Annotated in this window: 62 protein-coding genes, 1 tRNA gene and 1 pseudogene (1 of these 64 running past the window's edge); 31 read left to right on the top strand and 33 right to left on the bottom strand. The window is 71.7% G+C overall.

The genetic code is table 11. The features are described from left to right. The 7 genes in view from AH6_RS24280 to AH6_RS24255 are tightly spaced (at most 3 nt apart) and all read left to right on the top strand, a layout consistent with a single transcriptional unit that may run on beyond the window. A protein-coding gene (locus tag AH6_RS24280; protein ID WP_067483757.1) for a hypothetical protein crosses the window boundary here: on the top strand, positions 1-137 show its final stretch. Its footprint begins 1036 nt before the window's first position; the window shows 137 of its 1173 coding nt (coding positions 1037-1173); its start codon lies beyond the left edge, outside the window; the stop codon is at positions 135-137. Beyond that, the gene (locus tag AH6_RS24275; RefSeq protein ID WP_067483755.1) at positions 137-703 is read left to right on the top strand and encodes a hypothetical protein; all 567 of its coding nucleotides are present in this window, start codon (positions 137-139) and stop codon (positions 701-703) included. Before AH6_RS24280 ends, AH6_RS24275 begins: the two co-directional genes overlap by 1 nt. Then, positions 704-1033 carry a hypothetical protein gene (locus tag AH6_RS24270; protein WP_067483753.1) on the top strand — a complete coding sequence of 110 codons (330 nt, stop codon included), beginning with the start codon at positions 704-706 and terminating at the stop codon, positions 1031-1033. It begins immediately after the preceding gene. Continuing rightward, the gene (locus tag AH6_RS42675) at positions 1030-1656 is read left to right on the top strand and encodes a collagen-like protein (RefSeq protein ID WP_083983399.1); all 627 of its coding nucleotides are present in this window, start codon (positions 1030-1032) and stop codon (positions 1654-1656) included. Before AH6_RS24270 ends, AH6_RS42675 begins: the two co-directional genes overlap by 4 nt. Further along, positions 1653-2480, top strand: coding sequence for a peptidoglycan recognition protein family protein (locus AH6_RS24265; protein WP_067483751.1), 828 nt, complete (start codon positions 1653-1655; stop codon positions 2478-2480). The genes AH6_RS42675 and AH6_RS24265 overlap by 4 nt, the downstream gene beginning before the upstream one ends. Before the next feature lie 3 nt (positions 2481-2483). Continuing rightward, the gene (locus tag AH6_RS24260; RefSeq protein WP_067483749.1) at positions 2484-2708 is read left to right on the top strand and encodes a hypothetical protein; all 225 of its coding nucleotides are present in this window, start codon (positions 2484-2486) and stop codon (positions 2706-2708) included. A gap of 2 nt (positions 2709-2710) precedes the next feature. Further along, a complete protein-coding gene (locus tag AH6_RS24255) occupies positions 2711-2938 on the top strand; it encodes a hypothetical protein (protein WP_067483747.1) in 228 nt (75 codons plus the stop codon). Between the two features lie 110 nt (positions 2939-3048). Here the strand turns inward: AH6_RS24255 and AH6_RS24250 are convergent, their stop codons facing one another. Together AH6_RS24250 and AH6_RS24245 are read right to left on the bottom strand one after the other, a co-directional pair. Continuing rightward, positions 3049-3243 (bottom strand): hypothetical protein, encoded by a 195-nt coding sequence (locus AH6_RS24250; RefSeq protein ID WP_157431671.1) that lies wholly within the window; start codon positions 3241-3243, stop codon positions 3049-3051. Positions 3244-3267: 24 nt separating this feature from the next. Continuing rightward, positions 3268-3666 carry a DUF6011 domain-containing protein gene (locus tag AH6_RS24245; RefSeq protein ID WP_067483739.1) on the bottom strand — a complete coding sequence of 133 codons (399 nt, stop codon included), beginning with the start codon at positions 3664-3666 and terminating at the stop codon, positions 3268-3270. A 71-nt stretch (positions 3667-3737) separates the two neighbouring features. On the opposite strand from AH6_RS24245, the gene AH6_RS24240 reads away from it, so the two are divergent. Then, entirely contained in the window at positions 3738-4259 is a 522-nt protein-coding gene (locus AH6_RS24240) for a hypothetical protein (RefSeq protein WP_067483736.1), read from the top strand. A 176-nt stretch (positions 4260-4435) separates the two neighbouring features. On the opposite strand, the gene AH6_RS24235 is transcribed toward AH6_RS24240, so the two are convergent. The 9 genes and pseudogenes from AH6_RS24235 to AH6_RS24190 form a co-directional block, all read right to left on the bottom strand. Then, positions 4436-4756, bottom strand: coding sequence for a hypothetical protein (locus AH6_RS24235; protein ID WP_157431670.1), 321 nt, complete (start codon positions 4754-4756; stop codon positions 4436-4438). 214 nt (positions 4757-4970) lie between these two features. After that, the gene (locus AH6_RS24230) at positions 4971-5174 is read right to left on the bottom strand and encodes a hypothetical protein (protein ID WP_067483732.1); all 204 of its coding nucleotides are present in this window, start codon (positions 5172-5174) and stop codon (positions 4971-4973) included. 245 nt (positions 5175-5419) lie between these two features. Next, entirely contained in the window at positions 5420-6271 is an 852-nt protein-coding gene (locus tag AH6_RS24225) for a helix-turn-helix domain-containing protein (protein ID WP_067483730.1), read from the bottom strand. Positions 6272-6279: 8 nt separating this feature from the next. Next, positions 6280-6789 (bottom strand): DUF6879 family protein, encoded by a 510-nt coding sequence (locus tag AH6_RS24220; protein ID WP_083983398.1) that lies wholly within the window; start codon positions 6787-6789, stop codon positions 6280-6282. Then, a complete protein-coding gene (locus AH6_RS24215; RefSeq protein WP_067483723.1) occupies positions 6767-7009 on the bottom strand; it encodes a hypothetical protein in 243 nt (80 codons plus the stop codon). The genes AH6_RS24220 and AH6_RS24215 overlap by 23 nt, the downstream gene beginning before the upstream one ends. A 145-nt stretch (positions 7010-7154) precedes the next feature. Further along, a pseudogene (locus AH6_RS42670) lies at positions 7155-7976 on the bottom strand (TadA family conjugal transfer-associated ATPase); the annotation flags it as partial. 223 nt (positions 7977-8199) lie between these two features. Next, on the bottom strand, positions 8200-9258 hold the full coding sequence (gene ssd, locus AH6_RS24200; protein WP_067483713.1) for a septum site-determining protein Ssd: 1059 nt from the start codon (positions 9256-9258) through the stop codon (positions 8200-8202). 853 nt (positions 9259-10111) lie between these two features. Further along, positions 10112-10732: a pentapeptide repeat-containing protein gene (locus AH6_RS24195; RefSeq protein WP_067483711.1), complete on the bottom strand. Its 621-nt coding sequence runs from the start codon at positions 10730-10732 to the stop codon at positions 10112-10114. Between the two features lie 64 nt (positions 10733-10796). Beyond that, positions 10797-11585: a Fic family protein gene (locus AH6_RS24190; RefSeq protein ID WP_067483710.1), complete on the bottom strand. Its 789-nt coding sequence runs from the start codon at positions 11583-11585 to the stop codon at positions 10797-10799. A 238-nt stretch (positions 11586-11823) separates the two neighbouring features. Between AH6_RS24190 and acs the strand changes: the two genes are divergently transcribed. From acs to AH6_RS24170, 4 genes are all read left to right on the top strand, one after another. After that, a complete protein-coding gene (gene acs, locus AH6_RS24185) occupies positions 11824-13791 on the top strand; it encodes an acetate--CoA ligase (RefSeq protein WP_067483708.1) in 1968 nt (655 codons plus the stop codon). Positions 13792-14266: 475 nt separating this feature from the next. Then, positions 14267-14698: a phage holin family protein gene (locus AH6_RS24180; RefSeq protein ID WP_067483706.1), complete on the top strand. Its 432-nt coding sequence runs from the start codon at positions 14267-14269 to the stop codon at positions 14696-14698. Between the two features lie 7 nt (positions 14699-14705). Then, complete coding sequence (locus AH6_RS24175; RefSeq protein WP_067483704.1) at positions 14706-15629, top strand: alpha/beta fold hydrolase; 924 nt, start codon at positions 14706-14708, stop codon at positions 15627-15629. A 14-nt stretch (positions 15630-15643) separates the two neighbouring features. Then, positions 15644-16096 (top strand): DUF309 domain-containing protein, encoded by a 453-nt coding sequence (locus AH6_RS24170; protein WP_067483702.1) that lies wholly within the window; start codon positions 15644-15646, stop codon positions 16094-16096. Positions 16097-16358: 262 nt separating this feature from the next. Here AH6_RS24170 and AH6_RS24165 read toward each other — a convergent pair whose 3' ends face one another. The 4 genes from AH6_RS24165 to AH6_RS24150 all read right to left on the bottom strand — a co-directional run bounded on the left by AH6_RS24165 (position 16359) and on the right by AH6_RS24150 (position 19909). After that, the gene (locus AH6_RS24165; protein ID WP_067483695.1) at positions 16359-17558 is read right to left on the bottom strand and encodes a MarP family serine protease; all 1200 of its coding nucleotides are present in this window, start codon (positions 17556-17558) and stop codon (positions 16359-16361) included. 129 nt (positions 17559-17687) lie between these two features. Further along, complete coding sequence (locus AH6_RS24160) at positions 17688-18338, bottom strand: NUDIX hydrolase (RefSeq protein WP_067483693.1); 651 nt, start codon at positions 18336-18338, stop codon at positions 17688-17690. Next, positions 18335-19078: an endonuclease III gene (gene nth, locus AH6_RS24155; protein WP_157431683.1), complete on the bottom strand. Its 744-nt coding sequence runs from the start codon at positions 19076-19078 to the stop codon at positions 18335-18337. Before nth ends, AH6_RS24160 begins: the two co-directional genes overlap by 4 nt. Positions 19079-19231: 153 nt before the next feature. Then, positions 19232-19909 carry a TetR/AcrR family transcriptional regulator gene (locus AH6_RS24150; RefSeq protein ID WP_067483691.1) on the bottom strand — a complete coding sequence of 226 codons (678 nt, stop codon included), beginning with the start codon at positions 19907-19909 and terminating at the stop codon, positions 19232-19234. Between the two features lie 379 nt (positions 19910-20288). On the opposite strand from AH6_RS24150, the gene AH6_RS24145 reads away from it, so the two are divergent. Continuing rightward, positions 20289-20975 carry a Crp/Fnr family transcriptional regulator gene (locus AH6_RS24145; RefSeq protein ID WP_067483689.1) on the top strand — a complete coding sequence of 229 codons (687 nt, stop codon included), beginning with the start codon at positions 20289-20291 and terminating at the stop codon, positions 20973-20975. 34 nt (positions 20976-21009) lie between these two features. Here AH6_RS24145 and AH6_RS24140 read toward each other — a convergent pair whose 3' ends face one another. The 5 genes from AH6_RS24140 to AH6_RS24125 all read right to left on the bottom strand — a co-directional run bounded on the left by AH6_RS24140 (position 21010) and on the right by AH6_RS24125 (position 23922). Next, on the bottom strand, positions 21010-21921 hold the full coding sequence (locus AH6_RS24140; RefSeq protein ID WP_083983396.1) for an MBL fold metallo-hydrolase: 912 nt from the start codon (positions 21919-21921) through the stop codon (positions 21010-21012). Between the two features lie 5 nt (positions 21922-21926). Further along, complete coding sequence (locus tag AH6_RS24135; RefSeq protein WP_067483687.1) at positions 21927-22775, bottom strand: NUDIX hydrolase; 849 nt, start codon at positions 22773-22775, stop codon at positions 21927-21929. Positions 22776-22884: 109 nt separating this feature from the next. Next, positions 22885-23346, bottom strand: a complete 462-nt coding sequence (locus AH6_RS24130; protein ID WP_067483913.1) for a RidA family protein — start codon at positions 23344-23346, stop codon at positions 22885-22887. A 2-nt stretch (positions 23347-23348) separates the two neighbouring features. Continuing rightward, on the bottom strand, positions 23349-23507 hold the full coding sequence (gene sp36, locus AH6_RS43995) for a Sp36 family protein (protein WP_157420262.1): 159 nt from the start codon (positions 23505-23507) through the stop codon (positions 23349-23351). A 10-nt stretch (positions 23508-23517) separates the two neighbouring features. Continuing rightward, positions 23518-23922: a winged helix-turn-helix transcriptional regulator gene (locus AH6_RS24125; RefSeq protein ID WP_245679455.1), complete on the bottom strand. Its 405-nt coding sequence runs from the start codon at positions 23920-23922 to the stop codon at positions 23518-23520. Between the two features lie 133 nt (positions 23923-24055). Between AH6_RS24125 and AH6_RS24120 the strand changes: the two genes are divergently transcribed. Both AH6_RS24120 and AH6_RS24115 read left to right on the top strand, forming a co-directional pair. After that, a complete protein-coding gene (locus AH6_RS24120; RefSeq protein ID WP_067483683.1) occupies positions 24056-25000 on the top strand; it encodes an NADP-dependent oxidoreductase in 945 nt (314 codons plus the stop codon). 123 nt (positions 25001-25123) lie between these two features. Beyond that, complete coding sequence (locus AH6_RS24115; protein ID WP_067483681.1) at positions 25124-26311, top strand: FAD-dependent monooxygenase; 1188 nt, start codon at positions 25124-25126, stop codon at positions 26309-26311. Here the strand turns inward: AH6_RS24115 and AH6_RS24110 are convergent. Beyond that, positions 26284-26805, bottom strand: a complete 522-nt coding sequence (locus AH6_RS24110) for a MarR family winged helix-turn-helix transcriptional regulator (protein ID WP_067483679.1) — start codon at positions 26803-26805, stop codon at positions 26284-26286. The two genes, AH6_RS24115 and AH6_RS24110, sit on opposite strands and share 28 nt — an antisense overlap. 69 nt (positions 26806-26874) lie before the next feature. Here AH6_RS24110 and AH6_RS24105 point away from each other — a divergent pair, with 69 nt between their 5' ends. Then, positions 26875-28113: an MFS transporter gene (locus AH6_RS24105; RefSeq protein ID WP_067483677.1), complete on the top strand. Its 1239-nt coding sequence runs from the start codon at positions 26875-26877 to the stop codon at positions 28111-28113. A 25-nt stretch (positions 28114-28138) separates the two neighbouring features. On the opposite strand, the gene AH6_RS24100 is transcribed toward AH6_RS24105, so the two are convergent. Further along, entirely contained in the window at positions 28139-29113 is a 975-nt protein-coding gene (locus AH6_RS24100) for a slipin family protein (protein WP_067483675.1), read from the bottom strand. A gap of 215 nt (positions 29114-29328) precedes the next feature. On the opposite strand from AH6_RS24100, the gene bagA reads away from it, so the two are divergent. From bagA to AH6_RS24085, 3 genes are all read left to right on the top strand, one after another. After that, positions 29329-30324, top strand: coding sequence for an ATPase BagA (gene bagA / locus AH6_RS24095; protein ID WP_245679450.1), 996 nt, complete (start codon positions 29329-29331; stop codon positions 30322-30324). 1 nt (position 30325) lies between these two features. Next, positions 30326-31465, top strand: a complete 1140-nt coding sequence (bagB, locus tag AH6_RS24090; RefSeq protein WP_067483671.1) for an ATPase BagB — start codon at positions 30326-30328, stop codon at positions 31463-31465. Positions 31466-31571: 106 nt separating this feature from the next. Further along, positions 31572-31931, top strand: a complete 360-nt coding sequence (locus AH6_RS24085) for a hypothetical protein (RefSeq protein ID WP_067483669.1) — start codon at positions 31572-31574, stop codon at positions 31929-31931. A gap of 239 nt (positions 31932-32170) precedes the next feature. Here the strand turns inward: AH6_RS24085 and AH6_RS24080 are convergent, their stop codons facing one another. Then, positions 32171-32482 carry a WhiB family transcriptional regulator gene (locus tag AH6_RS24080; protein ID WP_067483667.1) on the bottom strand — a complete coding sequence of 104 codons (312 nt, stop codon included), beginning with the start codon at positions 32480-32482 and terminating at the stop codon, positions 32171-32173. Positions 32483-32999: 517 nt separating this feature from the next. On the opposite strand from AH6_RS24080, the gene AH6_RS24075 reads away from it, so the two are divergent. Further along, positions 33000-35300, top strand: coding sequence for a penicillin-binding protein (locus AH6_RS24075; protein ID WP_157431668.1), 2301 nt, complete (start codon positions 33000-33002; stop codon positions 35298-35300). Between the two features lie 51 nt (positions 35301-35351). On the opposite strand, the gene AH6_RS24070 is transcribed toward AH6_RS24075, so the two are convergent. Continuing rightward, positions 35352-35807 carry a GatB/YqeY domain-containing protein gene (locus AH6_RS24070; RefSeq protein WP_067483665.1) on the bottom strand — a complete coding sequence of 152 codons (456 nt, stop codon included), beginning with the start codon at positions 35805-35807 and terminating at the stop codon, positions 35352-35354. A gap of 127 nt (positions 35808-35934) precedes the next feature. On the opposite strand from AH6_RS24070, the gene AH6_RS24065 reads away from it, so the two are divergent. From AH6_RS24065 to AH6_RS24040, 5 genes are all read left to right on the top strand, one after another. After that, positions 35935-36840, top strand: coding sequence for a metallophosphoesterase (locus AH6_RS24065; RefSeq protein ID WP_067483662.1), 906 nt, complete (start codon positions 35935-35937; stop codon positions 36838-36840). A 105-nt stretch (positions 36841-36945) separates the two neighbouring features. Then, a tRNA-Pro gene (locus tag AH6_RS24060) sits at positions 36946-37019 on the top strand. Between the two features lie 264 nt (positions 37020-37283). Continuing rightward, positions 37284-39041: an aminotransferase class I/II-fold pyridoxal phosphate-dependent enzyme gene (locus AH6_RS24055; RefSeq protein ID WP_218005918.1), complete on the top strand. Its 1758-nt coding sequence runs from the start codon at positions 37284-37286 to the stop codon at positions 39039-39041. Continuing rightward, complete coding sequence (locus AH6_RS24050; RefSeq protein WP_083983394.1) at positions 39038-39844, top strand: phosphatidate cytidylyltransferase; 807 nt, start codon at positions 39038-39040, stop codon at positions 39842-39844. Before AH6_RS24055 ends, AH6_RS24050 begins: the two co-directional genes overlap by 4 nt. Before the next feature lie 859 nt (positions 39845-40703). Then, complete coding sequence (locus AH6_RS24040; protein ID WP_067483657.1) at positions 40704-41507, top strand: SAM-dependent methyltransferase; 804 nt, start codon at positions 40704-40706, stop codon at positions 41505-41507. 65 nt (positions 41508-41572) lie between these two features. Here AH6_RS24040 and AH6_RS24035 read toward each other — a convergent pair whose 3' ends face one another. Then, positions 41573-41773 (bottom strand): hypothetical protein, encoded by a 201-nt coding sequence (locus AH6_RS24035; protein WP_067483655.1) that lies wholly within the window; start codon positions 41771-41773, stop codon positions 41573-41575. Between the two features lie 227 nt (positions 41774-42000). Between AH6_RS24035 and AH6_RS24030 the strand changes: the two genes are divergently transcribed. Beyond that, positions 42001-42690: a ferritin-like domain-containing protein gene (locus AH6_RS24030; protein ID WP_067483653.1), complete on the top strand. Its 690-nt coding sequence runs from the start codon at positions 42001-42003 to the stop codon at positions 42688-42690. On the opposite strand, the gene AH6_RS24025 is transcribed toward AH6_RS24030, so the two are convergent. Next, a complete protein-coding gene (locus AH6_RS24025; RefSeq protein WP_067483651.1) occupies positions 42687-43739 on the bottom strand; it encodes a pyridoxal-phosphate dependent enzyme in 1053 nt (350 codons plus the stop codon). The genes AH6_RS24030 and AH6_RS24025 overlap by 4 nt on opposite strands. A gap of 86 nt (positions 43740-43825) precedes the next feature. Between AH6_RS24025 and AH6_RS24020 the strand changes: the two genes are divergently transcribed. Both AH6_RS24020 and AH6_RS24015 read left to right on the top strand, forming a co-directional pair. Next, on the top strand, positions 43826-44722 hold the full coding sequence (locus AH6_RS24020) for a LysR family transcriptional regulator (RefSeq protein ID WP_067483649.1): 897 nt from the start codon (positions 43826-43828) through the stop codon (positions 44720-44722). Between the two features lie 337 nt (positions 44723-45059). Next, positions 45060-45308, top strand: coding sequence for a (2Fe-2S)-binding protein (locus AH6_RS24015; protein ID WP_218005917.1), 249 nt, complete (start codon positions 45060-45062; stop codon positions 45306-45308). Between the two features lie 194 nt (positions 45309-45502). Here AH6_RS24015 and AH6_RS24010 read toward each other — a convergent pair whose 3' ends face one another. After that, on the bottom strand, positions 45503-45706 hold the full coding sequence (locus AH6_RS24010) for a hypothetical protein (RefSeq protein ID WP_067483647.1): 204 nt from the start codon (positions 45704-45706) through the stop codon (positions 45503-45505). 144 nt (positions 45707-45850) lie between these two features. On the opposite strand from AH6_RS24010, the gene AH6_RS24005 reads away from it, so the two are divergent. From AH6_RS24005 to AH6_RS23995, 3 genes are all read left to right on the top strand, one after another. Continuing rightward, positions 45851-46594 (top strand): MerR family transcriptional regulator, encoded by a 744-nt coding sequence (locus AH6_RS24005; protein WP_245679449.1) that lies wholly within the window; start codon positions 45851-45853, stop codon positions 46592-46594. A gap of 56 nt (positions 46595-46650) precedes the next feature. Continuing rightward, entirely contained in the window at positions 46651-47607 is a 957-nt protein-coding gene (locus AH6_RS46740; protein WP_083983393.1) for a serine hydrolase, read from the top strand. A 127-nt stretch (positions 47608-47734) separates the two neighbouring features. Then, positions 47735-49501, top strand: coding sequence for a S9 family peptidase (locus AH6_RS23995; protein ID WP_067483643.1), 1767 nt, complete (start codon positions 47735-47737; stop codon positions 49499-49501). Between the two features lie 57 nt (positions 49502-49558). Here AH6_RS23995 and AH6_RS23990 read toward each other — a convergent pair whose 3' ends face one another. The 6 genes from AH6_RS23990 to AH6_RS23965 all read right to left on the bottom strand — a co-directional run bounded on the left by AH6_RS23990 (position 49559) and on the right by AH6_RS23965 (position 54453). Continuing rightward, entirely contained in the window at positions 49559-50227 is a 669-nt protein-coding gene (locus tag AH6_RS23990) for a TetR/AcrR family transcriptional regulator (RefSeq protein WP_067483903.1), read from the bottom strand. Between the two features lie 190 nt (positions 50228-50417). Further along, entirely contained in the window at positions 50418-51695 is a 1278-nt protein-coding gene (locus AH6_RS23985; RefSeq protein WP_067483641.1) for an aspartate kinase, read from the bottom strand. A gap of 261 nt (positions 51696-51956) precedes the next feature. Then, positions 51957-52505 carry a DUF5063 domain-containing protein gene (locus AH6_RS23980; protein ID WP_067483639.1) on the bottom strand — a complete coding sequence of 183 codons (549 nt, stop codon included), beginning with the start codon at positions 52503-52505 and terminating at the stop codon, positions 51957-51959. Further along, positions 52498-53097, bottom strand: coding sequence for a recombination mediator RecR (gene recR, locus AH6_RS23975; RefSeq protein ID WP_067483637.1), 600 nt, complete (start codon positions 53095-53097; stop codon positions 52498-52500). Before recR ends, AH6_RS23980 begins: the two co-directional genes overlap by 8 nt. Positions 53098-53214: 117 nt before the next feature. Further along, positions 53215-53622 carry a YbaB/EbfC family nucleoid-associated protein gene (locus tag AH6_RS23970; RefSeq protein ID WP_174555116.1) on the bottom strand — a complete coding sequence of 136 codons (408 nt, stop codon included), beginning with the start codon at positions 53620-53622 and terminating at the stop codon, positions 53215-53217. Between the two features lie 132 nt (positions 53623-53754). Further along, the gene (locus AH6_RS23965; RefSeq protein ID WP_067483634.1) at positions 53755-54453 is read right to left on the bottom strand and encodes a hypothetical protein; all 699 of its coding nucleotides are present in this window, start codon (positions 54451-54453) and stop codon (positions 53755-53757) included. Positions 54454-54614 lie beyond the last annotated feature (161 nt).

Raw genomic sequence — 54614 nt, 5'->3', positions numbered from 1 at the left:
CCGCGACCGCGCTGATCCGCATGAACGCGGGCGACTATGTGGAGTTGCAGATGCAGCAGAACCAGGGGTCGGCCCTGTCGGTGAAGGGCGGGGCCGGGGACCACTCCCGGCTGATCGCGGTCTGGCAGAGCCTCTAATGCCGGTCCCGCAGGTCCCGGTGTTCGTGCCGGGCGCGCCGGTCGGGTCGCTGCCCGCCCGGTTCAACGCGTGGATTCGCGATCCGTTGACGGCGCTGCTGTCGCCGCCGCGGTTCCGGGCCCGCCGCACCACCGGCCTGACCGTCACCGAGGCCGTCAACCAGGCCGTCGCGTGGAACTCCAGCGGGGTGGACGAGGACTCGCACGGCGGATGGAGCAGCGGGCAGCCGACCCGGTACACCGTCCCCGCCGGGTGGTCGGGCTGGTGGCTGGTGACCGGCGCGGTCAGCATCTCCGGCGGCGGCGCGGCCGGCCTGGTGCTGATCCCATCCATCGCCGTCAACGGCGCATCGCACACCGGCGCGGGGTTGGCCGGGTGGGAAGGGCCGGAACCGTTCGTGGCGTTCGGCGGGCTCAAGGTCTGCTCGGCAACGTGGCGGGTGTACGCGTCCGCTGGCGACCGCATCGAGCTGATCCTCTACTACTCCGACGAGTCCACGATCACGGCCGTGGACACCACGCCCGGCCAGGAGTGCCGGATCGAACTCGTCTGGGACGGGGTGTAGATGACCAATGACTGGAGCATGGGCGAGGTGGTGCGGCGCCTGGACCGTATCGAGCAGCATCTCGGCGACATGGGCCTCCGCCTGGTCCCCGTCGATCTGCACACCCGTGACCGTGCGGAGACCGAGCGGCGGTTCGCCGAACTGGAGCGCGATGTCGCCGACGAGCGCCAGGCCCGCAAGGACGGCGACAAGGACATCCGCGACCAGCTCGACCGGCAGAACGACCGGCAGGGCACGTCCTGGCGCACGGCGATCTACTCCGGGGTCATCCCGTCCGCGCTGTTCCTCATCACGATCCTGCTCCAGCTCAAGAGCGGCGGCGGCAAATGACTGATGCGCAGCAGGTGCGGCGGGGCGTGCGCCGGAACGCCGGCGTCGTCGTCGTGGTCGGCGTGTTCCTGGTGCTGGCCGTCTGGTCCTGGTCGGCGGTCCGGGATCTCCAGACCGACAACCGCGCAATTCGGGCGGACGCGGTGTCCGCGCGCGCGGACAACCGGGTGCTCGCCGATCAGGTTCGGCAGCTCGGCGGGGTGCCGAAGGTGTCGCCGCCACCGGGCCCGCCCGGCGCGACGGGCAGCCCGGGGAGTCCCGGGTCGCCGGGCCCGTCGGGGCAGCCGGGCGGGCGGGGGCCGGCGGGTGCGACTGGCGCTCCGGGCGCGCGCGGAGGAGCAGGTGCTCCCGGGCGGCCAGGGACGACCGGCGCGCCGGGCCGGGTGGGTCCGTCGGGGACGGCCGGTCAGCCGGGCAAGGACGGCGCGGGGGGCAAGGACGGCTCTCCCGGGCAGCAGGGTCCGGCGGGCGAGCGCGGCCCGGTCGGCGAGCAGGGCCCGCGCGGGGAGCAGGGACCGCCGGGCCCGTCGTGCCCGGACGGCTATCGAGTGGAGACCGGCAGCGTCGTCACGCCCGACGGGCCGCGCGACGCTGCGTACTGCGTGCGAGAGGACAGCCCATGAAGCTGGAGAACAGGTCGGTGTTCGGCTGGCCGCCGAGCGCCGCAGCCGCCGCGCCCTGCCGGGACGGCCTGGTCGTCCACTACGACGGGTCGAACCAGGGACTCGCAGGTAAGGGCCATGACGCGTGCCGCACCTACTGGCGCAACACCCGCAAGTTCCACATGGGCCCGTCGCGCAACTGGGCCGACATCGGGTACTCGTTCGCGGTCTGCCCGCATGGCGTCGTCCTGGAGGGTCGCGGTTTCGGCCGCGTGCAGGCCGCGCAGCCCGGCGGCAACAACACGTGGACGAGCGTGACGTTCATGTCCGGCGACGCCGAGCGCCCGACCGCCGAGCAGGTCGCCGCGTTCAAGGAGCTGCGCGCGTGGCTGCGCGGCAAGGGCGTCGCCGGGGCCGTCAGAGGCCACCGCGACTTCATCTCCACTAGCTGCCCCGGCTCCATCCTCTACGGGATGGTCCGCGACGGCAGCCTCACCGGCAACCCCCAGGAGGACGACGACATGCCCCTGTCCGACGCCGATCTCAAGAAGATCCGCGACATCGTGTGGAACACCGACACCGCCCCGGCGCCCGGCACCGCGGCCAAGGACAACCCGACGTGGCGGCACGTGAACATCCTGCGCGACGCCTACAGCTCGGTGCAGCAGGTCAAGGCCACGCTCGCCCAGCTCGCGCGGCAGTCGCCGGACGTGGACGAGGCCGAGGTCGCGCGCCTGGTGCTGGCCGACCTGACGCCGGAGCGCATCGCGGCCGCGATCCCGGCGGAGCTGGCGGGTCAGGTCGTGGACCAGCTCGCCGTCCGCCTCAACACCCCGAAGGAGTAGACCGTGCAGGACCTCACCGACCGGCACCCGGGCACGCAGCACCTCGCCCGCCACTTCGAGTACGACCACCTCCCCGAGCACCTCCAGGCCGTGTCCCGCCCGTGCGGGGAGCTGGCGGAGGAGATGATCCGCGCCCTGCCCGACGGCCCCGAGCTGACGGCCGGGCTCCGCAAGCTGCTGGAGGCGAAGGACTGCTTCGTCCGCGCAGCGCTGCCCCCGAAGGAGTGACCATGTCCGCACCCGTGGAGAAGAAGGTGACGGCCGCGACCACCGCCGCCGCCGTCGCGTCGTTCGTCGTCGGCCTGCTGGTGGTGAAGGTGCCCGCGCTCGCCGGGCTGGCCGACATCCTCCAGGCCGCGATCGTCGGCGTCATCACGACCGCGCTGACCGGCGTGGCCGGGTGGCTGGCCAAGCACACCCCGCGCACGCCCGCGCGGGACGGCTCGTACGGCCGGTAACCCGACCAGCAGAACGCCCCCGCTCCTCCGCGATGGAGGGGCGGGGGCGTTCGTTGCGTCTGCTACTCCCCGTGCCGGGCGGGGCCCGCCGGAGCGGGCCCCGCAGGGCGTCAGATCAGGGCGTCGATCTCCAGGTAGATCGCCGACCAGGCGGTGGTGTCGTCGCCGTCCTCGGCGTCGGCGAGGCACCAGCCGATGTGAGTGAGGGAGGAGGTGAGCATGGCGATGAGGGCCTCCAGCTCGGTGTCGGTGAGGGTGCCGAAGAGGAGGGGGGCGGTGGGCTTCTCGCTGGTCATGGCAGTCACGCGTTCTCCCTAGTAGGTGGCTGATCAGGCGGCGAGCGCGAACTCGCGCGCCGGGGTGGTGGTGATCTCGACGGTGTCGGCGGCGACCAGGTGGTAGCAGCGTCCGGTCCGGCCGTGGCCCTTGCAGGTGCACGACCGCTCGACCGTGTCCACCAGGTAGACCGTGTCCCCGTCGCTGCTGACCGCGAGGAACTGGCCGTCGTGGCGGGTGGGGACGAGCGCCTGGTCCTCCAGCAGCTCCAGCGCGTCGCGGCGGGTCTTCTCGGCCCCCTTGAAGGCGCGGCTCAGACGAGCGACGGCGGTCTCGCGCTGCTGCATCGTCCAGCAGTGGTCGCCGTAGCCGCGGGTCACGCTGCGGGCGCTGCGGAGGGTGGCGTGGCAGCGCTTGCAGGTGGCCGTCTGGGGCTTCGCCGTCTTCGTCATGCCAACCATTATGGCCACATGAGTTGGCATATGGCAAGAGAGTTGGCCAACACATGTGGCATGATGGGGTCATGGCGAAGAAGACACCCAGCGTCGAACAGTGGCTCCGCGACGCCGTCCACACCCACCAGCAAGCCGAAACCGACCTCCACGAGGCGATCCTCATCGCCTTGTACCCCAACTCCGGCGTCAAACAGGCCACCGTCGCCCAGCTCACCGGCTACTCCCGCGAGCACCTGCGCCGCCTCGCCCGCGAAAACGGCATCCCCTCCGCGAAAACCGCCAGCGAGCAGTTCCTCCAAGACATGACAGAGATCACCGACTCCTACGTCCGCGCGCGGACCAACGCCCGCATCGACCGCTACCGGCCCGTCCTGGCCGCCGCGTTCGGCGAGGACATCGCCGCCCGCGTCCTGGACGACCCGGGCCTCCACGACGTCGCCGACGCCCTAGGCGACGAGCACGGGATCGAGGTGGACGAGGTCGCCCGGCTCGTCGCCCAGCACCTCCAGCAGCACCCGGACGCGACCATGGGCGAGGCGTACGACGCCGCGCGCCAGGCCGCCGCCGAGCGCGACGACGCGGACGAATAGAGCGGGCGCGCCGGCCGGACCCGCGATGCCGACCGACGCGCCCGCGTCTGGGTCGCATGGCCCCCGCCGGTCAGGCTCCGGGTGATCAGTCCGGATGACCCGGGCGGGCAGCCATGCGACGTCTGGTGGAGGGCGGCGGGGCGGGCGTCGGGGGATCTCGCGCCGCCACCCCCCGGTCAGGAAGGCGCGGGTCGCCACGCCCGGTGCGCGGTGAGCAGCTCGTCCAGCTTCGTCACCGCCAGGTCCCCGCGGTTGGCCGGGCAGATCGGGACGGCCTCCTCGCCCGGCACCGCCCAGTACCACCACGGCACGCCGCCGTCGCCGCGCCGCCGGTGCTCCAGCACCGGCATCGGCACCCCGGGCGGCCACGCCAGCTCCGGAGGCAGGAACGTCACCCGCCCGTCGTCGAGCCCCTGCGTCAGCCACCCGCAGTTGGAGATGCAGTGCCTGGTGATCAACTCGCGGTGATGCGGAGGCCGCTCATGAACACCGCTCACAACGTCCTCCTTGTGTGCGTCCCGCGCGGCCGACGCCCGACGGGGGTCGGTGTCGGCCGCGCGGGGTCCCCCCTGCCGCAGGGCCGGATGTTGGCCGCCCTGCGGGTTGGAGTCGGACGGCGCGCTGAGCAGGCACGGGCCACGTACTGCCCGGCGGCCGTCCGACGTCGTGCCCGCGGTCCCGGTGCGCGCCCGCTGACCGGGACCGCGGAGTTCATTGGGTCACTGCCTGAAGCTTGATACGCAGCCCGTCAGCGGTGTCGTCTTCAAGGTCGGCGACCTCGCCCGCCTGGTCGCGGGGCAGCGGCCCGCGCGTCGCCCACCAACGGTCCCGGTCGGTGATGATGATCGACCAGTCGGGGAACTCTTCCCGTAGCTTCTGCTGCTCGACCCGATCAGAGTCGGTTACCGTGCGCATAGGTCGGATTCACCCTCCGGCCGAGGCCCCGGAACCACCAGCGCGCGAACGCTGGCCCGGGGCCGTCTGACGTTTCGGGTGAGCGCGGACCCAACGAGAGCCCTGCGTCGGCGGCTCTCAGGATCGGACCACACGGGAACGAGTGGCTGGTCCGCGCCCACATCTGCGACGGTAAGGACGCCGGACACCTACCCGCTATAGGTGTGCACGAGTGTGCAGCAGGTTTATCCAGGTGTGCAGTATTGCTATGCCAGGGCGTCGATGGCCGCCATAATCCGAGCGCGGGCCGTTCTTCCATACACCGCCGTTGCCGCCAGTTCAGTAACGGCAGACTCGTACATAGCGATCTCCCGAGGGTCGGTGATCGTCAAGAATCCGCTCACCAATTCCACGTTCACCTGCACGTCATCGAACATGAAGAACATCTCCACCGGCCAATGCGTCGTACGATCCGCATCCAGTGGAATCACCCCAAGGGACAACGTCGGCAACGACGCCGCCGACAACAGATGACCGAGCTGGCCAGCCATCACCTCCGCACCGCCGATCCGGTACCGCAGCGCCGCCTCCTCCACCAGGACCACGACCTGTCCGGGCCCCTGCAAGACCGCGTGCTGCCGGTCGATGCGCTCGGCGACCGCCTCGTCCACGTCGTCCACCTCGATGGCGCGACGGGCACGGATCGCCTGCAACACGGCCCGGATGTAGGGGCCGGTCTGCACAGGGCCGGGGATCATCACCGGCGAGTAGACGCGGAGCAGCCGCGTGCGCTCGTACAACTCCCGGACGGACTCCTGTGCGTGCCGGAGCCCGTTCCGCTCCATGCGGCGCCAGTCCAGCCACAGCGAGTCCGCCGCGTGCCGCTCGGCGACCAGCTCGTCCCCGAGTTGGGGCACGCCGCACGCGCTGCACCAGGCCCGGATATCGCCTGCGGTCGGCGACGTCGCCGCGTGCTCCAGCTTGGACACCTTCGTACGATGCCACCCGCACCGCTCCGCCAGCTCGATCCCGGTCAGCTCGGCCGCAACGCGCAACTCCCGGAGCCGGTCGGCGAGGGCCTGCCGCGCGTGCTGGGCGCTGGAGGACGGACTCGACATGACACAGGTCAGGTCAGCCGGTAGTCCTCATGCGGCACGGCCCGCTCCCACACCGCATCGAACGAGGCCGCACACCCCTGCACGACCCGCGAGTCATCCACCATCTCGTCATCGAGATACCGGCCGTCACCGGCGAAATACCCGAACCGCACGCGCGCGTTGTCGAACACCCAGAAGTCGTTCCCCGGGAGCAACAGGTCGCTCGCGCGACGCCGCGGCAACCATCGCACCTCTTCGCCCGCAGCGAGGTTCAGGCCCTCGGTCAGCTCGTGCTCGTACCGGACGAAGTCGGTGACGGGCTCGGACACGATCCGGGCCCGCCGCACCCGCACGCCACGCGCCGTCGTCGCGGCCACCAGGTCGAACCACTCGCCCCACGACTCGCGGATGTCGATCCGCTTACCGGCCTGCCAGTCCTGGAAGACCGGGTCTTCGGGCGTGTAGGCGTCGCGCATCTCTAGATGGACGGCGCTGTGCTGGCATGCGCCGAACAGCTCATCGAACGAAGGCGCTGGCACGCTCGCACGCCTCTCGCACGATGCCGAGCATCCGGGCCGGGAGACGCACGATCGTCTCGTTCGGCAGGAGCGGGCTGTGCTCGGCCATCGCCGCCAGCTCGGCGAGGTCGGTGATCGTCCAGCCCTGGATCAGCAGGTCGCCGGTCGCGTCGTCCACGTACACAGCCGGGCAGTTCCCGCCGGGCGTTTCGGGGTCGATCCCCACAAAGCGAATGGCCACCGAAACCTCCTGGAGATGTGCAGGACTGTGCAGCAGACCGACCCTGACTCATGCGCGGCCGACAGGTCAAGCACCCGCGGCACGAACGCGACTGGTGAGGTAGATGTGGCGATCTAGTTACCCTCCAATGTATAGGTGCATTCTTGCTCATGAGAGTGGTGACTTCGCTTCCGCGTACTTCTCCCACCACCAGGCGGTCGGGTCTCATGCGCAGGGCTTGCCGGACCAGCTCGTGCAGGGTCACGCCGCCCGCGCCTTCGACGTTCGGCGGTCGTGACTCCAGCCGGATCACGTGGGGGTGGTCGGGGCGCAGTTCCGCCGAATCCTCCACCAGGACCAGGCGTTCGCCCTGGTCCGCCAGCGACAACATGCAGCTCAGCATGGTCGTCTTGCCCGTGCCCGTACCGCCTGAGATCAGGAAGGCGGACCGGGCCTCGATCAGGGCGGCCAGGAGGGACGCGCCCTCCGGCGGGATCGTGCGCGCCTCCACCAGTTCGTCGAGGGTGAAGGCGCGGCGGCGGGGCAGGCGCAGCGACAGGCACGTGCCGTTCGCCGCGATCGGCGGCAGCACCGCGTGCAGGCGCACGCCGCCGAGCAGGCGCGCGTCCGCGTAGGGGGCCGCGTCGTCCAGCCGTCGTCCGGCTGCGGCCGTCAGGCGCTGGGCCAGGCGGCGCAGGGTCGTCTCGTCGGAGAAGCGGACGGAAGTGCGGATCAAGCCTGCGCCCGCGTCCACCCACACCTCGTTGGGACCGTTCACCAGCACGTCTGTGATGTCTGGTTCACGGAGGAGGGGATCCAGGGGGCCCGCGCCCACGAATTCGGCCCGTAACTCGTCGGCCATGTCGAGGACCTCGCTGTCGCCCAGCAGGCGTTCCTCCGCGCGCAGCGCCGCCGCCACCCGGCCCGCCGTCGCTTCTTCTCCCGCGTCGGCCAGGCGTCCACGGACTGCTTCGGAGAGTCGTTTCATGCCGCTTCCTTTCGGGGGTTCGCCGGTCGGCCGGTGCGCGCCGCAGTCCGGAAGTTGCCGTTGTGGACGGTGTTGCGCTGAGGGATGTCGACTTGTTTTGTCGGAATAGGGGTGTTTATTCGGATTTGGTGCGTTTTGGGCATGCGGAAGGGCTTCTTCGGCTTTTGTTTGCATTGCGCAACAGACCTGGGGCGCCGAGAATGGCTTTCCGCTCAGGGCTTGTTCAGGCCGCTTCGCTTTGCGGTTGGGCGAAAGGAAGCGTCTTCAGCAGGCGGCCGCACAGTGCCGGGACGGGACCCCGCCGGGTCGCGCGTCGTATGTCGGCCTCTTCCAGTGCCGTCGGTATGCGTCGGTCGCGCTCCAGCACTCCCGCCAGCGGCAGTTCGAGCGCCTGGGTCAGGACCTCCGACGTCAGGCCGCCCGGCGACGGGCCCGTCGCGATCAGGCGCAGGTCGGCGGGGGCGTCGCGCAGCGAGGACGCCGCCACGGTCGGGCGTATCTCGTAGGGGACCAGTAGGAACCCCACGTCCGCCGCGCGCAGGAGGGTGCTCCCCAGCGTGTCCGCGTTCTTCGGCACGTCCGCCACGACCAGGTCGAAGCCCTTCGATGCCGCCCCCAGGACGGTCAGCGCCCCCTCCTCCGTGACCGGGACGGGCATTCCCTGCCGCCACGACAGGACGGCCAGGTCGTCCAGGCGCGGGAGGGCGTCGCGCAGGGTCGCCGGGCTCAGCCGGCCGCGCCGTTCGGCGAACTCCGGCCAGCGCGCCCCCTCGGCGTCCTCGATGCCCAGCAGCAGGTCGAGCCCGCCGCCGGCCGGGTCGCCGTCGACCAGCAGGGTGCGCAGGCCCGCGCGGGCCGCCGTCAGCGCGAAGGTCGCCGCGAGGACGCTGGTGCCCACGCCGCCCCTGGCTCCCCGGAAGCACACCGTGGTCGCGCGGCCCGGCGGCTCGGCGGCGGTGGCCAGGGCGTCGATCAGCCACGGCTCCTCGGCGGGCAGGACGGCCAGGTCCTGGGCGCCGGCCTCCAGGGCGCGGCGGTGCACGTCCGGCGGCGCGTCGGGGCCGGTGACCAGGACGACGCCGGGGCGGCGCGGTAAGCCCTCGGCCGCGATGTCGCCGGCCAGGTCCGGGCCGACCAGGACCAGCGGCCGCGAGTACCAGCCGGTGCGGGCCTGGGCCGCGCTCTGGGCGACGTCGGCGCGCACGGCCGCCGCGGCGGCGAGCCGGAGCAGGTCGTCGGCGAGCGCCGGGTCGGTGGTGACGATCATTGCCGCGCTGGTCATCGCGCCTCCCGTGGGGTCTGGTACCTCCACGATGCGCGGGGCGGGGCCGGAAGGGGAAGGGGATTCCCCAGCCTGTGGATAACTTCGGGCGGCGGCCGTGGAGGCCGCCGCCCGAACCTTGGTCTGGGCGACCCCCGCCGGGGGGGAGAGCGGGGGTCGCCGTACGGTCCGGCTCCGGGGGGGTAGAGCCGGCCCGTTTTCCCAGGAAAGTCTCAGGACGATCGCACGCGGCCGCGAGGCCAGTTCGATCTATAGGAGAAGCAAAGCCGCTGCCTCCAGTGTAGGCAGATACAACATATGCTGCCCGATCGTCGAGACTTCCGTCGAGTCGGAAAGTCACCTGGCGGGTGAGGTTTTTTCTCACCTGGTTGCGAAGATGCCACACTTCCACGCCGCGGCGGCCGGGACGGCCGGGCGCAACCGGACGGGAGAGGGACCGTACCGAAGATCTAAAGATCTTTGTTCGGGCGCCCGAGAAAAAGAAATGATCACGCAGAGTGATCAAATGCGGGAGCGCGGATCTTCGCGGGAATGGCGCGTTCCAGCGTGCGGAGAAGGCCGGGGACGCCGCGGCACGGCCCGTCCGTTACCCACGCGTATCGCCCCCGGCGTCCCTTCCTTTACGAATGGAGGGCTTGTCATCTGCGCAAATGAGGCGTAGACAGGTCCTAAGGACCCAGTGTCCGAGCACGGCAGCCGGTGTACCCACGCGCGACCAGCCGCGGGAGGCGCGTCGAGACGGGCTTGACCCGGTCCGACGAATATGAGGTGCACGCTTGGTAACCCGGTGTGACGTGACTAGCGGCGGCGCTCTCCACGACGTGAGGGGCGCCGCTCGCTGTGTCCGGCGGGCTCAGTCCGCGCGCACGTCCAGGCCGAGCGAGGTCGCCAGCACGACGGCCTGATACGGGTCGATCACCGCGCCGCGCAACGTCACCGTGTACGGGTCGACGGAGGAGATTTCACTACCTCGCAGGTCGCAGCCCGAGAAGTCGGCCTGGTGCAGCATCGCGCCCGACAGATCCACCTCGCGCAGCACGGCTCCGGCGCAGCGCGCCCCGATCAGGTCGGCCTCGCGCAGCCGCACGCCGCTGAACGACGCGCGCCGCAGGTCGGCGCCGGGCAGTCCCGCGAACGACCAGTCGCCGCCCTCGACCTTCATCAGGTCGTAGCTGCACCCGTCGAACATGCTGCCCACGAACTTGCACCCGCTGAACGTCGCGTCGAAGAATCCGCAACGCACGAACGTGCAGTTCAGGAATGCCGAATCGGTGTACGAGGACACATTGAACCGCACGCCCCGGAAGGTGCAGCCGGAGAACACCGCGCCCTTGCCGCTCGCCTCGGTCATGTCCACGTCGACGAACAGCACGGCCTCGTGCTCCTCGCCCGTCAGGTCGCGCGAGTCCCAGTCCGCAGAACGGACGGTGGTCTCGGTGGGATGGGCGGGCCTGCCGCCCACGCGATCAGCCATCTGCACCTCGTGACGGGTCCATGGCCACGACGCTAGCCGCAGCCTCCGACATTCGGCGGGAACGTCAGCCGCGCATGAAGGCTTCGCAGATGGCCTGGGAGTCGCGGGCGGCCGCGGCGGTGGCGGCGGCGCAGTGCCCGACCCAGGTCGCGACGCCCTCGGGAGTGCCGGACGCGTAGGCGCGGATGGCGGCGGCGTAGTCGTCGGAGAGTTCGGCGTGGCCGACCTCAGGGGCCGTCAGCGACTTGGGGTCCAGGCCACGCGCGACCAGCGTGAGGCGCTGCGCGGCGCGCGCGACGATGCCGTCGCCCCAGCCGAACGGCCGCAGCGTCAGCAACTCGCCGTGCACGATGGCCGCGACGACCAGCGCCGGGGCCTTGGTCTGCGCGGTGAGCAACCCGCTCAGCGCGTCCAGGCGCGCGGCGACCTCCTCCGGGGACGGCGGAGCGCCCAGCCCCAGCGGGTCTTCGGACTTGGCGTCCGCGCGCGGACGGCCCAGGTCGGCGCTGTCCACGGCGTCGGCGGCCACCAGCACGTGCAGCCGGGCCAGGACCTGCCGAGGCGCCTGCCGCCAGGTCTCCGCCAGGGAACCGAGCTCGGCCGACACCCGCAAAGCGCCCTGCACGACCGGATCGGTCGGGTGCTCGGTGGAACGCAGCTCGTCCAGGGTGACCGTGGCGCCTTCCAGGACCGCCGAGGCGCGGGCCCCGCGCAGCGCGGACTCGGTGGACACCTCGGCGCTGCGCCGCCGCAGGATGCGGTGGCCCAGCAGGCGGTCCACCGCCTTGCGCGCGTCGGCGACCGCGTCGGCGACGCCGGGGAGGCTGGCGACTTGGGCAAGGGCATCGGTCACGAAGCCCGACCTTATGCGGTCGGCCCGACCGCTCCGACCGCGGGGCGGCCGGTTGGTGTCCCGCGCGCACGACCTGGGAAGAGCTGCTGTGTCAGGCATCACATAGCATCCGGACAAGAGCCGGGAGCGCCCGTCGTGCCCGTCCCCACCGTCAGGGATCGCTTGCCGAGTTGCTAGATCCCCTGGTGAAGTGGGTTTTACCCGGGAGCCCCCTCTTTCGTTTGAGCAAGGAGCACGCGTGAGCGAGAGCCAAGAGACACTGTCGAACCTCCTCAAGGAGAGCCGACGCTTCCCCCCGCCGGCCGAGCTCGCCGAGTCAGCGAACGTCACCGCCGACGCGTACGAGGAGGCCGCCGCCGACCGTCTGGGCTACTGGGAGAAGCAGGCCGAGCGGCTGTCGTGGGCCAAGCGGTGGGACGAGGTCCTGGACTGGAGCGACCCGCCGTTCGCCAAGTGGTTCGTGGGCGGCGAGCTGAACGTGGCCTACAACTGCGTGGACCGGCACGTCGAGGCCGGCCTGGGCGCCCGGATCGCCTACCACTGGGAGGGCGAGCCCGGCGACACCCGCACGCTGACCTACGCCGACCTCCAGCGCGAGGTCAACAAGGCCGCCAACGCCCTGCTGGAGCTGGGCGTGCGCAAGGGCGACCGCGTCGCGATCTACCTGCCGATGATCCCCGAGCTGCCGATCTCGATGCTGGCGTGCGCCCGCATCGGCGCGACGCACTCGGTGGTGTTCGGCGGGTTCTCCGCCGACGCGCTGCGCACCCGCATCGACGACGCGCAGGCCAAGCTGGTCATCACCGCCGACGGCGGGTTCCGGCGCGGCAAGCCGTCGGCGCTCAAGCCGACCGTGGACGAGGCCGTCGAGCGCACCCCGTCGGTCGAGCACGTGCTGGTCGTGCGGCGCACCGGCGAGGAGGTCGCCGAGAACGGGCGCGACGTGTGGTGGAACGAGGTCGTCGACCGGCAGAGCGAGGAGCACGCCGCCGAGCCGCACGACGCCGAACACCCGCTGTACATCCTGTACACCTCCGGCACGACCGGGAAGCCCAAGGGCATCCTGCACACCACCGGCGGCTACCTGACGCAGGTCGCCTACACCCACGACGCGGTGTTCGACCTCAAGCCGGAGACCGACGTCTACTGGTGCTCGGCCGACATCGGCTGGGTGACCGGCCACTCCTACATCGTGTACGGGCCGCTCGCCAACGGCGCGACCAGCGTGATGTACGAGGGCACCCCCGACACCCCGCACAAGGGCCGCTGGTGGGAGATCATCGCCAAGTACGGCGTGACGATCTTCTACACCGCGCCCACCGCGATCCGCACCTTCATGAAGTGGGGCGACGACATCCCCGCGCAGTACGACCTGTCGTCGTTGCGGGTGCTGGGCTCGGTCGGCGAGCCGATCAACCCCGAGGCCTACGTCTGGTACCGCGAGCACATCGGCGCGGGCCGCACCCCGGTGGTGGACACCTGGTGGCAGACCGAGACCGGCGCCGTCATGATCAGCCCGCTGCCGGGCGTCACCGCGGGCAAGCCGGGCGCGGCGATGCGGCCGCTGCCGGGGATCTCCGCCGACGTGGTGGACGACCAGGGCCGCTCGGTGCCCGACGGCGGCGGCGGGTTCCTGGTGGTGAAGGAGCCGTGGCCGTCGATGTTGCGCACCATCTGGGGCGACGACGAACGGTTCGTCAAGACCTACTGGTCGCGGTTCGAGGGCATGTACTTCGCCGGCGACGGCGCCAAGAAGGACGACGACGGCGACATCTGGCTGCTCGGCCGCGTCGACGACGTCATGCTGGTGTCGGGCCACAACATCTCCACCACCGAGGTCGAGTCGGCGCTGGTGTCGCACCCGAAGGTGGCCGAGGCGGCGGTGGTCGGCGCGACCGACCCGGTGACCGGGCAGGCCATCGTGGCGTTCGTCATCCCGCGCGGCAGCGCCGGCGAGGAGGTCGAGGGCGACGACTTCGCCAAGGAGCTCCGCGACCACGTCGCGAAGTCGCTGGGGCCGATCGCCAAGCCGCGCCAGATCATGATCGTCCCGGAGCTGCCCAAGACCCGCTCCGGCAAGATCATGCGGCGGCTGCTGAAGGACGTGGCCGAGAACCGCAGCATCGGCGACGTCACCACGCTGGCCGACAGCACGGTGATGGACCTGATCTCGCAGAAGCAGGCGGACCGCAAGTCCGACGACTGACCCTCGTCGCGCGCACGGCCCGTCCACAGGCTGTGGACGGGCCGTGCGCCGTTCCCGGGCTTGGCCGAAGATCATGCGGGGTACGGTCCGGGGCGGGCGTGCCGGACGCCGCGTTCACCGGCCGGGCGACCCTCAGCGTGATCGTCGCGCGGATGATCGGTAAATTCGTGTGCGTCCCCGGCGGCGTTCGGGGACGGACCGCGCCGACGGGGAAAGGCGGGGCGCCGCGATGCTCGCGGGGCCGATTCCACCGTTTCCCCGTTGATCGGCGGTTCGGCCTATACCGACTCCGCACAATTCGAGAGAGTGACGGCAGCGGTCCCGATCGCGAACCTCATCGCCTCGGCGGCCGCCACCACCGGCCGCCCGGCACCCTTCGGGGCGGCGGTGGGACACCGGGTGGCCGGACGAACCGCCCGCCTGCCAGGCTGTGCATCGGCTCTGGAGGGCCGGGGCTCTGGAAGGAGAAAGCGATATGTCCGAGGCACTGCCGGGCGAACGCATCGAGGACAAGTCCCTCGGCGAGCTGGTCGCGCTGGCGTCGAGCAACGTCTCCGGCCTGATCAGGGCCGAGATGGAACTGGCCAAGCTGGAACTGAAGGGCGACGCCAAGAAGGCCGCGCTGGGCGGGGTGATGTTCAGCATCGCCGGGCTCATCGGCGGCCTGATCGTCATCCTGCTGTCGATCGCGGCCGCCTACGGCCTGGTCGCGCTGGGGGTGTGGCACTGGGCGGCGTTCCTCATCGTGTCGGCCGTCTACGCCGCGCTGGCCGCCGTCCTGCTGCTGATCGGCTTCCTGCGGATGAAGAAGATCGAGGGCGCCAAGCGCACCCGCAAGACCCTCAAGGACGACCTGACGATGTTGCGCAAGCGCGGCGACGCGGACCCGCCCGCCCTCACGGACTGAGCACGCGATGCCCGGGTACGACGCGTCGGCCGTCGAGGTGGACGGCCCCTGGACCCACCGCGCGGTCAGCGCCGGCGGCACCCGGTTCCACGTCGCCGAGGCCGGCGAGGGCCCGCTGGTGCTGTTGCTGCACGGCTTCCCACAGTTCTGGTGGTCCTGGCACAACCAGCTGGTGTCGCTGGCGGCGGCGGGGTTCCGCGCGGCCGCGGTGGACCTGCGCGGGTACGGCGGCAGCGACAAGCCGCCGCGCGGGTACGACCTGGTGACGCTGGCTGGGGACGCCGCCGGGCTGGTGCGCGCGCTCGGCGAGGCCAACGCGGTGGTCGTCGGGCACGACTGGGGCGGCCTGCTGGCCTGGACGATGGCGGTCTACCACCCCAAGGTCGTGGCGCGGCTGGCGCCGGTGTCGGCGCCGCACCCGCTGCGGCTGCGGCAGGCGGTGCGCGGCGACCCGCGCCGCCAGGGGTGGGCGGCGCGGCACACCTTCGGCTTCCAGGTGCCGATGTGGCCCGAGCGGCGGCTGGTGCGCGACGACGCGGCGCTGGTCGGCAAGCTGCTGCACGAATGGTCGGCGCCGGGCTGGCCGGACGGGCGCACCGAGCGGATCGTCCGGCGGGCCGCGCAGATCCCGGGGGTGGCGCACTCGGCGATGGAGTACCACCGGTGGCTGATCCGGTCGCAACCGCGCCCGGACGGCATCCGGTACGCGCACCGCATGCGCGCCCCGATCCACGCGCCGACGCTGCAACTGCACGGCGCGCTGGATCCGTGCACGCTGCCGGGCAGCGCGCAGGGCTCGGGCCGTTACGTGGCGGCGCCCTACCGGTGGAAGCTCATCGAGGGCGCGGGGCACTTCCCGCACCAGGAACGGCCGCGCGCGTTCGACGCGCAGCTCATCGGCTGGCTGACCGATCCCGAGCCGGAACGGTAGCTACGGTGGGAGGCGTGCGAGACCGGGACGAGACGGGCCGCGCCCGCAACGCGCGCCCGCGCGACGCGTACGGGCGTCCGCTGCCGCGCGGGGCCGCGGGCGTGCCGACCATGCCCGACGACCTGACGCTGCCGGTGGACGAGGCGCTGGCGGAGGCGCGCCGGCTGCTGGCGGCCGACCGGCCGTTCCACGCCCACGAAGTGCTGGAGGCGGTGTGGAAGGCCGCGCCCGAGCCCGAACGCGAGTTGTGGCGCGGGCTGGCGCAGGTGGCGGTCGGGATCACCCACGTGCGGCGCGGCAACGCGCGGGGGGCGCGGGCGCTGCTGGGCCGCGCGGCCGACCGGCTGGAGCCGTACGCGGCCGACGCGCCGCACGGCATCGACGTGGCGGGCGTGATCCGCACCGCGCGCGAGCTGCACGACCGCACGGACCTGGCCCCGGACACGGACGTGCGCCTGCCGCTGTGACGGCCGGGAGCGGCCAGCGAACACGCACCCGCCGCAGCGTCGCGCGGACGTTGCACCTGCTGCCGCGCCGCACGAGCGTGCGCTTGCCGTCGCACGGACGTGCACTTGCTGCCGCGCGGACGTGCACCCGTCGTAGCGTCGTGCGAGTTCCGTCGCTCGGGCGTTGCGCTTGCTGCCGCGCCACACGGACATGCGCTTGCCGTTGCGCGGACGTGTACTTGCTGCCGCGCCGCACAGAACTGGACGCGCGCTCGCCGTCGCGTCAGTCGGAGCAGCTCTCGGTGTCCACCGGGACGGTCGCGTGCGCGCCCGCCCGCGCGTCCGGCGCGACCTCCTCGGCCGTCAGCGCGTACCCCGTCGGGGCCGGGGTGTCCAGCGCCGCCGCGAAGATCACGCCGAAGACGCGGCCGTCGGTGGTGAGCAGCGGGCCGCCGGAGTTGCCCGGCTCGACCAGGCCGCGCAGGGCGTAGATCTCGCGGTTGACCTGGCCGGCGTGGTAGATGTCGGGGCCCTTGGCCGTCTGCCGCGCCTTGATCCGCGCGGCGCCCGCGGTGAAGCTCTTGTTCTTGGGGAAGCCCGCGATGATCGCGTCGTCCTGGACGCGGGCGGGCCCGGCGAACTTCAGCGGCTTGGCCTTCAGGCCCGGCACGTGCAGGACGGCGATGTCGCGCTTGGGGTCGTACAGCACCACGCGGCCCGGCGTCCGGGAGCCCAGCACCGGCCGGACCATCGACTGGCCGCGGGCGCCGGCCACCACGTGCGCGTTGGTCATCACGCGCTCGGGCGCGAACACGAAGCCGCTGCCCTCGATCTTGCGCGAGCACTGCGGCGCGGTGCTCTCGATCTTCACCAGGCTCTGCCGGGCCTCGCGCAACCCCGCCCTGGTGAGGACCGCGTCGTTGGGCGGTGGCACCTCGGCGACCGACTCGCCGCCCAGGCCGTTGAACACCTGCGGGAACTCGCTGCTGCGCACGAACCGGCGGAACGAGGCGAACCACGTCTGCGCCTGCGTCGGCATCATGCCGTCGATGCCGCCGAGGATGGTGGAGCCGTTCACCTGGGTGCGCAGCGGCTTGAAGTCGGAGTTGTGCAGCAGGCTGCCGAAGAACCAGGCGACGACCAGCAGCGACAGCGCGCTCACCACCGCGCCGCCCCCGGCGTCCACCGCGCGGGCGTTCAGGCCGGTGACGCGGTTGCGCAGCACGGCGCCGGCCGAGGACGCGATGAGCTGCCCGAGCGTCGCCGCCAGGAACGCGATGACGATCGCCAGCAGCGCCTGCTGGGCGGTGCCGTTGACGGCGGTCGCCGAGATGGGCGGGGCGATCAGCACGCCCACGATGCCGCCGCCGGCGAAGCCCACGAAACTCAACAGGCTCACGATGAAGCCCTGCCGGTAGCCCGAGATCGCGAAGAGCACGACGAGCGCGAGCAGGATGAGGTCGAGAAGGTGGTCGCCCAGCACCGCTTCACCGTATAGCGCGCGGGCGCCTGTTCACGTCCCCTCGCTGTACCAGATTCGGCGTCTCCGGGTAGCCATGGGGGGCGATGCGGTGAGCCGTCCCTCCCCGCCGGGGATGAGAACGGCCGGTGATCAGCCCCGGGAGGCCAGGTCCAGCACCTCGGGCGGCAGGTCCTCGACGTGACCGGCGTCCCACGGCCGGTCCCAGCCACCGGCTTGCAGCACCTGGGTGAGCAACCCCGCGGTGAAGCCCCACACGAGCATCCCGCCCACCCGGAACGCCGGGCCCATGCGCAGGCCCGACGGGTGCCGGACGGTGAGCCGGTTGGTGGGGTCGGTCAGGTCGGAGATCGGGACGCGGGCGACGGTGGCGACCTCGCCGGGATGGCCGGGCGCGACCTCCGACGGCTCCCGCCACCAGCCCACCACGGGCGTGACGCGGTGGCGGCTGTGCGGCAGGTACAGCTCGGGCATCGTGGTCAGGACGTCCACGCCGGCGCGCTGGACGCCGGCCTCCTCCCACGCCTCGCGCAGCGCGGCGTCGACCGGCCCGTCGTCCTCGGGGTCGATGCGGCCGCCGGGGAAGGCGGGCTGGCCCGCGTGCGCGCTGAGCGTCGCGGCGCGTTCGGTGAGCAGCACGTCGGGCCCGTCGGTGCCGTCGCCGAACAGGATCAGCACCGCGGCCGGCCGGGCGTCCGGCCCCGGCCGCAACTGCGGGGGGACCTTGAGCCGCGGGGCGGCGTCCACGAGCGGACGAAGCCAGGCGGGGGGTGTCTGGGTCACTTCTGCTTCAACCCGCCGGAGCCGCCGTTGCTTCCCGGCAGGCCGCGCGCGACGCGCTCGGCCATGCCGGGCGGCGGGCCCTTGACGAGCTTGGCGGCCTCGGCGGCGTCCACCGGCCCCTCGCCGTAGGAGGGGCAGAGCTTGGCGACGGGGCAGACGCCGCAGGCGGGACGGCGCGCGTGGCAGATGCGGCGGCCGTGCCAGATCAGCCGGTGCGACAACATCGTCCAGTCCTTGGGCGGGAAGATGTCGGCGATGACGCGCTCGACCCTGACGGGGTCGGTCTCGTCGGTCCAGCCGAAGCGCCGCACGAGCCGCCCGAAGTGGGTGTCCACGGTGATGCCGGGCACGCCGAAGGCGTTGCCGAGCACGACGTTGGCGGTCTTGCGGCCGACGCCGGGCAGGGTGACCAGGTCCTCCAGCTTCCCGGGGACCTCGCCGCCGAACCGGTCGCGCAGCGCCACCGCCAGCCCGAGCAGCGACTTGGCCTTGGCCCGGTAGAACCCGGTCGGCTTGATGATCGCCTCCAGCTCCTCCGGGTCGGCGGCGGCCAGGTCCTCGGCCGTCGGGTACCGGGCGAACAGGGCGGGCGTGGTCATGTTGACGCGCACGTCGGTGGTCTGCGCCGACAGGACGGTGGCGACCAGCAGCTGGAACGGATCGGCGTAGTCGAGCTCGGAGTGCGCCTCGGGATACACCTCGGCCAGCACCCGATTGATCTTGCGCGCCCGCCGCACCATCCCCAGCCGGGTCTCCGGCTTGCGCCCGCCGGTCCGCCGCTGCGCCCCCACGTTCGTCGCCATGCCGCCAGCGTAGAGCCTTGGGCGGCATGAGCGGGGTTGTACGAGGCGCCGCGCCGTGGCTGCGCGCCGGGCGGCTCCCGCGTCGCCGGGTCAGGGTTTCGGGCGGCCGGGGTGCTTGCCGAAGGCGTCGGCGTGCCAGAGGTTGCGCACGTGGTCGATCATGGCCGGGCCGATCGCGTGCAGGCGGTCGGGGTCGCGTTCGGCCACCGGGACGGTCACCATCGCGCTGGTCGCCGCGACGATCACCTGGCAGGTGAAGCGGCCCGCCTCGTCGGCGACCCCCATCAGGTCGGCCAGCGAGCCGGCGAGGGTGGCCTGGAGCTCGCCGCGCCGCCGCAGCGCCTCCGGGCCCGCCGCGTACACCTCGACCAGGAACAGCCGGGCGAAGGGCAGTTCGGTGGCCAGCACTTCGAGGTAGGCGGTGATCGCCTGCTCGAACCGGTGCGGCGGGTCGTCGTCCCGGTCGATCGGCGGCGGGCCGTCCTCGCCGGCGCCGAAGGACTCCACCACCCGGCGCAGCAGGATGTCGCCCGCCATGTCGAAGGCGGCCATGAAGCAGTCGGCCTTGGAGTCGAACAGCCGGTAGAAGCTCTGCCGGGACACCCCGGCGCGTTTCAGGACGTCCTCGACGGAGGTGGCGACGTATCCCTGCTCGGCCATGACGTCGGCCATCGCGGCGCACAGCCGCGTGCGCTGGATACGGTCCACCTCCTCGCGGGACAGCGCGTGCCGTCCCCGAGGCAGCCGACGCGATGCTGACTGGGCCACCTGCCCACGATAGGGCGTCCGCCGCCGGTCCGATAGCGGGCGAACCGACCTGGTGTGACGGCATTCACCCGATGGTCCGTACACTGTGAGTACAGATTCATGGCGACCTGCGAACCCGGGCCGGCCTGCGGGATTCGGCACGCGGTTCGCGTCGGGGCAGAGCGCGGCCCGCGTACGGTGCTCCGCCGGACCGGCGGTGCGACGCCGGGCGTGTCCCTGCCCGGGGCTTGCGGGACGCCGCCACGGGACGGGCGCGCCGCCGCGCGAAGGCACGCGGAGGCGGGGTCCGGCCCGGGACGCGGCGCGCCGTGGGCCTGCCTTCACGTACGCGGTGGGACGTACGTCACACTATGTATGTAGGTGTTCGAGGAGGAGAAGCGTGACCGACCGCGACGTGGACGTACTGAGCCGGGCCCCGTTGTTCGAGGCCCTGGACGAGCAGGGTGCCAAGGCGCTGCGCGCCAACGTGACCGAGGTGCGGCTCGCCCGCGGTCAGACGTTGTTCAACGAGGGGGAGACGGGCGACCGGTTGTACGTCGTCCTCGAAGGCAAGATCAAGCTGACCCGCACCGCGCCGGACGGCCGGGAGAACCTGCTGAGCGTGCTCGGCCCGAGCGAGATGTTCGGCGAGCTGTCGTTGTTCGACCCGCGGCCCCGCACCGCCAGCGCGATCGCGGTGACCGAGTGCCGGCTGGCCGGACTGGGCCACGACGACCTGCGCCCGTGGCTGACCGGCCACCCGGAGGTCGCGGTGCAGCTGCTGCGCGCGCTGGCCCAGCGGCTCCGCAAGACCAACGACGTGATGGCCGACCTGGTCTTCACCGACGTGCCCGGCCGGGTCGCCAAGGCCCTGCTGGACCTGGCCGAGCGCTTCGGCCAGCCGTCGGAGGCCGGGCTGCACGTGCACCACGACCTCACCCAGGAGGAGCTGGCGCAGCTCGTCGGCGCCTCCCGGGAGACCGTCAACAAGGCCCTCGCCGACTTCGCGCAGCGCAACTGGCTGCGGATCGAGGCGCGCGCCGTCGTCATCCTCGACATCGAGCGCCTGCGCAAGCGCTCCAAGTAGGCCCCGGCCGCGCGGGCGGCCGGGAGCCGGGCGGCTACCCGCGTCGGGCGAGGTAGTCCAGCTGCGCCTGCACCGACCACTCGGCGGCGGGCCACAACTTGGGGTCCACGTCGGCGTAGACGATCTCGACGACCTCCCGTGCCGTGCGCGCCCCGGTCGCCACGGCCGCCTCCACCTGCGCCAGCCGCTCGCGGCGGTGCCCGATGTACTGGTCCAGGACGGCGATCGGGTCGTCCAGGCGCGGGCCGTGGCCGGGCAGCAGGGTCGCGACGGCCCGCTCCTCGGCGAACGCGCGCAGGCGGTCCAGGGTGGCCAGGTAGTCGCCCAGGCTGCCGTCCAGGACCGTGCTGCCGTAGCCGAGCACGGTGTCCCCGGTGAAGACCGCGCCGTCGGCGGGCAGCCAGAACGCCACCGAGTCGTCGGTGTGGCCCGGGATCTCCATGACCCGCAGTTCCAGCCCGCCGGTGGTGATCACGTCGCCCTCGGCCAGCCCCTCGTCGCCCAGCCGGTGCGCGGGGTCCATGGCCCGGACGGGCACGCCCCCCGCCAGCTCCGCGAACCGGCCCGCGCCCTCGGAGTGGTCGGGGTGGCGGTGGGACAGCAGCACCGTCCCGACCCGCTGGTCACGCGCGGCGACCTGCGCCAGGACCCGCTTGAGGTGCACGTCGTCCTTGGGGCCCGGATCCACCACCACGACCCGGTCGGCGCCGGGCTCGGCGATGATCCAGGTGTTGGTGCCGTCCAGCGTCATCATGGACGGATTGGGCGCCAGCACACAGGTCGCCCGTTCCGTCCCCATCCCGTCGATCTCGCTCACCCGCTCCATCCTGCCCGAGCCGAGATCGGGATGGCGGACCGGGTTCCACCCGATCCGCTCCAGGTGGCGCAGCGCCGGGCCGCCGACCAGTTTGCGGACGGCGGCCTGCTTCAGCCGCCGCGACCACATCTCCCTCACCCCTGCGGATAGTGATGGCTGGCGTTCTCAGGCAGGACGAGGTACGCCTCGCCGTCGATGATCTCGGCCTTGGGCTCGTGCACGGTGATCTCGCGCGGCGCGGCCAGCACCTCGGCGACGGTCTCGAACTCGGCCAGTTCGGTCAGCGTCGCCAGCGTCGGCGGCAACATGAACCACTCCCCCGCGCGGGCACGCGCGGCGGCCTCTGCGGGCTTCACCCAGGCGACGCGGTCGGCCTCGGTGCTGACGTCCCGGGCCCGCTGCCCGGCCGGTATGGCGGCGACGAAGAAGCGGGTGTCGTAGCGCTTGGGCTCGATCGCCGGGGTGATCCAGTGCGTCCAGGGCCGCAGCAGGTCGGCGCGCAACACCAGGCCCCGGCGGTCCAGGAACTCCCCGAACGACAGGGAGCGGTCCAGCAGCGCCTGCCGGTCGGCCTCCCAGTCGTCGCCGCGGGTGTCGTCCACGACCGACGCGCCGGTCGGGCCCGCCAGCAGGACCAGCGTCTCCTCGAACGTCTCGCGCACCGCCGCGCACACCAGCTCGCGGGCCAGCGCCTCGTCGGCCTTGAAGGCCGCGCCCCACTCGGCGGGCGACGGCCCCGACCACGCCAGGTCCTTGTCACCGTCGCGCGGGTCCACCGAACCGCCGGGGAACACGTACGCGCCGGGCGCGAACGCCATCGACGACACGCGGCGCAACATGAACGCCTGGAGGCCATGCTCGGGGTGGTCGCGCAACACGACGACGGTGGCGGCGTGCCGGGCCGACGCCGGCTCGGCGCGCCCGGCGAGGATGTCCTCGATCCGCCCGCGCCACTCGGCGGGCAGCTTCAGCCCGTTCACCATCGGCGGGCCTGACGTGTGATGCTCATGGCGGCCAATTCGGACATACCGAATGGCGTTCCGTCAAGACCCCCGAAGCCCGCCCCGGCGGCCGGGGCGGGCCCCGGACGGCTCAGGACACCTCGACGATCAGCTCGACCTCGACGGGCGCGTTGCGCGGCAGCACGCTCACGCCGACGGCGCTGCGCGCGTGCACGCCCGCGTCGCCGAACACCTCGCCCAGCAGGTCGCTGGCGCCGTTGATCACCTGCGGCTGGCCGTAGAAGTCCGGGGCGCTGGCCACGAACCCGACGACCTTGACGATCCGGACCACCTTCGCGAGGTCCCCGATCTCGGCCTTGACGGCGGCGATCGCGTTCAGCGCGCAGACCCGGGCCTGTTCGGCGGCCTGCTCGGCGGTCACCTCGGCGCCCACCTTGCCGGTGACCGGCAGCTCGCCCTTGACCAGCGGGAGCTGCCCGGCGGTGTACACCAGCGAGCCCGTCCGCGCGGTGGGGACGTAGGACGCCAGGGGCGCGGCGACGTCGGGCAGCTCCAGGCCCAGCTCGCACAGGCGGTCCTCGGGGGCGCTCACGGTCACTGCTCCACTTCGCGCTTGAAGTAGGCCACGAGGTTCTCCGGGTTCGGGCCCGGCAGGACAGTGACCAGTTCCCAGCCGTCCTGGCCCCAGTTGTCGAGGATCTGCTTCGTGGCGTGGACGAGCAGGGGCACCGTTGCGTATTCCCACTTCTTCATGGCGCTCAGCCTAGCGACCGCCGTCCGCCGCTTCGGCGTCGTAGCGGCTCCTGGCTGCGTGGACGTCGTCGATGTACCGGTCGGCCCAGTCGCGGACGTGCTCGACGAGGGGCAGCACGCTCTCGCCGAGGCCGGTGAGCGCGTAGTCCACCTGGACGGGGACCGACGGCGTGATCGTGCGCGCGACGAACCCGTCGCGCTCCAGCAGCCGCAGCGTCTGGGTGAGCATCTTGGCGCTGACGCCGGGGACGGCGCGGGCGAGGTCGGCGTGGCGGCGCGGCCCGTCGGCCAGGCGGAGCAGGAGCATCGAGGACCACTTGTTGCCGAGGGTGGCCATGAGCTGCTGGGTGGGGCAGGCGGCCATGTACTCCTCGAACTCGGCCTTGGCGCGGGCGCGGCGCTGCGCGGCGGTCATGGTCGTCACGGGTGCTCCCCTCGGCGTGCCGAACGCACTTCCAGGTAACTACTTCCGACAGACCGATCTTCCGGTGAGGGTGGGACGCGCGGGGGCTTTCCCGCACATCCCCTTCCTGAGCAGGAGTTCTGTCATGCGTGCTGTCGTGGTGAGGTCGTTCGGCGGGCCGGAGGCGCTGGAGCCGGTGGAGGCGCCCAGGCCCGTCCCGGGGCCGGGGCAGGTGCGGATCAAGGTGGCCGCGGCGGCGGTCAACCCGGTGGACGCCCTCACCCGGGCGGGGGTGCTGGCCGAGGGCGGGCTGCTGTCGGCGGGCGCGCGGCCGGAGTTCGGGATCGGCTGGGACGTGGCGGGGATCGTGGAGGCGGTCGGCGCGGGCGTCACCCGGTTCGCGGCCGGGGACGAGGTCATCGGGCTGCGGGACCGGCTGGACGTGCCGCTCGGGACCTACGCCGAGGCGGTCGTGCTGGACGTGGCGGCGGTGGCGGCCGCGCCGGAGAGTGTGGACGCGGTGCACGCGGCGACGCTCCCGCTAAACGGGCTGACGGCGTTGCGGTCGCTCGCGCTGCTCGACCTGCCCGCGGGCGCGACGGTGCTGGTCACGGGCGCGGCGGGCGCGGTGGGCGGGTACGTGGTCGAACTGGCGGCGCAGCGGGGGTTGCGGGTGGTCGCGCAGGCGGGCGCGGACGATGAGGAGCTGGTGCGGGGGCTGGGCGCGGAGTCGTTCGTGCCGCGCGGCGAGCACGTCGGCGACGCGGTGCGCGGACTGGTGCCCGGTGGCGCGGACGGCGTGGTGGACGCGGCGATGCTGGGCGCGGGAGCGCTGGACGCCGTACGGAGTGGGGGCGGGTTCGTCGCCGTCAACGCCGGTCCTTCGGTGCCACCGCCGCTGCGCGGGATCGTTGTCCACAACGTGTGGGTAACTGCGGACTCCGAGCGGCTCGCGGAGCTGTCCGCGCTGGTGGACGCAGGAAAGCTGACGACGCGCGTGGCGCGCACGCTGCCGTTGGAGAAGGCCGTCGAGGCGCACCACCTGCTGGCCGAGGGCGGGCTGCGGGGACGGCTGGTGCTGGTGCCGTGACGGGCCGCTGACCGCGCGCGGGCCCGCGCGTCAGTGGGCGTCAGCGGATGGTGCGTGCACGGTCAGCGTGCTCCGCGAATCTCATGCCATCGAGAACGACGGCACGGCACGAGGGAGCACACGATGAAGGTTCTGATCTCCGGCGCGAGCATCGCGGGTCCGGCGCTGGCCTACTGGCTGACGCGGCACGGCTTCGAGGTGACGGTGGTGGAGCGCGCGTCCGGGATCCGCGAGGGCGGGCAGGCCGTGGACTTCCGGGGCGAGGTGCACCTGACCGTCCTGGAGCGGATGGGCGTCCTGGACGAGATCCGCGCCCACCAGACCCACGGCGGGGCGCTCGACCTCATCGACGCCGACGGCCGGACGATGGTCGGCCTGCCCGCCTGGTTCACCGGCGGCGAGGTCGAGATCCAGCGCGGCGACCTGGCGCGCATCCTGTACGAGCGGACGCGCGACCGCGCCGAGTACGTCTTCGACGACTCGATCGCCTCGCTGACCGAGACCGGCGACGGGGTGCGGGTGACCTTCGAGCGCGGCGCGCCCCGCACGTTCGACCTGGTGGTGGGGGCCGACGGGCTGCACTCCAACGTGCGGCGGCTGGCGTTCGGCGAGGAGTCGCGGTTCGTCCGCGACACCGGCCACCACGTCGCGATCTTCGACGCGCCCAACCGGCTCGGGCTGTCGGGCGCCACGCGCGTCTACAGCGAGGTCGGCCGGGGCGTCTCGGTCGCCCCGCTGGACGGCGACGCCAAGGCCAACGTCATGTGCGTGTTCGCGGGCGACCGCCCGGCCGTCCACCACCGCGACACCGAGGGCCAGAAGCGCGTGCTGGCCGAGGCCATGGCGGGCATGGGCTGGCACGCCGACGAGCTGCTGCGCGACCTGGCCGACACGCCGTACTTCTACATGGACTCCGTCAGCGTCGTCCGGATGGACTCCTGGACGAAGGGGCGCGTGGCGCTGTTGGGCGACGCCGGGTACGGCGCGACCTTCGGCGGGATGGGCACCGGGCTCGCGGTCGTGTGCGCCTACGTGCTGGCGGGCGAGCTGGCGGCGGCGCGCGGTGACCACGCGGCGGCGTTCGCGGCCTACGAGCGGGAGATCAAGAAGTTCGTCACCGCGTGCCAGCGGGTCGCGGGCGGCGCCGGGCCGTTCTTCGCGCCGAAGAGCGCGCGGGCCCTGCGCAACCGCACCCGGACCTACAAGGTGCTGACCGCCGGGCCGCTCCTGCGGGTGCTGGACAAGCTGGCCAACAAGGCGGCGACCTCGATCGACCTCAAGGACTACGAGACCGTCCCCGCCGCCTCCTGACCGTCCCGCCGGTCGGCGCGGAGCAGGACGCGGCGCAGCAGGTCCGACAGCAGGCGGCGCTCGGCCGGGTCGAGGGCCGCCAGCAGGCGGTCCTCCTCGTGGCCCAGGGCGTCCATCGCGCCGAGCCAGGCGGCGCGGCCGGAGTCGGTGAGCTCGACGTCCACGCGGCGGCGGTCGGTGGGCGAGGGGGTGCGGCGGACGTGGCCGCGGCGGTCGAGGGCGTCCAGGCGGCCGGTGACCGAGTTGGGCGGCATCCCCAGGTCGGCGGCCAGTTGCGAGGGCGCGGCCCGGCCACCGCGCCCGGCCAGCGCGTGCAGGGTCTCGAACTCGTGGCGGGGCAGGTCGCGGTCGGCGAGCGCCTGCTCCTTGTGGCGGCGCAGGTGGGCCGACAGGAAGTGCAGCCGGGTGACGGCGCCCTCCACGTCGGGGTCGAGGTCGGGCAGGACGGGCCGCCAGCGGGCCACGTGCTCGTCGACGCGGTCGGGATGCTCCATGCTCCCCACCTTACCTCCCTGACGAATAATTCCTTGACGAACTATTCGGCATCGACCTACCTTCCCGGCATGCGACCCCGAGACTTCCGGCTGCTGTTCACCGCCCGCGCGCTGTCGCTGGTCGGCGATGCGGCCGTCCCCGCCGCCCTGACCCTCGCCGTCCTGCGCACGACCGGCTCCGGCGCCGCCCTCGCCCTCGTCCTGGCCTGCGCGATGGTGCCGCGGCTGCTCCTGCTCCCGCTCGGCGGCGTGCTGGCCGACCGGCTCCCGGCCCGCCGCGTGGCGATCGGCGCCGACGTCGCGGCGTGCGCGGCCCAGGCGTTCGCGGCCGCCGAACTGCTCGGCGGAGACCCCCGGTTGTGGCACCTGGCCGCCGCGCAGGCCGTCTGCGGCACGGCCTCGGCGCTGGCCCTGCCGACCGCCTCGCCGCTGGTCGCGGGGACGGTGCCGGAGTCCGGCCTGCAACGCGCCAACTCGCTGCTCGGCGTCGCGAACGGCGCGGCGCGCCTGGCGGGGCCCGTACTGGCCGGTTCGCTCGTGCTGACGGTGGGACCTGGCTGGACGTTCGTGCTGGACGCGGCGACGTTCGGGTTGAGCGCGGTGCTGCTGGTGCTGACGAGGGTGCGGCACATCCCGCTGCCGCGCCGCTCGCTGCGCGCCGACCTGGCCGAGGGCTGGACGGAGGTGCGCGCGCGGGACTGGTACTGGACGAGCCTGATCGCGCACTCGGTGTGGAACGGGACGATGGCCGTGCTGCTGACGCTCGGCCCGGTGATCGCGGTGCGCGAGCTGGGCGGCGAGGGCGTGTGGCTGGCGACGTTGCAGGCGGGGGCCGTCGGCCTGGTCGCGGGCTCGCTGCTGGCGGCACGGCTGCGTCCCCGGCGTCCGGTGCTGGTGGCCAACATGGGGCTGGCGGCGCTGGCGCTGCCGTTGCTGCTGCTGGCGTCGGGCGCGCCCGCGCCGCTGCTGATCGGGGCCTACGGGCTGGCGCTGCTGGGCCTGGGCGTGCTGAACCCGCTGTGGGAGACGACGGTGCAGACGTCGATCCCGGCGCACGCGCTGGCCCGGGTGACCTCCTACGACTGGCTGCTGTCCCTGGCGGCCGCACCGCTGGGCTACACGCTGGCGCCGTGGGCGGCAACAGCGTGGGGCCCAGAAATACCGCTGGTAGCGGCGGCGGCGCTGGTGGCGACGGCGTGCCTGGGCACAGCAGCAGCCCCAGGCGTACGCCGCCCGCTGCACCTGCCAGCAAAGAACACGAGCACCAACGCCAAGCCCCTGCCCGTCGAGGACGCCCGCCCCACATGACGCCGACGGGCTCGGACGTCCCTTCTCAGTGCGGCGGCTCCTCCGGGCGTTCGGCCGGGAGGCGTTCGGGCTCGTCCAGGCCCACCACCGGCGGCACGTCCTTCGCCGGGTCCAGGGCCGCGGGCGCCTCCGCCGCCTTCGCCAGCTCCTCCTCGGCCTTCGCCAGCCGCTCGCCCAGGTCCGGCTTCTCCGCCGGCTGGGCCCCCTGCTGCGCCGAGCCCCCCATCTTGTCGAAGAAGCGCAGCAGCTCCACCGGCAGCGGCATCACCAGCGTGCTGTTCTTCTCCGCCGACACCTCCACCACCGTCTGGAGCAGCCGCAGCTGGAGCGCGGCCGGGTCCTGCGACATGATCTCCGCCGCCGCGGCCAGCCGCTTGGACGCCTGGAACTCGCCGTCGGCCGTGATGATCCGCGCCCGGCGCTCCCGCTCGGCCTCGGCCTGCCGCGCCATCGAGCGCTTCATGCCCTCCGGCAGCGACACGTCCTTGATCTCCACGCGCTCGATCCGGATGCCCCAGGGCGCGTCGGTGATCTCGTCCATGATCGAGCGCAGCCGGGTGTTGATCTTCTCGCGCTCGCCCAGCAGCTCCTGCATGTCGGTCTGGCCGATCACCGAGCGCAGCGAGGTCTGGCCGATCTGGGAGACCGCCAGGCCGTAGTTCTGCACGTTGACGATCGCCTTCACCGGGTCGATCACCCGGAAGTACACGACCGCGTCCACCCGCACGCTCACGTTGTCCTGGGTGATGCCCTCCTGGCCGGGCACGTTCATCGTGACGGTCTGCTGGTTGACCTTCTGCATGCGCTCTGCGAACGGGATGATCGCCGTCAGGCCGGGCTTGCGGACCGCCCCGGGCCGCAGCCCGTCGGCGCCCTGCACCCGGCCGAACCGGAACACGATCCCGTGCTCGTACTGCTGCACCACGCGGACCGAGGAGGCCAGCCCGATCAGTCCGAAGACGACCACGCCGACCAGCAGTATCACCAGAAGCACTTCCATCGCCGGCTCCTTCCGCCGTGCCGATCACCGGCCCCCGGCGACGGGACGGCCCCATCCGGGCACCGGTTCCACGTTTCCCAGCCAACCCCATGGGCACTGCGGGGAACAACGGTCCGGCGAGGTTTCCGGAGCACGGGGGCACCGTGTCAGGAATCACTTGCATCCGAGCGGACGCCCTCTGAAGTCTTTGCTGAGCGAACGATATGGTCAATCGGGTGAGCGCGAGAGACACCGACTGGGACGGCGTACGCCTCCATGTGGTCACGGGCAAGGGCGGGACCGGCAAGACCACCGTCGCCGCCGCACTCGCCCTGGCCCTGGCCGCGGGCGGGCGCAAGGTGCTGCTGGTCGAGGTGGAGGGGCGCCAGGGCATCGCCCAGCTCTTCGACTGCCCGCCGCTGCCGTACGAGGAGCGCAAGGTCGCCGTCGCCCCCGACGGCGGGGACGTGTACGCGCTCGCCATCGACACCGAAGAGGCGCTCGTCGAGTACCTCGAGATGTTCTACAACCTCAAGCGGGCCGGCAAGGCGATGTCCAAGCTGGGCGTGGTCGACTTCGTCACCACCATCGCGCCCGGCCTGCGCGACGTCATCCTCACCGGCAAGACCAGCGAGGCCGTCCGCCGCAAGAACAAGGACGGCTCGTTCGTCTACGACGCGGTCGTCATGGACGCCCCGCCGACCGGCCGCATCACCAAGTTCCTGAACGTCAACGACGAGGTCTCCGGCCTGGCCAAGGTCGGCCCGATCCGCAACCACGCCGACACCGTCATGAAGGTGGTGCGCAGCCCCGAGACGGCCGTGCACTTCGTGACGCTGCTGGAGGAGATGCCGGTCCAGGAGACCATGGACGGCGTCCACGACCTGGCCGAGGTCGGGCTCCCGGTCGGCGGCGTGTTCGTCAACATGGAGCACCCGCCCGTGCTGCCCGCCGCCGAGCTGGCCGCGGCCGCCGAGGGCGCCCTGGACGTCGGCGAGATCGTCCAGGCCCTCAAGTCGGCCGGGGTGGAGGGCGACGCCGAGCGCGTCGCCGCCGTCCTCGCGCAGGAGGCCACCGCGCACGCCCGCCGCACCGCGCTCCAGCGCCGCGAGAAGGAGCGCCTGGAGTCGGTCGAGCAGCCGCGCTACACGCTGCCGCTGCTCAGCGACGGCATGGACCTCGCCGGCCTGTACGACCTGGCCGGGGCACTACGCGAGCAGGGAGTCGCCTGAGATGAGCAAGGCCCTCGACGTCGACGCGCTGCTCGACGACCCGCGCACCAAGATCATCGTCTGCTGCGGCTCCGGCGGCGTCGGCAAGACCACCACCGCCGCGGCGCTCGGCGTGCGCGCCGCCGAGCGCGGCCGCGACGTGGTCGTGCTCACCGTCGACCCGGCCCGCCGCCTCGCCCAGTCCATGGGCCTGTCGGAGCTGGACAACAACCCGCGCCGCATCGAGGTCGGCGGCGACGGCGAGCTGCACGCCATGATGCTCGACATGAAGCGCACCTTCGACGAGATCGTCGAGGCGCACTCCGACCCCGACCGCGCCAAGCAGATCCTGGCCAACCCCTTCTACCAGTCGCTGTCGTCGTCCCTGTCGGGCACGCAGGAGTACATGGCGATGGAGAAGCTCGGCCAACTGCACCGCTCGGGCGCCTGGGACCTGATCATCGTGGACACCCCGCCGTCGCGGAACGCGCTGGACTTCCTGGACGCGCCCGAGCGCATGGGCCGCTTCCTGGACGGCCGCTTCATGAAGATCCTGGCCGCGCCCGCCAAGACCGGCGGCCGCTTCGGCGTGAAGGTGATCAGCGCGGGCTTCGGCGTGTTCACCGGCGTGATCAACAAGGTGCTGGGCGTGCAGCTGCTGCGCGACGTGCAGACGTTCGTGGCGGCGTTCGACACGATGTTCGGCGGCTTCCGCGAGCGCGCCGAGAAGACCTTCAAGCTGCTGCAGACGCCCGGCACCGCGTTCCTGGTCGTCGCGGCTCCCGAGCCAGACGCGCTGCGCGAGGCGTCCTACTTCGTGGAGCGCCTGGCGGAGGAGCGGATGCCGCTGGCGGGGCTGGTGGTCAACCGCGTCCACGAGTGCGACGACTGCCTGTCGGCGGCCCGCAGCCAGGCCGCCGCCGAGGCGCTGGAGGAGCGCGGCGAGCACGGGCTGACCTCGGCGCTGCTGCGCCTGCACACCGACCGGATGCAGCTGGCGGCGCGCGAGGAGCGGCTGCGCGCCCACTTCACGTCGGCGCACCCGAACGTCCCGGTCACGGCCGTGCCCGCGCAGGCGGAGGACGTGCACGACCTGGACGGCCTGCGCCGCGTGGGCGAGGACCTGGCGGGCAACCGCACAAGGAACACCCCGGCCGCCTGACGCTCCCGCCCGTCGGTACACCGCATGAGCCCTTGAGTATGCGGGCTCCGGCGCATGAGTAGCCACACGGATTCGCGCGGCCCCGTCCCGGCGGTTGGCTGGATCCATGAACGCATACGCCCCCGTCGCGCCCGGCGCCCAGCCCCCGAACGCCAAGCCGCGCCGCGATCCCTGGCGCGTCGCCGCCGGGGTCGGACTGGGCGCGCTCATCCCGTCCACCGTGCTGGCCTGGATCGTCGTGCTCAGCTCGTCGGCCTTCGCCCGCTGCCTCACCTATGGCGAGAACTGCGACCCGAACGCGGGCACGCTGCTGACCGTCGCGTGGTGGTCGTTCTGGGCGAGCGCCGTCGCCGCCGTGCTCGCGGTGATGCTGCCGCGTCCCGCACGCGCCGTACGGCCGCCGCTGGTGGTCCTGCACGCCGTGCTGCACGTCGTGACCTTCGCCGCCGTCGTCGCCAGCGCCTGACGCGTTCTGGGGCCGCGCGGCGGCCTGCGGCTAAACGAGCGCCTCGTGGCCGGATGCGGACACGCCCCGATAGGGACGGCTCGAATCCGTCCTCCGCCCCACCCGAATCAGGCCGCGGACATGCAGACGGCCGCAGGCGGGCGCCGAAGCGCCCGCCTGCGGCCGATTGCTCTAGACCGTGCCGGTCCCTGGACCGTCATCCCCCGACGGGCCCCGGGGTCATGGGGGCCCGCTCGACGTCAACTGGCGACGAGTTCTTCCTCGTCCACATCCACCGACCGCTCGTACTCTTCCTTCGCGGTCTCCAGCAGATCGCGCCACGACTGCACATCCGGACGCCGCCGCAGCAGAGCTCGACGCTCACGCTCGGTCATCCCGCCCCAGACACCGAATTCGATCCGGTTGTCGAGGGCGTCGGCGAGACACTCGGTCCGCACCGGGCAGCCGCGACAGATGAGCTTGGCTCGGTTCTGCGCCGCTCCCTGCACGAACAGGGCGTCCGGGTCCGCATTACGGCAGGCGGCGCGGGCGGTCCAATCCGTGATCCACATCTTGGCCCCACTCCCCTAGGGTCTGTGTCGATTTGCGCTCCTTGGCCAGACGGGCGCGGACGTCAGGCCGCCAAACGAAAGCCGTGGGGAAGAACTTACGGAAGCGAGGGGCGATTCAACAGTCCCCGATGGGCCCATTCTCGATATAGCCCGCGCGGGCCATACCGCCGGAACGGACTAGTTACCTCTTCTTGACGCGCGGGACTCCCGCGCGGTTGTCAGCGCCGTCCCCGCCGAGGTCGGGGCGCACGCGCGCACGGAGCGCGGGACCAGGCCCGGACCGGTCCGCGCATGACACCAGGATCGCGCAACCGGCCCCTTTCCGGGGCGGGAATCCGCCAACCCGGTCCCTTCCGCCCCGCCCGCAAAAAGTCCCACTCTGCCCTCTCTGTGAAGAATCTCCGCTGGTGGGAGCGGTCGTGTCCGCGATGAAAGATCGTGCCTAGTGGCGGCCAAGGGGCGTGCCGCAGCCGGGAGGTGTCCCGTATGCACTGGTCGTCCCGCGTACCCTGGTCCCGTGCATGATGCGAATGAGGGTCGGGGCAACGCCTTCTCCACGCTGTTCCGGTTGCTGGGGGCCGCCGTCGTCGCCGGGGTCCTGGTCGCGTTCATCGCGCTGCCCGGCATCGGCAGCGCGGGACTGACCGCGCGCGACGCCTCCAACAACTTCCAGAGCATGGACAGCCGGCTGAAGACCGACCCCCCGTCGGAGAAGACGGTGGTGTACGACGCCTCCGGCAAGGAGCTGGCCCGGTTCTTCGACAAGTTCCGGGAGTCGGTCCGCCTCGACCAGGTCGACCCGGTCATGCGGCAGGCCATCGTCGACATCGAGGACTCGCGCTTCTACGAGCACGGCGCCCTCGACCTGAAGGGCACCATCCGCGCCCTGGCGTCCAACGCCAACTCCGAGCAGACCCAGGGCGGCTCGACCCTCACCCAGCAGTACGTCAAGAACCTGCTGGTCGACAGCGCCAAGTCGCAGGAGGAGTACCGGCAGGTCACCGCGCCGACCGTCGGCCGCAAGCTGCGCGAGCTGCGCTACGCCCTCGACGTCGAGCAGCGCATGCCCAAGGACAAGATCCTTGAGGGCTACCTGAACATCGCCTACTTCGGCTCGGGCGCCTACGGCGTGCAGGCCGCCGCCAAGCGCTACTTCAGCAAGCCCGCCGCCAAGCTCAAGCTGCACGAGGCCGCGCTGCTGGCGGGCATCACGCAGAACCCCAACGCCTTCGACCCCACCCGCAACCCGATCGACGCGCGCAAGCGGCGCAACGTCGTCCTCTACCGGATGGTGGAGCTGGGGCACATCACCAAGGCGCAGGCCGACGAGGCCGCCGCCAAGAAGCTCGGCCTGAACCCGACGTCCCCGGTCGGCGGCTGCGAGTCCAGCAAGGCGCCGTTCTTCTGCGAGTACGTCAAGTACGACATGCTCAACATCCTGGCCGACGGCAAGTACTGGCAGCTCAAGCCGAAGCAGCAGGAGACCATCGTCAACAAGCTGAACCGCGGCGGCTACTCCATCCGCACCACGCTGGACATGACGGCCCAGCGCGCGGTGGACAGCGCGCTGCGCGGCCGGGTCTCCCCGACCGGCAACCGCGTGGGCGCCGAGGCGATGGTGGAACCGGGCACCGGCTACGTCCGCGCGATCGGCACCAGCAAGCGGTTCGGCGACCGCAAGGGCCGCACCACCATCAACCTGGCCGCCGACACCCTGCACGGCGGCGGCAGCGGCGTGTCGGCGGGCTCGACGTTCAAGGTCTTCACGCTGGCCGCGGCGATCGACCAGGGCATCCCGGTCAGCACCTCGATCAACTCGCCGCAGACCACCACGATCGGCGGCTTCCAGTCGTGCAAGATGCCGGGCGGCAAGACGCTGGGCGGCGGCAGCTGGACGATGAGCAACGCCGGTGACAGCGAGTCGGGCACGTTCAACCTCAAGAACGGCACCTGGCACTCGGTGAACACCTTCTACGCCGAGCTGGAGAAGCGCGTCGGGGTGTGCGAGGCGGTCAAGATGGCCGAGAAGTTCGGGATGCGCAAGGCCAACGGCGGGCCGCTGGACCCCTACCCGTCGCAGGTGCTCGGCACCAACGACATCGACATGGTGCACCTGGCCGCCGCCTACGCGGGCTTCGCGGCGCGCGGCAAGTACTGCTCCCCGATCTCGGTCACCGAGGTCGTCGACTCGGCCGGCAAGAAGCTGAAGCTGCCCAAGCGCGAGTGCGAGCAGGTCCTGGACGAGGACGTCGCCGACAAGGTCAACTCGATCCTCCAGGGCGTGCTGACCCAGGGCACCGGCAAGGGCCTCGGCCTCGGCCGGCCCGCCGCCGGCAAGACCGGCACCTGCGAACTGCACAGCTGCGCGGTGTTCGCCGGCCACACCCCGAACATGGCGGCGGCCGTCGCCTACTGGGACTTCCGCGGCCCCTGGAAGTACAAGGTCTACGGCGTCTACGGCGCCGACATCCCGGGCCCGATGTGGCAGCAGAGCATGCGCGGCGCGCTGGCGGGCAAGCCGGCGCAGGGCTTCCGGACGCCGTCGCAGGACTTCGGCGACACCACCACCGTCCCGGACGTCAAGGGCATGTCGGTGGGCGCCGCGACGGCCCGGCTGCGGGGCGCCGACCTGGACGTCAAGGTCTCGCCGCGGCCGGTCGAGTCGGACGCGCCCAAGGGCAGCGTGGCCTCCACCTCGCCCGACGCCGGGACCGAGACCTCGCCCGGCACGGTCGTGACCCTGTTCGTGAGCAACGGCAAGAAGCAGGACGACCGCAAGCCCGAGGACGACGGCCCCGGCTTCAACTGGTTCTGGTAAGCCGAAGGCCCGGCCCCCGCACCGGGGGACCGGGCCTTCGCGCGTCCGCCGTCAGGTCGCGAGCTGCCGCTTGACCTCGGCGGCGACGCGGCCGCCCTCGGCCCGCCCGGCGACCTTCGGGTTCACGATCTTCATGACCTGGCCCATGGCGCGCGGCCCACTCGCGCCCGCCTCGGCGATAGCGTCGGCGACCAGCGCGGTCAGCTCGGCGTCGCCGAGCTGGGCGGGCAGGTACTCCTCCAGCACCGCGTTCTCGTCCCGCTCGGCCTGGGCCTGCTCGGTGCGACCGGCGTCGGCGAACGCGGTGGCGGCCTCGCGGCGCTTCTTGGCCTCCCGGGTGAGCACCGTGACGACGTCGTCGTCGGACAGCTCGCGGGACCGCTTGCCGGCGACCTCCTCGTTCTTCACCGCGGTGAGGGCCATGCGCAGGGTGCGGGTGCGCACCTCGTCGCGGGCCTTCATGGCGGTGGACAGGTCGGTCTCCAGCTTCTCCTTCAGGGCGCTCATGCACACATCATGCCCGCCCGTCCTCCCGCTTCTCACCAGGATTATCGCCCGGCACGGCATGATTGGGCACCGGTGCGGCATGTCTGGGACGATGAAGGACGTCGTGAAAGGTCCGGAGGGAACTACCGTGCGAAAGCTCTACGCCGCGCCGCTGGCGCTGGCGGGCACCGGCGCAGCCACGTTCGCGTACGCCTCGGTGATCGAGCGCAACTGGTTCAGGTTGCGCCGCTTCGAGGTGCCGGTCCTGGCGTCCGGCCGTCCCCCGGTGAAGATCCTGCACCTGTCCGACGCGCACCTGACGCCGGGCCGCTCCCGCCTGATCCACTGGGTGCGCTCGCTGGACGAGCTGGAGCCCGACCTGGTCGTCAACACCGGCGACTCGCTGGGCCACCCCGACGCGATCGGCCCCTTCCTGGACGCGCTGGGCCCCCTGCTGGACCGCCCGGGGGTGTTCGTCTACGGCTCCAACGACCTGTACTCCCCGGTCTTCAAGAACCCGCTGCGCTACATCTGGCGGACCAGCAAGACCGACTACAAGAAGCGCCGCCGCGAACCGGACCTGCCCTACCGCGCGCTGGGCTCGTCCCTCCAGGCCGCGGGCTGGCTCGACCTGAACAACCGGATCGGCCGCCTGAAGGTCGGCGACCTGGACGTGGAGTTCGGCGGCATCGACGACTCCCACATCAACCGGGACCGCTACGACAAGATCGCGGGCCCCGTCGACCCGCGCGCCGACGTGCACCTGGGCGTCATGCACTCCCCCGAGCCGCGCAACATGGACCGCTTCGTGGCCGACGGCTACGACCTGCTGCTGGCGGGCCACACCCATGGCGGCCAGGTCTGCGTGCCCTTCTACGGCGCCCTGGCCACCAACTGCGGCATCGACCGCCCCCGCGTGAAGGGCCTGCACAAGCACAAGGGGGCCTGGCTGCACGTCTCGGCGGGCCTGGGCACCTCCCCGACGGCCCCGATGCGCTTCTGCTGCCCCCCGGAGGCGTCCCTGCTGACCCTGGTCCCGCGCCCCGAGGCATAGGACGGACCCGGCCACCCGGCGCATAATGCGGACGCAGCACCCTCCGGCATCCGCTACAGTAGTCAAGGCGCCGGGAGCACGTACGACTCCCGGGCAGCCACCAACCGGGGTGTAGCGCAGCTTGGCAGCGCGCTTCGTTCGGGACGAAGAGGTCGTGGGTTCAAATCCCGCCACCCCGACAGGTTGAGCAGCAGGTCAGAGGCCGGTTCCTGATACCAGGAACCGGCCTCTGACCTTTTGTGCGTTGTTCGTGCGTGAAAACGAATCTCGCAGGGGTCGATCAGACGTCCAGAAGCTGCTGGAGACGCCGTGGTCGACGCTCTCGCAGATCCTCTCGCGGGGGATCGAACCAGCTCATTGAGTACGAGGCTCTGAGGAGCTGAGTACGAGTACTCAGGTCGTCGTGTGCGCGTTCCCGCACAGTGGTGCGCGAGGTGATTTGAGTGACACACGATCAGGATTCTTCGGGGACGTCCGTCACAGTGGTCAGCGGCGAGGTCGAGCTTCGGCTGGCGGTGGAGGCGGATGGGGAGTGGATTCGCCGCCTTCGGCATGAGGTGTATGCGCGGGAGCTCGGGCAGCATGCCCTTCAGGCTTCGGGGCAGCTCAGCGATGGGCTTGACGGGAGCAACGTCTACATCGTGGCGTTCCGCCATGGGGAACCGGCCGGGTTCATCAGCGTGACGCCTCCTTGGGCGGGGCGTTATTCGGTCGACAAGTATCTGCGGCGGGATGAGCATCCGGTGTTGCGTGAGGATGGTCTGTTCGAGCTTCGGATCTTGGCTGTTGATCCGAGGCTGCGGGGCGAGATGGTCGGCAAGTTGCTGATGTACGCGGCGCTTCGGTGGGTGGCGGCGCATGGGGGTAGGCGTGTCGTGGCCTTGGGGCGGGTCGAGTTGTTGTCGATGTATCTGGAGCTGGGGCTTGCTTCCACTGGGGCCGTGGTGCGGTCGGGGGCCGTTGAGTTCCAGCTCATGGGTGGGGATGTAGCCGAGCTCGCTGGACGGACTCTGCGGCGGTACGGCTCGTTGTTGCGTGATCTTCAGCGGGTGGTGCGGTGGGGGCTGGAGGTTCCTTTCCTGCCCGACGATGACGCCTGCGCGCACGGTGGTGCTTCCGTCGAGGCGTTGGGGCGGGGGTTCGAGACGCTGGACGCGCATCGTGATGTGGTGCCCGCCGATGTGCTCGACGCCTGGTTCCCGCCTACTCCTGACGCGGTCGCGGCGCTGAGCGGTGGGCTGGACTGGATCGCGCGGACCTCTCCCCCGGTGCAGGCCGGCGGGCTTATTGAGGAGCTGGCGCTTCGCCGGGGCGTGCCTGAGGACGCTCTTGCCGTTGGTGCGGGTTCTTCTGACTTGATCTTTCGTGCTTTTCGCGGGTGGCTGGACTCCTCCAGCCGGGTGCTCCTGACCGATCCCTGCTACGGCGAGTACGCGCACGTCGTTGAGCGGGTGGTCGGTTGCCGTGTCGATCGGTTCCCGCTGCGTCGGGAGGAAGGCTGGCGGATCGATCCGGAGCGCTTCGCCCGTGTTCTGCGGGAGGGCTATGACCTGGTGGTCATCGTCAATCCCAACAATCCGACCGGGGTGCATCTCGACGCCGCTGAGCTGCGGGAGGTGCTGAAGGGCGCGCCGAGCGGGACGCGGTTCTGGATCGACGAGACCTACGCCGGTTATGTCGGTGCGGGGCAATCGCTGGAGTCGTACGCGGTGGAGGCCGACAATGTTGTCGTCTGCACTTCGTTGTCGAAGATGTACGCCCTGTCGGGGCTGCGGGCCGCCTATCTCACTGCGTCTCCGTCGATCGTTGCGGAGGTGCGGCGCTGGACGCCGCCGTGGGCGGTCAGCTTGCCTGCCCAGATCGCCGCAGTGCGTGCTTTGCGTGACCCGTCGTACTACGCGGCCCGGTGGGCGCAGACGGGGGTGTTGCGCGCTGAGCTGGCCGCCGCGCTTGGCGGGATTGACGAAGGTCTGCACGTCAGCGAGTCGGTGGCGAACTTCGTCCTGCTCACGTTGCCGCAGGGCGGCATCGGGGCGGCCGGGCTTGTGGAGCGGTGCCGAGGGCGGGGGGTGTTCCTGCGCGATCTGTCGCCGCTGTCCTCGGCGTTCGAGGGGAGGACGGTGCGGATCGCGGTGCGTGACGCCGCGGCCAACGCCCGTGTGGTGGCTGCCGTTGCTGAGGTGCTGCGTGGCGTGGCGTGACTGAGGTCGCGAGCCTGGTTCCTTATCTTGCTGGCGCGCTGGTGGTCGGCGGTGTCGCGGTCGGGTTGTCCAGGCGGCGGGAGTATGTGCTGCGGTGGTGCGCTTGGGCGGTGGGTGTGCCTGTTGTGGTTGCCGCTCTGTTTGTGGGTCGTGGTGGTGCGGCCGTTCTTGCTGCTTTGGCGGGGGTGGTGTGCGCTCTTGAGTACGGCGCGCTGACTCGTCTTCCTCGGGCGGACCGTGCGGTGCTTGTTGTTGCCGTGGCTTTGGTGCCTTTCGTGGCGTGGCTGTGCCCGGCGCAGTTGCCTCGGTTTCTCGTGGCCGCTGTTGTGACTGTCGCTTTGGTGCCGGTGTTGGCCGGGGATGCGGGCGGTGGGCTTTCCCGGCTGTGCTTCGGGGTGGTGGGGGTGGCTTGGTTCGCGCCGTTGGCCGGGGCGGTTCTGCTCGGCCCGGCGGTCTTGGCGCTGTTCGCTGCGGTGTCGGTTGCTGATATTGCCGCTTCGTTCGGCGGGCGGTTGTTGGGTGGGCCTTCGCTGTCCGCGCTTTCACCGGCTAAGCATTGGAGCGGTTTGGTGGCCGGGACCGTTGTGGGGTTGGGCGCGCTGGCCTTGCTGGGGGCGTTCACGTTGCCTTTGGCGGTCGCGGTGGCGCTTGGTGCCCCGTTGGGGGACCTGCTGGAGTCGATGGTCAAGCGGGGTGTTGAGGTCAAGGACTCCGCTTCCTGGTTGGCGGGTGCCGGTGGGCTGCTCGACAGGCTCGACTCCCTGCTGCTCGCTCTCGCATTCGCCCTGGTGCTCGGCTGGTGAACCTTCTCAGCGGGTCAGGAAGTAGTACAGGAGTGCGGTGGCGATCACGCTGACGATGATCGACCCTGCGCAACCCAGGCGGTTCGAGAAGAAGAACATGGGGGTCGCCTACCCCGGGGGCGGAGGTTGACGCTGGTTTCGGGCGGAACCGGAGAGACTTGCGATACTTCCAAGTGTCATGGAGGCGATCGAGCGGGCTGGCGCTGTCTTCTTGGCTGCGGTGGGAGCCGTTGGCGGGTATGTCCTTGTGGGCTGGCTCGACTTCTATGCCTCTGGGGTGCCGGGGTGGGTCAGCGGGGTCGTTGGGGTCTTGGCCACGGTGCTTGGGGTCGGGGTCGCTTTGTGGCTTGGGCGTCATGCCGCTACGGCGGTTTTGCTGCTGCTTGCGTTGCCGTTCTGTGGGTTCTTCATCCACAACGCGGCTGAGGATCGTGTGCTCGCCGTCCGGGGTGTCAGTGGAGACTGCCGCGTTGATGACGTCCAGCGCAGTAGTCGCGAGGTGTTGAACGGCGCTGTTGAGGGCGGGACCTCGACGGTGGTCAGGAATGTTCATCGGGTCCGTTGTCCGGTTGGTGGGCCGGGTGAGTTGCAGACGGAGGACGCGGCGGCGCGGGCCGGGGCTGTTCTGCGGGTTACCTGGGATCCGCGGCGGCGGGTGGAGGCCCGGCCTGCGCGGGATGTTCCTCATGGGTCCGAGTTGGTGTTGCCGGGTTTTGGTGTGCTTGTGGTGCTATTGCTGGCAGCTACTGCTGATCTGGGGGCTTTTCGGCGTTCTTGAAGGTTGGCCTTGAGCGGTCATTGAGGGAGTGGCAAGGGCTCCGGCGGTTACGGTCGGTCGTGCCGCTCTCTTGGAGGTCCCATGGCCGACGTCGATGTCACCACGCCGCACCAGGCCCGCATGTGGAACCACTGGCTGGGCGGCAAGGACTGCTATCCCATCGACCGCGAGGTCGGGGACAAGATCATGGAGGTCTATCCCGAGATCGCCGACGTGGCCCGGCAGTCGCGGGCGTTCCTGGTGCGGGTCGTCCGGTACATGGTCGGGCAGGGGGTGCGGCAGTTCCTCGACATCGGCACCGGCCTCCCGGCGGCCGACAACACCCACGAGGTCGCGCAGCGGGAGGCCCCGGACTCGCGGATCGTGTACGTCGACAATGATCCGCTGGTCGTCGCCCATGCCCGTGCCCTGCTCAAGGGGGCGGCGGCGGGGACCTGCGCTTATGTCGAGGCCGACGTGCGGGAGCCTGATGAGATCATCGAGCGGGCTTCGGCGGTGCTGGACTTCAGCCGGCCCGTCGGGCTCATGTTGCTCGGCATCGTCGGGAACGTGGCCGACGAGGATGATCCTCAGGGTGTTGTCCGGCGGCTGGTCGAGGCGCTGCCGGCGGGTAGCTACGTGGCCATCAACGACGGCACCAATGTCCTGGACGTCGACGAGTGGACGCCCGCCGAGGCCACCGCACGTGGTGAGGCCCTGCGCCTGTGCGCCGACGCGGGCACCGTTCCGTATCACGCGCGCACGCCGGAGTTCATCAGCTCCCTGTTCGAGGGGCTGGAGCTGGTCGAGCCCGGTGTCGTCTCGACGCCCCTGTGGCGGCCCGACCCCTCGTCGGTGGGCGAGCCCGCGATCATCGACTCGTTCGGCGGCGTGGCCCGCAAGTAGGGGGTCTGCGTCCGGAAGACGATGCGCTGGTCCAGCCACGCTTTGGGCGGTACGAATGTCCTGGGTCAGCCCTTGCCGCGGCTCAGCCGTCCGGCGAGCGCCCAGGCCCAGATCGTGTGCAGGACGAACAGCGCCAGCCAGACGCGGTCGGCCGCCGTGAGGAGGTGGTCGGCGCCGGTCATGGATTCGCCGAGCCGCCACAGCAGGCCCTGTCCCAGGCCGAACACGATGGTGTGGACGTACCAGGCCCGCCGGTCCTTGTTCATTTCGTTTCCCTTTCGACGTTGTGCTTGAAGATTAGGGCGGCCGGTTTTTCGGCGGTAGGTATGAACTGTCATCGCTTTCTTTGAGCAGGTGCATGGGAAAGGTGGGACGAAAGTCATTGGCGCGATCATGACGGATGTCATGATCGGCGTTCTTCTTGCACGGTTTCTTCGCCTGATCTGCACATCCGCAGGGTTGGCTGGTGGGTGAGGCAGCGGAAGGAGCGGTCATGCGGCTGGACGCGCGAGGGTGGCGGCGGCATTTCGAGGACGAGGCGGAGCGGCGGCGGCTCGTTCCCGATCCGGACTGGGGTGTCGGGGCGCGGCTGGCGCCTGCGGTGGTGCGGAGCCTTCAGAAATTCCAGGTCGGGGAATCCGGGGATGGGGCGAATCTGATCCGGAAGGCTGGAGGCGGGGATTATGGGGTGGCCGCTCGGCTGTTCGTTGCTGAGGAACTGAATCACGCTCGGATGCTGGCGTTGTTGCTGGAGGCGGCGGGTGCTCCGACCATCGAGCGGCACTGGAGCGACGTGGTCTTCGTGCGGCTGCGGCGTTCGTTGGGGCTGCGCACGGAGTTGGCGGTGCTGCTGATCGCCGAGGTGGTGGCGCTGGCGTACTACCGCGTGCTGCGCGACGGGGCCGGGGACGCGCTGGCGCGGGACGTCGCGGCTCGCGTGTTGTGCGACGAGCGCCGGCACGTGCCGTTCCACCGGGACCGGATCGGCCGGGTGCCCGGTGTGGTCGCTTGGGGGTGGCGGCTGGCGGTGGGCGTGGTGGCGGGGGTCGTCGCCGTGGATCACGGGAGCGCGTTGCGGGCTTTGGGGGGTTCGCGGTGGCGCTTTGCGGTTGAGGTCTTCGCCGAGGCTCGGGCGGTGGATCTGGAAGGTGCGGGGCTGCGGCGGGAGCGGGTGGTGGGTTAGAGCGCCGGGTTGGCGGTTGTGCCTTCCGTGCTCAGCAGGACGACGGTGGCGGCGGGGGCCAGGTCGGCGCGGCGGTCTTCGGTGAGGGCCGCGCGGACGCCTGCCAGGGAAGCCGCCCCGCACGGGCCTGCGGGGATGCCGTGGGACGCCAGGTCGCGGGCCGCGCGGGCGGTGTCGTCGTCGCTCACCGCGACGGCCGCGTCCAGGCCGTCCCGCAGGTAGGGCCAGGCGAGGGTGGATGGGGTCGCGCAATTGAGGCCCGCCATGATCGTGCTGCCGTCGGGGACGGTGACCGGGCGGCCCTCCGTCAGGCTCGCCAGGACGCAGGCGGCGGTTTCCGGTTCTACGGACAGGACGGTGCTCCCTGTTGAGGTCGCGCGGTAGTGCGTTACGGCTGCTTGTGCCAGGGAGCCCACTCCTACCGGGACGGCGACCAGCCCGGCGGGGGCTGCGCCTGCTGCGTTCAGTTGGGCGTCGATCTCGGTGAAGAGCGTCGAGTAGCCCTCCACGATCCAGCGCGGCACCTCCTCGTAGCCGGGCCACGCGGTGTCCTGGACCAGCAGCCCCGGGTCGGCGGCGGCGCGGCGGACCGCCTCGTCGTAGGAGGCGTTCGTCTCGACGACCTCCGCGCCCTCGGCCTCGATGGCGGCGCGGGCGGCGGGGTGGACGCCGGACGGCACGAACACCCGGGCGGGCAGGCCGTGCGCGCGGGCCAGCGCGGCGACGGCCCGGCCGTGGTTGCCGTCGGTGGCGGTGACCAGGCGTTCGGGACGGCGGGCGGCGTGCCGGAGCGCCTGGTGCACGCCCCAGGACGCGCCGAGGATCTTGAAGGCGGGCAGGCCGAGGCGGGCCGACTCGTCCTTGACGAAGACGCGCTCCACGCCCAGCTCGGCGGCCAGGGCGGGCACCTCGGTCAGGGGCGTCGGCGCGTAGCCGGGCAGGTTCGCATGGAAGGCGGCGACCTCGGCGGGGGCGGGCGCGCACGTCCATGTACGGGCGGCGGGGCGCGAGAACCAGGCCGTGGCGGGGGCGGCGGTGGAGAGCGTCATGGGATTACGCTGCCGGGGCAGGGATTCATCGGTCCAGTTCAACTTTCCGAGCGGTAATCATCGGGAAAAGTGAAGGGTGCTGTTCGATGCTCGATCTTCACCGGTTGCGGCTGCTGCGCGAGTTGAAGCATCGGGGCACGCTCGCCGCCGTCGCCGAGGCGCTCTCCTACAGCCCGTCGTCGGTCTCGCAGCAGTTGTCGGTCCTGGAGCGGGAGGCGGGGGTGCCGCTGCTGGAGCCGGTGGGGCGGCGGGTGCGGTTGACGCCGCAGGCCGAGATCCTCGTCGCGCACACCGAAGCCGTGCTGGAGCGGCTGGAGCGCGCCGAAGCCGATCTGGCCGCCTCGCTGGCCGGGCTGACCGGGGTGTTGCGGGTGGCCGCGTTCCAGACCGCCGCTCTGGCGCTGGTTCCGGGGGCGCTCACGGCGTTGCGCGAGGAGCATCCCGGGTTGCGCGTGGAGGTCACCCAGGCCGAGCCGGAGACCGCGCTGCCCGCGCTGCTCGCACGCGACTTCGATCTGGTGATCACCGAGGAGTATCCGGACAGTCCCATGGCGCGCCCGGCCGAGATCGAGCACGCGGAGCTGTGCCTGGACGAGATCCGGCTGGCGGTTCCGCGGGACTGGGATTCACCTGGTGAGGAACGCGCGCTGCTCGCGTTGGCCGATCGTCCCTGGGTGATGGAGCCGTCGGGCAGCGCGGCCCGGCACTGGGCGACCATCGTGTGCCGGAGCGCGGGCTTCGAGCCCGACGTGCGCTTCGAGTCCAGCGATCTGCTGCTGCACCTGCGCCTGGTCGAGGAGGGGCACGCGGTGGCGCTGCTGCCCGATCTGGTGTGGACGGGGCGCGCGCCGACCGTCGCGCTGCGGGCGTTGCCGCAGGGGCGGCGGACGCGGCGGCTCCTGACGGCCGTCCGGCGGGGCGGCGGCGCGCATCCGGCCGTCCGGGCTTGCCGTCGTGTGCTGGAACAGGCGGCACGCCCTTGAGGTAATCAAAGTGTGGCCGGGGCGGGCCGGGGGCTGGGGGTCGTCCGGCGATGCCGTTGGTCGGGGGCGGGCGCTGGTGATCGGCTTGTGGTGGGGCGCGTCGGGGCTCGGGGTGAAGTGGCAGGTCGGGGTAGAGGGTGGGAGCGGAACGGGTTTTTCGTTCCGTGGGAATGGCGGTGTTCTCAGTAGTTCTGGGCGGAGGTCGATCTAAGGGGTCATCGGGGAGTTGTCCCCACCCCGTTTGAGGGTTTTCCCCGATGGCGATGAGTGCTCTCGGTCGTCAGAGTCGTACCTGAGAGCAAGGGGCCGGGAGCCCCCGGACGGAAGAAGGCAGACCATGTCCTCCACGCCGATGACCGCCTCCGAGCTGGCGCAGGTCCTGTTCACCTCCCGGTTGCAGGCGTCCGAGAACCCCACTCCCGAGCAGATCCGCGCCGCCATCGACGAGCGGCTGTGCGCCTGCGGCGGCGATCGTGCCGTCTGCGCCGCCTCGGTCGCCCAGGAGGCGGGCGACCACCCCGAGTCCTACGCCGTCCGGATGCGGTGGGCTCTGCGCACCGTCACCGGGATCACCACCGCCGCCTGAAGGAGACCGTGATGCGTTCCCCCTTCGCCGACACCGTTCCCCGCACCCTTAGCCAGCTTCTTGCTGAAGAGACGGGTCAGGAATCCGACGGCGCGCGCAGACGTCGGCCCCGCAAGGTCAGGACTCTGCGCCGCGCCACCTGACGGGGCCGGGCTGTTCGGCCGCGTGGTTTTCGCAGTTTCGCGTGGCCGTTCTCAGTGCTTCTTCTTCTTTTTCTTCTTCTTGTGGCTGTCGCCCGACTCCCACTCGTAGCCCTGCATGTTCTTCTCGCAGTAGCTGTTGCTGACGACGGTGTCGGTCGCGTCGTGCTCACAGTGCCGCTTCTCGGAGCAGCCCGTGAGCCCCAGCCCGGCGACGAGGACGGCCGCGGCGAGCAGGGCGGGACGGTGTTTGGTCATGTGCGGTCTCTCTCCGGGGGGCGGGCCTGGGTCCGTCCAGGCCGGTCGGACGGCTGCGATACCCCCGTTGGACGGGGGCAACCGGCGGCGCGTTCCACGCCCGCCGCATCCGGCCTGGTGATCGGCCGAACTATGCTGGCGGCCGTGACCAACGAGGCGGCAGGGCGCGAGTACCGGATCGGGGAGCTCGCCGAGGCCGCGGCGGTGCCGGTGCGCACCCTGCGGTACTACCAGGAGCGCAAGCTGCTGCCGCCCCCGCGCCGGGTCGGCCGGATCGGGCTGTACTCCGACGAGCACCTGGCCCGGCTCCGCATGATCGGCAACCTGCTGGAGCGCGGGCACACCCTGGAGGGCATCCGGGAGCTGCTGTCGGCGTGGGAGCAGGGCCGCGACATCGACACCGTGCTCGGCATCGAGAAGGCCGTCACCGCGCCGTGGTCCACCGAGGTGCCGGTGACGATGACGCTCGCCGAGCTCGCCGAGCTGTTCCCCGGCGAGGTGGAGCCGGGCGCGGTCGAGCAGGCCGTCGCGCTCGGCCATCTGGAGGTCGACGGCGACCGCGTCACGCACTGGAGCCGCCGCCAGCTGGAGGCGACGGTGACGCTGGTGCGGGCCGGGGTGCCGCTGCGGGAGGTGCTGGCCGCCAGCCGCGAGATGCAGCGCGGCATGGACGAGCTGGCCGGGCTGTTCGTCCGGCTGATCACCGAGCACGTGGTGGAGCGGCTGGCCGAGCGGGATCTGGACGAGCTCACCGAGACCCTCGACCTGCTGCGGCCCGGCGCGCAGGTGTCGGTGGAGGCGGCGTTCGCGCGGGCCATGGACCGGCAGGTCCGCACGGCCGTCGACCAGGTGCTGGGACGGCTCGGCCCGCCCCGCGACCGAGACTGACTCGTTACGCGGCGGTCCTTGCCTCCCCCGCCCCACCGATCACTACCGTTGCTGCAATGCCACGCCGTCTTCCCCGCTCGTTGCCCACCGCGCTGCTGACCGGCGCGTTGCTGGCCGCAGGGACCGGGATCGCCCCCGTCGCCGCGCACGCCGCCGTTCCGCAGCGCACCGCCGCTGCCGTCGCGGCCGCCGCCGGGCCCTGCAAGTCCACCGCCGACCCGCAGGCCGCCAAGCGGCTCGGGAACGGCATCACCGCCGCGCTGCGCGGCCGCACCGGCACCGAGTCGGTCGCGGTGTACGACCGCAAGCGCGGCATCACCTGCTGGGTCGGCTCCTCGCGCCGCTACGACTCCGCCAGCGTCGTCAAGGCCACCATCCTGGGCGCGCTGCTGCGCAAGGTCGTCGACCAGAAGCGCAAGATGACGGCCAAGGAGAAGTCCCTCGCGCACAAGATGATCACGCGGTCGGACAACGCGGCGGCGTCCACGTTGTGGAAGTCGGTGGGCCGCACCCGCATGCAGCGCTTCCTCACCCAGGCGAACATGCGGCAGACCAGGCTCGGTCCGGGCGGTTACTGGGGCCTCACCCAGATCACCGCCTACGACGAGATCCAGCTGCTGAGCCGCCTCACCAAGCGCAACGCGCTGCTGCCCGACAAGGCCCGCGCGTACGCGCTGGGGCTGATGAACAGCGTCGTGTCGTCCCAGCGCTGGGGCACCCCGACCGGGCGGCCGTCCGGCGCGACCTGGCACGTGAAGAACGGCTGGTTGCCGCGGCACGGCAAGTACTGGCGCGTGCACAGCATCGGCGCGTTCACCGGCCGCGGCCACGACTACATGATCGTGGTGCTCACGCAGAACACGCCGTCGATGAAGTACGGCGTCGCCAGCATCGAGCGGGTGGCGACGGCGGTGCACCGCGGCCTGAACCCGGGCATGCGGTCGATGACGTCCCAGAGCGTCCCGGACGCCACCTGGGAGGTCTCGGACGGCTCGGTGCCGCCGAACGTCTGATCCGGCCCTCGCGCGGAGCGGGGCGTGTCTCGGTCGCCCGAGGTACGCCCCGCTTCGTCGTGTTCAGCGGCGTCCCTCCAGTCCCGGTGGGCGCTCCGGTCGCCGCCGTCTCCGCGATACTGGGGGCATGGTGGACGAAGAGCGCTGGAAGGCCCGGTTCCGGGCCGCACGGGTGAGCCTGCCCGGCTGGGCGGACGACGCGCCGCACCGCTGCACCTACCGGTCGAACGTCACCGGCACCTGGGAGATCTACACCTGGGACCGGGAGACCGACGAGCGGCGGCAGGTGACCGACCGTCCCAACGGGACGTGGATGGGCGGCGTGGACCCGTCCGGCGAGCACGTGTGGTGGTTCGCCGACACCGACGGGGACGAGTTCGGGGTGTGGATGCGCGTCCCGTTCGGCGGCGGGGAGAGCGAGCCGGCGGTGCCGGGGCTGGAGCCGGCCTACCCGTCCGGGCTGGCGCGCGGCTCCAGCGGGCTCGCGGTGGTCGGGCGGACGACCGAGGCGGGCAACACCGTCCACCTGTGCCGCCCCGGGCGGGCGCCCGAGACGTTGTACGAGAACGCCGAGGACGCCCACGTCGCCGGGCTGTCCAAGGACGAGACGCTGGTCGCGATCGGGCACAGCGAGCACGGCGACAGCCGCCACATGGCGCTGCGCGTGGTGCGCCTGGACGGCTCCACGGTCGCCGACCTGTGGGACGGGCCGGGCAAGGGCGTGTACGGGGCCGGGTTCGCGCCGGTGCCGGGCGACGCGCGGATGCTGGTCAACCACGAGCGGCGCGGCCGCGAGGAGATGCTGGTCTGGGACCCGGTGGCGGGGACCGAGCACGAGATCGTCCTGAACCTGCCGGGCGAGGTGTCGGCCGACTGGTACCCCGACGCGTCGGCGCTGCTGGTCGGGCACGCGCACGAGGGCCGCGACGAGCTGTACCGGCTGGACCTGCGCGACGACTCGCTGACCCGCATCGACACCCCGCGCGGTGTGATCGGCGGGGCGGGCGCGCGGCCGGACGGCACGGTCGAGTACTCCTGGTCGTCGGCCGCCGAGCCGCCGGTGATCCGCTCCACGTCCGGCGCGGTGGTGCTGACGCCGCCCGGACCGCCCCCGCCGCGGTCGGTGCCGGTCGAGGACGTGTGGGTGGAGGGCCCCGGCGGGCGCATCCACGCGCTGGTGAGCCGCCCGGAGGACGGCGCGGGGCCGTTCCCGACGGTGTTCGACGTGCACGGGGGGCCGACCGCGCAGGACGACGACTCGTTCGTGGCGTCGGTGGCGGCCTGGGTGGACCACGGGTTCGCGGTGGTGCGGGTGAACTACCGGGGCTCGACGGGCTACGGCTCGCAGTGGCGGGACGCGATCGAGGGCCGGGTCGGGCTGACCGAGCTGGAGGACATCAAGGCGGTCCGCGACTGGGCGGTGTCGTCCGGCCTGGCCGACGCGGACCGGCTGGTGCTGACCGGCGGTTCGTGGGGCGGGTTCCTGACGCTGCTGGGCATCGGGACGCAGCCCGACGACTGGTCGGTGGCGGTGGCGGCGGTGCCGGTGGCCGACTACGTCGCCGCCTACGAGGACGAGATGGAGGGGCTCCAGGCGTTCGACCGGTCGTTGTTCGGGGGGTCGCCGGAGGAGGTGCCGGAACGGTACCGGGAGTCGTCGCCGCTGACGTACGTGGAGCGGGTGAAGGCTCCGGTGCTGGTGCTGGCCGGGGAGAACGACCCGCGCTGCCCGATCCGGCAGATCGACAACTACCTGGCGCGGCTGGCCGAGCTGGGCCGTCCGCACGATGTGTACCGGTACGACGCGGGGCACGGGTCGCTGGTGGTGGAGGAGCGGATCAAGCAGATGGCGGCGGAGATGGCGTTCGCGCGCAAGCACCTCGGGATGTCCTGAGGGGCTGGTCGGGGACGGCCTCCGGGGTGGCTTCCGGGGGCCGTTTCCGTTGGGGCTTCAGTCGCGGACTTCGCGGATGATGCCCACCAGCTCGCGGGTGACGGACTTGAAGCCCGGCAGGCGCGACATCGTCACCATCTTGTTGACCAGCGGGACGGTGCGCTCGACCAGCAGGTAGGTCTTGCGGCAGCCCGGCGAGCCGTCGTGCACCCAGTACAGGACGATGCCCATCGAGTACAACCACAGCAGCTCGGGCAGCTCCTTGCGGAACTCGCCGTCGATCTTGAGGGTGGAGCCGTCCACGACCTCGCGGTAGATCGCGACGGCGGCGGAGCGGGCCGGGCCGGACTCGGAGCTGAACGGGTTGAGCGGGCTGGTCGGCTCGGCGGCGAACTTGAAGAACTTCCCGGCGAAGGCGTGGTAGGGCACCATCGTGTCCACGCGGGCCTTCAGCACTCCGAGCAGGCGGGGGGCGAAGTCGCGCTCGGCGTCCAGCACCGCCCGGCACGCCTTGACGTGCTCCTCCTGGAGCTCGTCGTAGTACGCCTGGATCAGCTCCTCCTTGGAGCCGAAGTAGTAGTAGGCGTTGCCGACCGAGACGCCGGCCTCCTTGGCGATGGCGCGCATCGTCGTCGCCTCGTACCCGCGCTCGCGGAACAGCCGCAGCGCCGTGTCGACGATCAGCGCCCGGGTCTGCTCGGACTTCACCGCCTTGGTCTCGGTCACGTAGGCCACCCTAAAGCCCGCGTCCGCGTATCGCTCCTGTTGCGCGGGCCACGCTCGCGGAACGGGCGCTGTGCTGGGGACGGCGGCGGGCCGTACGGGCGGTGATCGGGCGCACGGGTCGGGTGGCGCGTCCGGGGACGGGCACGGGCCGCACGGGTGGTCCCGTGCGGCCCGTCCGGTGGTGCGTGCGTCAGCGGCCGGTGCCGCCGTAGACGGTGGCCTCGACCTGGTCGGCGTCCAGGTCGAACGCGCGGTGCGCGGCGGCGACCGCGGTGTCCACGTCGTCCTGGGCCACCACGACCGAGATGCGGATCTCCGAGGTGGAGATCATCTCGATGTTGACGCCGGCGTCGGCGATGGTGGCGAAGAAGGTGGCGGTGACGCCCGGGTGCGAGCGCATGCCCGCCCCGATCAGCGAGACCTTGCCGACGCGGTCGTCGTAGCGCAGCGACTCGAAGCCGATGCGCTCCTTGACCTTGTTGAGCGCGGTCAGCGCGGTCTGCCCGTCGGTCACCGGCAGCGTGAAGGAGATGTCGGTGCGGCCGGTGGAGGCCGCCGACACGTTCTGCACGATCATGTCGATGTTGATCTCGGCGTCGGACAACACCGTGAAGATGGTGGCGGCCTCACCGACCTTGTCGGGCACCCCCACCACAGTGATCTTGGCCTCGCTGCGGTCGTGCGCGACGCCGGAGATGATCGCCTGCTCCATGCCCTCTTGCCCTTCGATGTCGCTGCTGTCGACGACCCACGTGCCCTCCTTCTGGGAGAACGAGGACCGCACGTGGATCGGGATGTTGTAGCGGCGCGCGTACTCCACGCAGCGCAGGTGCAGGATCTTGGCGCCGCTGGCGGCCATCTCCAGCATCTCCTCGTAGGAGATGCGCGGGATGCGCCGGGCCGCGGAGACGATGCGCGGGTCGGCGGTGAAGATGCCGTCGACGTCGGTGTAGATCTCGCAAACGTCGGCGTCGAGCGCGGCGGCCAGCGCGACGGCGGTGGTGTCGGAACCGCCGCGGCCGAGCGTGGTGATGTCCTTGGTGCCCTGCGACACGCCCTGGAAGCCGGCCACGATGCAGATCGAGCCCTCGTCCAGCGCGGTGCGGATCCGGCCCGGCGTCACGTCGATGATCTTGGCTTTGCCATGGCTGCCGTCGGTGATCACCCCGGCCTGGGAGCCGGTGAACGAGCGGGCCTCGTGGCCCAGGTTGGCGATGGCCATGGCCAGCAGCGCCATGGAGATCCGCTCGCCGGCGGTGAGCAGCATGTCCAGCTCACGGGCCGGCGGCAGCGGACTGACCTGCTTGGCCTTGTCGATGAGGTCATCCGTCGTGTCGCCCATGGCGGAGACCACGACGACGACGTCGTTGCCCGCCTTCTTCGTCGCGACGATGCGCTGGGCGACCCGCTTGACGCACTCGGCGTCGGCGACGGAGGAGCCACCGTACTTCTGCACGATAAGAGCCACGAGAGGGGCGCTCCTCGGATCGGGGTCAGGCGTACCGGCGACGAGTCTACCGAGGCCGCGGGCGTGGGTTACGGGCAGGTAAAGGTCGCGACTGAGACGATCTTCCCGAGGGGTGAGATGGGGTGGTGGCGCGCGGCCTTCAGCGGAGGCGGGCGGCGTACGGCGTGGGGCCGCGGGCGGCGCGGGGCTGCGGGCGGCGCGGCCGTCAGCGGCACCGCGGGCAGGGGTGGTTCCCTGTCGCGGTGCCGCTGGGGGCGACCGTCAGCCTGCGGCCACGGGCTCGGTGACGACGTCCAGGCGGGCGCCGGCGATGACCGCGTGCAGGGCGCGCAGCGCGGCCCCGGCGTGGTTGCCCCAGTGGTTGAAGTAGCTGTACTGCCACCACCACAGGGCCTCCAGCGGGCGGTCCTGCTTGTAGTGGCGCAGGCCGTGGACCAGGTCGCTGGCGACGTCGACGAGGTCGTCCGACAGGCGGTAGGCCGTCGGCTCGGTGTCCTTGCAGGGGTCGAAGACCTCCACGTACTCGTCGATCGCGAGCAGGCGCTCGGCCAGGCCCTGGCGGACGCTGTCCAGGTCGGGATCGTCGCCGATCTCCGGCTCCCAGTTGTCGGGCAGGATCACGTCGGCGCTGGCGCCCAGCTGGGCGCCGGCCAGCAGGACCTGCGACACCTCCAGGAGCAGCAGCGGGACGGTGTGCGTCCCGCCGTCGCCGCGCGCGACGGCCTCCAGGCCGTTGATGTAGTTCTCCACGTGGCACGCCACGCGCTCGGCCAGGGTGTTCCAGTCTTGCGGGCTGTTGGTGTCAGACATCGAGCAGCCTCCGTCCTTCGAATGCGCGGCCCAGCGTCACCTCGTCGGCGTACTCGAGGTCGCCGCCCACCGGCAGGCCGCTGGCCAGGCGGGTCACGGTCAGGCCCATGGGTTTCACGAGCCGGGCGAGGTAGGTCGCGGTGGCCTCGCCTTCCAGGTTGGGGTCGGTCGCCAGGATCAGCTCGGTGACGGCGCCGTCCGCCAGCCGCTGCATCAGCTCCCGGATCCGCAGGTCCTCCGGGCCGACGCCCTCGATCGGGCTGATCGCGCCGCCCAGCACGTGGTAGCGGCCCCGGAACTCGCGCGTCTTCTCGATCGCGACGACGTCCTTGGACTCCTCGACCACGCAGATGACGCTCGGGTCGCGGCGCGCGTCCCGGCAGATGCGGCACTCCTCCTCCTCGGCCACGTTCCCGCAGGTCTTGCAGAAGCGGACCTTGTCCTTGACCTCCTTGAGCGCCCTGGTCAGGCGTTCGACGTCGGCGGGGTCGGAGGCCAGGAGGTGGAAGGCGATCCGCTGCGCGCTCTTGGGGCCGACGCCGGGCAGCCTGCCCAGTTCGTCAATGAGGTTCTGGACCACCCCTTCGTACAACGGTCGCTTCCTTTCACGTTCGGGCTGCGGCGCGGGCGGAGGTCGTTCCGTCCGCGCCCGTTCGGGGCCTGCGGGCCGGGGCCGTGGTGGCTCCGGGTCCTGGGCCGGGGCCGGGTGCTACAGGCCGGGCGTTCCGCCCGGTGCGCCGGGGCCGCCGAGGCCGGGCAGGCCGCCTCCGCCGCCGAGGCCGGGGATGCCGCCGCCTCCGCCCAGGCCCTCGGCGAGCGGGCCCATCTTCTCCTGCTGCAGTTCCTGCGCGGCGCGGCCGGCGTCGCGGATCGCCGCCAGGACCAGGTCGGCGATGGTCTCGGCGGTGTCGGCCGGGTCGTCGGCGTCGATGGTCTTCGGGTCGATCGTCAGGCCGGTGACCTCGCCCTGCCCGTTGACCGTCGCGGTGACCAGGCCGCCGCCGGAGGTGCCCTGCACCTCGGTCTCCGCCAGCTCCTGCTGCGCGGTGAACAGCTGCTCCTGCATGCGCTGGGCCTGCTGGAGGAGCTCCTGGATGTTCAACCCACCGGGTTCCACGGTGCACTCCGTTTCGTGTCCGGCCCCGTAGGGCCTCATGTTCCGCGGCCCGTTCACCGGACGCCTGTTCCCCGAGACTACGGCTTCCGGCCGGGATGCGGTACGCACCGCCGCCGGTGCGCCCGGCCGTGATCAGGTGTTGTCGATCTCACGGATGATCTGACCGCCCAGTTCGCGCTGGATGAGCGCCATGCCGCTGGCCTCCGCCTCGGTGCCGTCGGCGTCCCGGTCGCCCAGGGGGTCGACGTCGTCGGACTCGTCGACGGGGGCGGGTTCGGGGGGCGGGGGCAGGTCGTCCGGTGGCGGCGGGGGGCCGGGGTCGTCCGGTGGCGGCGGGGCGGGCATGTCGGGCGGGCCCGAGGGGCGCGGTCCTGCGGAGGACGGGCGGGACGGGACCTGCTCGGCGGCGCCTGAGAAGCCTGCGGCCGGGTTGTTGGTCGGGGCGGCGTTCTGGGAGTTGTAGCCGCTGGTGGTGTTCTGGTTCTGGGGGGGCTGGGGCGGGGTGCTCGGGGTGGGGGCAGGGGCTGGGGAGCCGTAGCCGCCGCCTCCGGTGGGGGCTCCGCCGCCTGGGCGTCCGGCGGGGCGTGCTGGCGGGGGCATCGCACCGGCGAGGACGGTGTCGATGCGCCAGTCGACGCCCATGCGCTCCTTGAGGACTTCGCGGAGGACGACGTCGCGCCCGCCGTTGGTGAAGTTGGTGCGCTTGCCTTCGGCGTCGAAGGCGAGGGTGAGCAGGTTGCGGTCGAGGGAGACCGGCTGCACGCCCGACATGATCACCATCCAGGCGACCCGGCTCTTGCGCTTGACGGCTTCGACGATGTCGGGCCACATGCGCTGGACGGCCGTGACGTCGCCGCCGCCGGTGGGGGCGGTTGCTGGGGGGGCCGTTGGCTGGGGTGGCTGGTGCTGGGCCGGGGGGCGGGCCTGGGATTGCGCCGGGACAGGGGAATGTGACGGCGCTGGGGAGCTGGGTGTGGCTTGGTGGGGCGTGG

This window comes from Actinomadura hibisca NBRC 15177 (assembly GCF_001552635.1).
Taxonomy (GTDB): Bacteria; Actinomycetota; Actinomycetes; order Streptosporangiales; family Streptosporangiaceae; genus Spirillospora; species Spirillospora hibisca.
This window is presented reverse-complemented; position numbering and strand designations above follow the sequence as displayed.

Coding starts and splice junctions, on each gene's coding strand:
- AH6_RS24275 (WP_067483755.1), top strand. CDS start 137: ATGCCGGTCCCGCAGGTCCCGGTGTTCGTGCCGGGCGCGCCGGTCGGG.
- AH6_RS24020 (WP_067483649.1), top strand. CDS start 43,826: ATGCTCGATCTTCACCGGTTGCGGCTGCTGCGCGAGTTGAAGCATCGG.
- AH6_RS24085 (WP_067483669.1), top strand. CDS start 31,572: ATGAACGCATACGCCCCCGTCGCGCCCGGCGCCCAGCCCCCGAACGCC.
- AH6_RS24100 (WP_067483675.1), bottom strand. CDS start 29,113: ATGGAAGTGCTTCTGGTGATACTGCTGGTCGGCGTGGTCGTCTTCGGA.
- AH6_RS24175 (WP_067483704.1), top strand. CDS start 14,706: ATGCCCGGGTACGACGCGTCGGCCGTCGAGGTGGACGGCCCCTGGACC.
- AH6_RS24035 (WP_067483655.1), bottom strand. CDS start 41,773: ATGAACAAGGACCGGCGGGCCTGGTACGTCCACACCATCGTGTTCGGC.
- AH6_RS24180 (WP_067483706.1), top strand. CDS start 14,267: ATGTCCGAGGCACTGCCGGGCGAACGCATCGAGGACAAGTCCCTCGGC.
- AH6_RS24265 (WP_067483751.1), top strand. CDS start 1,653: ATGAAGCTGGAGAACAGGTCGGTGTTCGGCTGGCCGCCGAGCGCCGCA.
- AH6_RS24025 (WP_067483651.1), bottom strand. CDS start 43,739: ATGACGCTCTCCACCGCCGCCCCCGCCACGGCCTGGTTCTCGCGCCCC.
- AH6_RS24245 (WP_067483739.1), bottom strand. CDS start 3,666: ATGACGAAGACGGCGAAGCCCCAGACGGCCACCTGCAAGCGCTGCCAC.
- AH6_RS24140 (WP_083983396.1), bottom strand. CDS start 21,921: ATGTGGTCGCGGCGGCTGAAGCAGGCCGCCGTCCGCAAACTGGTCGGC.
- AH6_RS23995 (WP_067483643.1), top strand. CDS start 47,735: ATGGTGGACGAAGAGCGCTGGAAGGCCCGGTTCCGGGCCGCACGGGTG.
- AH6_RS42675 (WP_083983399.1), top strand. CDS start 1,030: ATGACTGATGCGCAGCAGGTGCGGCGGGGCGTGCGCCGGAACGCCGGC.
- AH6_RS24125 (WP_245679455.1), bottom strand. CDS start 23,922: ATGACCGCCGCGCAGCGCCGCGCCCGCGCCAAGGCCGAGTTCGAGGAG.
- AH6_RS24115 (WP_067483681.1), top strand. CDS start 25,124: ATGAAGGTTCTGATCTCCGGCGCGAGCATCGCGGGTCCGGCGCTGGCC.
- AH6_RS24225 (WP_067483730.1), bottom strand. CDS start 6,271: ATGTCGAGTCCGTCCTCCAGCGCCCAGCACGCGCGGCAGGCCCTCGCC.
- AH6_RS24255 (WP_067483747.1), top strand. CDS start 2,711: ATGTCCGCACCCGTGGAGAAGAAGGTGACGGCCGCGACCACCGCCGCC.
- AH6_RS24010 (WP_067483647.1), bottom strand. CDS start 45,706: ATGACCAAACACCGTCCCGCCCTGCTCGCCGCGGCCGTCCTCGTCGCC.
- AH6_RS24240 (WP_067483736.1), top strand. CDS start 3,738: ATGGCGAAGAAGACACCCAGCGTCGAACAGTGGCTCCGCGACGCCGTC.
- AH6_RS24230 (WP_067483732.1), bottom strand. CDS start 5,174: ATGCGCACGGTAACCGACTCTGATCGGGTCGAGCAGCAGAAGCTACGG.
- AH6_RS24080 (WP_067483667.1), bottom strand. CDS start 32,482: ATGTGGATCACGGATTGGACCGCCCGCGCCGCCTGCCGTAATGCGGAC.
- AH6_RS24040 (WP_067483657.1), top strand. CDS start 40,704: ATGGCCGACGTCGATGTCACCACGCCGCACCAGGCCCGCATGTGGAAC.
- AH6_RS24105 (WP_067483677.1), top strand. CDS start 26,875: ATGCGACCCCGAGACTTCCGGCTGCTGTTCACCGCCCGCGCGCTGTCG.
- nth (WP_157431683.1), bottom strand. CDS start 19,078: ATGGTGCGGCGGGCGCGCAAGATCAATCGGGTGCTGGCCGAGGTGTAT.
- AH6_RS24070 (WP_067483665.1), bottom strand. CDS start 35,807: ATGAGCGCCCTGAAGGAGAAGCTGGAGACCGACCTGTCCACCGCCATG.
- AH6_RS24270 (WP_067483753.1), top strand. CDS start 704: ATGACCAATGACTGGAGCATGGGCGAGGTGGTGCGGCGCCTGGACCGT.
- sp36 (WP_157420262.1), bottom strand. CDS start 23,507: ATGAAGAAGTGGGAATACGCAACGGTGCCCCTGCTCGTCCACGCCACG.
- AH6_RS24110 (WP_067483679.1), bottom strand. CDS start 26,805: ATGGAGCATCCCGACCGCGTCGACGAGCACGTGGCCCGCTGGCGGCCC.
- ssd (WP_067483713.1), bottom strand. CDS start 9,258: ATGACCAGCGCGGCAATGATCGTCACCACCGACCCGGCGCTCGCCGAC.
- AH6_RS24030 (WP_067483653.1), top strand. CDS start 42,001: ATGCGGCTGGACGCGCGAGGGTGGCGGCGGCATTTCGAGGACGAGGCG.
- AH6_RS24195 (WP_067483711.1), bottom strand. CDS start 10,732: ATGGCTGATCGCGTGGGCGGCAGGCCCGCCCATCCCACCGAGACCACC.
- AH6_RS24015 (WP_218005917.1), top strand. CDS start 45,060: ATGTCCTCCACGCCGATGACCGCCTCCGAGCTGGCGCAGGTCCTGTTC.
- AH6_RS24120 (WP_067483683.1), top strand. CDS start 24,056: ATGCGTGCTGTCGTGGTGAGGTCGTTCGGCGGGCCGGAGGCGCTGGAG.
- AH6_RS23980 (WP_067483639.1), bottom strand. CDS start 52,505: ATGTCTGACACCAACAGCCCGCAAGACTGGAACACCCTGGCCGAGCGC.
- AH6_RS23965 (WP_067483634.1), bottom strand. CDS start 54,453: ATGTGGCCCGACATCGTCGAAGCCGTCAAGCGCAAGAGCCGGGTCGCC.
- AH6_RS24135 (WP_067483687.1), bottom strand. CDS start 22,775: ATGGTGAACGGGCTGAAGCTGCCCGCCGAGTGGCGCGGGCGGATCGAG.
- AH6_RS46740 (WP_083983393.1), top strand. CDS start 46,651: ATGCCACGCCGTCTTCCCCGCTCGTTGCCCACCGCGCTGCTGACCGGC.
- bagB (WP_067483671.1), top strand. CDS start 30,326: ATGAGCAAGGCCCTCGACGTCGACGCGCTGCTCGACGACCCGCGCACC.